At 76.2% G+C, this 56,452-nt stretch carries 55 protein-coding genes, 4 pseudogenes and 1 riboswitch (1 of these 60 cut by a window edge); of the genes and pseudogenes, 32 read left to right on the forward strand and 27 right to left on the reverse strand.

Going from position 1 to position 56,452, the window contains the following annotated elements; genetic code table 11:
• The 6 genes from BM414_RS18635 to BM414_RS18660 form a co-directional block, all read left to right on the forward strand.
• Positions 1-272, forward strand: a 272-nt coding sequence (locus BM414_RS18635) for an HNH endonuclease (protein WP_139245947.1), incomplete at its 5' end; no start/stop codon positions are given.
• 105 nt (positions 273-377) lie between these two features.
• A complete protein-coding gene (locus BM414_RS18640) occupies positions 378-2,006 on the forward strand; it encodes an acyl-CoA dehydrogenase family protein (protein WP_093581776.1) in 1,629 nt (542 codons plus the stop codon).
• 120 nt (positions 2,007-2,126) lie between these two features.
• Positions 2,127-4,226, forward strand: coding sequence for a putative bifunctional diguanylate cyclase/phosphodiesterase (locus tag BM414_RS18645; RefSeq protein WP_093581778.1), 2,100 nt, complete (start codon positions 2,127-2,129; stop codon positions 4,224-4,226).
• Between the two features lie 187 nt (positions 4,227-4,413).
• Positions 4,414-5,103 carry an NYN domain-containing protein gene (locus BM414_RS18650; protein ID WP_245784823.1) on the forward strand — a complete coding sequence of 230 codons (690 nt, stop codon included), beginning with the start codon at positions 4,414-4,416 and terminating at the stop codon, positions 5,101-5,103.
• 122 nt (positions 5,104-5,225) lie between these two features.
• On the forward strand, positions 5,226-5,411 hold the full coding sequence (locus tag BM414_RS18655) for a hypothetical protein (protein WP_093581782.1): 186 nt from the start codon (positions 5,226-5,228) through the stop codon (positions 5,409-5,411).
• Between the two features lie 49 nt (positions 5,412-5,460).
• Positions 5,461-5,697: a hypothetical protein gene (locus BM414_RS18660; protein ID WP_093581784.1), complete on the forward strand. Its 237-nt coding sequence runs from the start codon at positions 5,461-5,463 to the stop codon at positions 5,695-5,697.
• A 142-nt stretch (positions 5,698-5,839) separates the two neighbouring features.
• Here the strand turns inward: BM414_RS18660 and BM414_RS18665 are convergent, their stop codons facing one another.
• A complete protein-coding gene (locus BM414_RS18665) occupies positions 5,840-6,337 on the reverse strand; it encodes an ATP-binding protein (RefSeq protein ID WP_093581786.1) in 498 nt (165 codons plus the stop codon).
• Between the two features lie 135 nt (positions 6,338-6,472).
• On the opposite strand from BM414_RS18665, the gene BM414_RS18670 reads away from it, so the two are divergent.
• Positions 6,473-7,177: a GAF and ANTAR domain-containing protein gene (locus BM414_RS18670; protein ID WP_425432361.1), complete on the forward strand. Its 705-nt coding sequence runs from the start codon at positions 6,473-6,475 to the stop codon at positions 7,175-7,177.
• A 6-nt stretch (positions 7,178-7,183) separates the two neighbouring features.
• Here the strand turns inward: BM414_RS18670 and BM414_RS18675 are convergent, their stop codons facing one another.
• Positions 7,184-8,143 carry a nucleoside hydrolase gene (locus tag BM414_RS18675; protein WP_093581790.1) on the reverse strand — a complete coding sequence of 320 codons (960 nt, stop codon included), beginning with the start codon at positions 8,141-8,143 and terminating at the stop codon, positions 7,184-7,186.
• Positions 8,144-8,182: 39 nt separating this feature from the next.
• On the opposite strand from BM414_RS18675, the gene BM414_RS18680 reads away from it, so the two are divergent.
• Positions 8,183-9,058: an ATP-grasp domain-containing protein gene (locus BM414_RS18680; RefSeq protein WP_093581792.1), complete on the forward strand. Its 876-nt coding sequence runs from the start codon at positions 8,183-8,185 to the stop codon at positions 9,056-9,058.
• Here BM414_RS18680 and BM414_RS31630 read toward each other — a convergent pair.
• A pseudogene (locus tag BM414_RS31630) lies at positions 9,051-10,770 on the reverse strand (APC family permease). The gene BM414_RS18680 and the pseudogene BM414_RS31630 sit on opposite strands and share 8 nt — an antisense overlap.
• On the opposite strand from BM414_RS31630, the gene BM414_RS18690 reads away from it, so the two are divergent.
• The 3 genes from BM414_RS18690 to BM414_RS18700 all read left to right on the forward strand — a co-directional run bounded on the left by BM414_RS18690 (position 10,752) and on the right by BM414_RS18700 (position 15,652).
• Entirely contained in the window at positions 10,752-11,699 is a 948-nt protein-coding gene (locus tag BM414_RS18690; RefSeq protein WP_093581794.1) for a hypothetical protein, read from the forward strand. The pseudogene BM414_RS31630 and the gene BM414_RS18690 overlap by 19 nt on opposite strands.
• A gap of 796 nt (positions 11,700-12,495) precedes the next feature.
• Entirely contained in the window at positions 12,496-13,353 is an 858-nt protein-coding gene (locus tag BM414_RS18695; protein WP_217644807.1) for a S1 family peptidase, read from the forward strand.
• 217 nt (positions 13,354-13,570) lie between these two features.
• A complete protein-coding gene (locus tag BM414_RS18700; protein ID WP_245784824.1) occupies positions 13,571-15,652 on the forward strand; it encodes a SpoIIE family protein phosphatase in 2,082 nt (693 codons plus the stop codon).
• A gap of 68 nt (positions 15,653-15,720) precedes the next feature.
• Here BM414_RS18700 and BM414_RS18705 read toward each other — a convergent pair whose 3' ends face one another.
• Entirely contained in the window at positions 15,721-16,146 is a 426-nt protein-coding gene (locus BM414_RS18705; protein ID WP_093581796.1) for an ATP-binding protein, read from the reverse strand.
• 195 nt (positions 16,147-16,341) lie between these two features.
• On the opposite strand from BM414_RS18705, the gene BM414_RS18710 reads away from it, so the two are divergent.
• Complete coding sequence (locus BM414_RS18710) at positions 16,342-17,742, forward strand: uracil-xanthine permease family protein (RefSeq protein WP_093581797.1); 1,401 nt, start codon at positions 16,342-16,344, stop codon at positions 17,740-17,742.
• Positions 17,743-17,811: 69 nt separating this feature from the next.
• Here the strand turns inward: BM414_RS18710 and BM414_RS18715 are convergent, their stop codons facing one another.
• The 7 genes from BM414_RS18715 to BM414_RS18745 form a co-directional block, all read right to left on the reverse strand.
• A complete protein-coding gene (locus tag BM414_RS18715; protein ID WP_093581799.1) occupies positions 17,812-20,805 on the reverse strand; it encodes an acetoacetate--CoA ligase in 2,994 nt (997 codons plus the stop codon).
• Entirely contained in the window at positions 20,802-21,407 is a 606-nt protein-coding gene (locus tag BM414_RS18720; RefSeq protein WP_175551683.1) for a 4'-phosphopantetheinyl transferase family protein, read from the reverse strand. Before BM414_RS18720 ends, BM414_RS18715 begins: the two co-directional genes overlap by 4 nt.
• A gap of 225 nt (positions 21,408-21,632) precedes the next feature.
• On the reverse strand, positions 21,633-22,220 hold the full coding sequence (locus BM414_RS18725) for a thiamine phosphate synthase (protein ID WP_093581803.1): 588 nt from the start codon (positions 22,218-22,220) through the stop codon (positions 21,633-21,635).
• Complete coding sequence (locus BM414_RS18730; protein ID WP_245784825.1) at positions 22,217-23,059, reverse strand: thiazole synthase; 843 nt, start codon at positions 23,057-23,059, stop codon at positions 22,217-22,219. Before BM414_RS18730 ends, BM414_RS18725 begins: the two co-directional genes overlap by 4 nt.
• Before the next feature lies 1 nt (position 23,060).
• Positions 23,061-23,273 (reverse strand): sulfur carrier protein ThiS, encoded by a 213-nt coding sequence (gene thiS / locus BM414_RS18735; protein WP_093581805.1) that lies wholly within the window; start codon positions 23,271-23,273, stop codon positions 23,061-23,063.
• The gene (gene thiO, locus BM414_RS18740) at positions 23,264-24,397 is read right to left on the reverse strand and encodes a glycine oxidase ThiO (protein WP_093581807.1); all 1,134 of its coding nucleotides are present in this window, start codon (positions 24,395-24,397) and stop codon (positions 23,264-23,266) included. The genes thiS and thiO overlap by 10 nt, the downstream gene beginning before the upstream one ends.
• Positions 24,394-25,731 carry a purine-cytosine permease family protein gene (locus tag BM414_RS18745; RefSeq protein ID WP_093581809.1) on the reverse strand — a complete coding sequence of 446 codons (1,338 nt, stop codon included), beginning with the start codon at positions 25,729-25,731 and terminating at the stop codon, positions 24,394-24,396. The genes thiO and BM414_RS18745 overlap by 4 nt, the downstream gene beginning before the upstream one ends.
• Before the next feature lie 177 nt (positions 25,732-25,908).
• Between BM414_RS18745 and BM414_RS18750 the strand changes: the two genes are divergently transcribed.
• The 6 genes from BM414_RS18750 to BM414_RS18775 all read left to right on the forward strand — a co-directional run bounded on the left by BM414_RS18750 (position 25,909) and on the right by BM414_RS18775 (position 30,536).
• Positions 25,909-26,526: a TenA family protein gene (locus BM414_RS18750; RefSeq protein WP_093581811.1), complete on the forward strand. Its 618-nt coding sequence runs from the start codon at positions 25,909-25,911 to the stop codon at positions 26,524-26,526.
• Positions 26,523-27,173, forward strand: coding sequence for a TenA family protein (locus BM414_RS18755; protein ID WP_093581813.1), 651 nt, complete (start codon positions 26,523-26,525; stop codon positions 27,171-27,173). Before BM414_RS18750 ends, BM414_RS18755 begins: the two co-directional genes overlap by 4 nt.
• A riboswitch (TPP riboswitch) is annotated at positions 27,166-27,262 on the forward strand. It overlaps the preceding gene by 8 nt.
• Entirely contained in the window at positions 27,255-28,040 is a 786-nt protein-coding gene (gene thiM, locus BM414_RS18760; RefSeq protein WP_093581815.1) for a hydroxyethylthiazole kinase, read from the forward strand. Its footprint overlaps the riboswitch before it by 8 nt.
• Positions 28,037-28,672: a thiamine phosphate synthase gene (gene thiE, locus BM414_RS18765; RefSeq protein ID WP_093581817.1), complete on the forward strand. Its 636-nt coding sequence runs from the start codon at positions 28,037-28,039 to the stop codon at positions 28,670-28,672. The genes thiM and thiE overlap by 4 nt, the downstream gene beginning before the upstream one ends.
• Positions 28,669-29,484 (forward strand): bifunctional hydroxymethylpyrimidine kinase/phosphomethylpyrimidine kinase, encoded by an 816-nt coding sequence (gene thiD / locus BM414_RS18770; RefSeq protein ID WP_093581819.1) that lies wholly within the window; start codon positions 28,669-28,671, stop codon positions 29,482-29,484. Before thiE ends, thiD begins: the two co-directional genes overlap by 4 nt.
• Before the next feature lie 44 nt (positions 29,485-29,528).
• Entirely contained in the window at positions 29,529-30,536 is a 1,008-nt protein-coding gene (locus tag BM414_RS18775) for a GNAT family N-acetyltransferase (RefSeq protein WP_175551685.1), read from the forward strand.
• A 1-nt stretch (position 30,537) separates the two neighbouring features.
• On the opposite strand, the gene BM414_RS18780 is transcribed toward BM414_RS18775, so the two are convergent.
• A complete protein-coding gene (locus BM414_RS18780; RefSeq protein WP_093581823.1) occupies positions 30,538-31,149 on the reverse strand; it encodes a TetR/AcrR family transcriptional regulator in 612 nt (203 codons plus the stop codon).
• 53 nt (positions 31,150-31,202) lie between these two features.
• Between BM414_RS18780 and BM414_RS18785 the strand changes: the two genes are divergently transcribed.
• Positions 31,203-32,108 (forward strand): alpha/beta fold hydrolase, encoded by a 906-nt coding sequence (locus BM414_RS18785; protein ID WP_217644808.1) that lies wholly within the window; start codon positions 31,203-31,205, stop codon positions 32,106-32,108.
• 67 nt (positions 32,109-32,175) lie between these two features.
• On the opposite strand, the gene BM414_RS18790 is transcribed toward BM414_RS18785, so the two are convergent.
• The 4 genes and pseudogenes from BM414_RS18790 to BM414_RS30945 form a co-directional block, all read right to left on the reverse strand.
• Positions 32,176-33,474, reverse strand: a complete 1,299-nt coding sequence (locus BM414_RS18790) for an Nramp family divalent metal transporter (RefSeq protein WP_093581825.1) — start codon at positions 33,472-33,474, stop codon at positions 32,176-32,178.
• Positions 33,475-33,638: 164 nt separating this feature from the next.
• Positions 33,639-34,268, reverse strand: coding sequence for a superoxide dismutase (locus tag BM414_RS18795; RefSeq protein ID WP_139245953.1), 630 nt, complete (start codon positions 34,266-34,268; stop codon positions 33,639-33,641).
• A 159-nt stretch (positions 34,269-34,427) separates the two neighbouring features.
• Positions 34,428-34,568, reverse strand: a pseudogene (locus BM414_RS31445) (Mut7-C RNAse domain-containing protein); the annotation flags it as partial.
• 26 nt (positions 34,569-34,594) lie between these two features.
• Entirely contained in the window at positions 34,595-34,846 is a 252-nt protein-coding gene (locus tag BM414_RS30945) for a hypothetical protein (protein WP_093581828.1), read from the reverse strand.
• 140 nt (positions 34,847-34,986) lie between these two features.
• On the opposite strand from BM414_RS30945, the gene BM414_RS18805 reads away from it, so the two are divergent.
• From BM414_RS18805 to BM414_RS18815, 3 genes are all read left to right on the forward strand, one after another.
• Positions 34,987-35,505: a VOC family protein gene (locus BM414_RS18805; protein WP_093581830.1), complete on the forward strand. Its 519-nt coding sequence runs from the start codon at positions 34,987-34,989 to the stop codon at positions 35,503-35,505.
• A gap of 74 nt (positions 35,506-35,579) precedes the next feature.
• The gene (locus BM414_RS18810) at positions 35,580-36,383 is read left to right on the forward strand and encodes an SDR family NAD(P)-dependent oxidoreductase (protein ID WP_093581832.1); all 804 of its coding nucleotides are present in this window, start codon (positions 35,580-35,582) and stop codon (positions 36,381-36,383) included.
• Positions 36,384-36,405: 22 nt separating this feature from the next.
• Positions 36,406-36,969: a GNAT family N-acetyltransferase gene (locus BM414_RS18815; protein ID WP_217644809.1), complete on the forward strand. Its 564-nt coding sequence runs from the start codon at positions 36,406-36,408 to the stop codon at positions 36,967-36,969.
• Here BM414_RS18815 and BM414_RS18820 read toward each other — a convergent pair.
• Positions 36,953-37,399, reverse strand: coding sequence for a rhodanese-like domain-containing protein (locus BM414_RS18820; protein WP_093581834.1), 447 nt, complete (start codon positions 37,397-37,399; stop codon positions 36,953-36,955). The two genes, BM414_RS18815 and BM414_RS18820, sit on opposite strands and share 17 nt — an antisense overlap.
• A 127-nt stretch (positions 37,400-37,526) precedes the next feature.
• On the opposite strand from BM414_RS18820, the gene BM414_RS18825 reads away from it, so the two are divergent.
• Positions 37,527-38,192, forward strand: a complete 666-nt coding sequence (locus BM414_RS18825; RefSeq protein WP_425432362.1) for a GntR family transcriptional regulator — start codon at positions 37,527-37,529, stop codon at positions 38,190-38,192.
• Entirely contained in the window at positions 38,176-39,198 is a 1,023-nt protein-coding gene (locus BM414_RS18830; RefSeq protein WP_093581838.1) for a 1-aminocyclopropane-1-carboxylate deaminase, read from the forward strand. Before BM414_RS18825 ends, BM414_RS18830 begins: the two co-directional genes overlap by 17 nt.
• On the opposite strand, the gene BM414_RS18835 is transcribed toward BM414_RS18830, so the two are convergent.
• From BM414_RS18835 to BM414_RS18850, 4 genes are all read right to left on the reverse strand, one after another.
• Positions 39,177-39,635, reverse strand: a complete 459-nt coding sequence (locus tag BM414_RS18835) for a hemerythrin domain-containing protein (protein ID WP_093581840.1) — start codon at positions 39,633-39,635, stop codon at positions 39,177-39,179. The genes BM414_RS18830 and BM414_RS18835 overlap by 22 nt on opposite strands.
• A 176-nt stretch (positions 39,636-39,811) precedes the next feature.
• On the reverse strand, positions 39,812-40,510 hold the full coding sequence (locus tag BM414_RS18840) for a serine aminopeptidase domain-containing protein (RefSeq protein WP_093581842.1): 699 nt from the start codon (positions 40,508-40,510) through the stop codon (positions 39,812-39,814).
• Positions 40,507-40,746, reverse strand: coding sequence for a hypothetical protein (locus BM414_RS18845; protein WP_245784826.1), 240 nt, complete (start codon positions 40,744-40,746; stop codon positions 40,507-40,509). Before BM414_RS18845 ends, BM414_RS18840 begins: the two co-directional genes overlap by 4 nt.
• 6 nt (positions 40,747-40,752) lie before the next feature.
• Positions 40,753-41,775, reverse strand: a complete 1,023-nt coding sequence (locus tag BM414_RS18850) for an NADP-dependent oxidoreductase (RefSeq protein ID WP_093581846.1) — start codon at positions 41,773-41,775, stop codon at positions 40,753-40,755.
• Positions 41,776-41,876: 101 nt separating this feature from the next.
• Between BM414_RS18850 and msrA the strand changes: the two genes are divergently transcribed.
• The 4 genes and pseudogenes from msrA to BM414_RS31845 form a co-directional block, all read left to right on the forward strand.
• Positions 41,877-42,530: a peptide-methionine (S)-S-oxide reductase MsrA gene (gene msrA, locus BM414_RS18855; protein ID WP_093581978.1), complete on the forward strand. Its 654-nt coding sequence runs from the start codon at positions 41,877-41,879 to the stop codon at positions 42,528-42,530.
• A gap of 80 nt (positions 42,531-42,610) precedes the next feature.
• Positions 42,611-43,528 carry a haloalkane dehalogenase gene (locus BM414_RS18860; protein WP_093581848.1) on the forward strand — a complete coding sequence of 306 codons (918 nt, stop codon included), beginning with the start codon at positions 42,611-42,613 and terminating at the stop codon, positions 43,526-43,528.
• A gap of 11 nt (positions 43,529-43,539) precedes the next feature.
• On the forward strand, positions 43,540-44,655 hold the full coding sequence (locus BM414_RS18865) for a class I SAM-dependent methyltransferase (protein WP_093581850.1): 1,116 nt from the start codon (positions 43,540-43,542) through the stop codon (positions 44,653-44,655).
• Between the two features lie 70 nt (positions 44,656-44,725).
• A pseudogene (locus BM414_RS31845) lies at positions 44,726-45,828 on the forward strand (methyl-accepting chemotaxis protein); the annotation flags it as partial.
• A gap of 38 nt (positions 45,829-45,866) precedes the next feature.
• Here the strand turns inward: BM414_RS31845 and BM414_RS31850 are convergent.
• Together BM414_RS31850 and BM414_RS18880 are read right to left on the reverse strand one after the other, a co-directional pair.
• On the reverse strand, positions 45,867-46,409 hold the full coding sequence (locus BM414_RS31850; protein ID WP_425432363.1) for a GNAT family N-acetyltransferase: 543 nt from the start codon (positions 46,407-46,409) through the stop codon (positions 45,867-45,869).
• Positions 46,358-46,852, reverse strand: a complete 495-nt coding sequence (locus tag BM414_RS18880) for a phosphoribosyltransferase (protein ID WP_093581854.1) — start codon at positions 46,850-46,852, stop codon at positions 46,358-46,360. The genes BM414_RS31850 and BM414_RS18880 overlap by 52 nt, the downstream gene beginning before the upstream one ends.
• Positions 46,853-47,057: 205 nt before the next feature.
• Between BM414_RS18880 and BM414_RS18885 the strand changes: the two genes are divergently transcribed.
• Entirely contained in the window at positions 47,058-47,477 is a 420-nt protein-coding gene (locus BM414_RS18885; protein WP_281246762.1) for a DoxX family protein, read from the forward strand.
• Here BM414_RS18885 and pucL read toward each other — a convergent pair.
• From pucL to uraD, 4 genes and pseudogenes are all read right to left on the reverse strand, one after another.
• Complete coding sequence (pucL, locus tag BM414_RS18890; RefSeq protein ID WP_093581858.1) at positions 47,393-48,298, reverse strand: factor-independent urate hydroxylase; 906 nt, start codon at positions 48,296-48,298, stop codon at positions 47,393-47,395. The genes BM414_RS18885 and pucL overlap by 85 nt on opposite strands.
• Positions 48,299-48,353: 55 nt before the next feature.
• Positions 48,354-49,025, reverse strand: a pseudogene (locus BM414_RS18895) (arginase family protein); the annotation flags it as partial.
• A 237-nt stretch (positions 49,026-49,262) separates the two neighbouring features.
• Positions 49,263-49,580, reverse strand: a complete 318-nt coding sequence (gene uraH / locus BM414_RS18905; protein ID WP_093581862.1) for a hydroxyisourate hydrolase — start codon at positions 49,578-49,580, stop codon at positions 49,263-49,265.
• Complete coding sequence (gene uraD, locus BM414_RS18910) at positions 49,577-50,077, reverse strand: 2-oxo-4-hydroxy-4-carboxy-5-ureidoimidazoline decarboxylase (RefSeq protein WP_217644810.1); 501 nt, start codon at positions 50,075-50,077, stop codon at positions 49,577-49,579. The genes uraH and uraD overlap by 4 nt, the downstream gene beginning before the upstream one ends.
• A 45-nt stretch (positions 50,078-50,122) precedes the next feature.
• Here uraD and aceB point away from each other — a divergent pair, with 45 nt between their 5' ends.
• The 3 genes in view from aceB to BM414_RS18925 are tightly spaced (at most 21 nt apart) and all read left to right on the forward strand, a layout consistent with a single transcriptional unit that may run on beyond the window.
• Entirely contained in the window at positions 50,123-51,706 is a 1,584-nt protein-coding gene (aceB, locus tag BM414_RS18915) for a malate synthase A (RefSeq protein WP_245784827.1), read from the forward strand.
• Positions 51,706-52,929: a DUF6986 family protein gene (locus BM414_RS18920; RefSeq protein ID WP_093581866.1), complete on the forward strand. Its 1,224-nt coding sequence runs from the start codon at positions 51,706-51,708 to the stop codon at positions 52,927-52,929. The genes aceB and BM414_RS18920 overlap by 1 nt, the downstream gene beginning before the upstream one ends.
• A gap of 21 nt (positions 52,930-52,950) precedes the next feature.
• Positions 52,951-56,452: the 5' portion of a SpoIIE family protein phosphatase gene (locus BM414_RS18925; protein WP_093581868.1), read on the forward strand. Its footprint extends 1,559 nt past the window's final position; 3,502 of the gene's 5,061 nt are visible here — the first part of the coding sequence; it begins with the start codon at positions 52,951-52,953; its stop codon lies off the right edge, out of view.

A 56,452-nucleotide genomic window follows, 5' to 3' on the forward strand; every position in this document is an offset into this window, starting at 1 on the left:
CCGACCACGTCATCCCGCACACCTGCGGCGGCGCCACCGACTGCGCCAACCTGTGCTGCCTGTGCCGCAGCCACCACCGCCTGAAGACCTTCGCCAGAGGCTGGCGGTTCCACATGAGCCCCGACGGCGTCCTCACCGTGACGACGCCCTCCGGGATCACGCGGACGACCCGCCCGCTGGGCCTGCGACCACCACCGGCGGCGCCCGATCCGCCGACGGGTGAGCCCGAGCCGAACGGCATGGCGCCGGCCGACGACCCGCCGCCCTACTGACGCCGACGGTCGGCTGAACGAGCGTGGGGCCGCGGGTCCGCCGTTCCACGTGGAACGGGCCGACGGTGTGACCGCAGTGACAGTCGCCGTCGTACGGTGCCCGGCGTGAGTGCGACGCACGAGGTCACCAACCAGGTCCCGCCCCTGGTGGGCCACGACCCGATCGCCGGGGACGTGGCGCTGGCCGAGGCCTGCGTCCGGCACGCCGACGAGGCGACGCTCACCTCGCTGGCGGACCTCGGCGCCGTCGCCGGCAGCGAGCAGGCGCGCGAGTGGGGCCGGCTGGCCGACGAGAACCGCCCGGTGCTCCGCACGCACGACCGCTACGGCCACCGGATCGACGAGGTGGAGTTCCACCCCGCCTGGCACGAGCTGATGCGGACGGCGTTCGAGCACGGCCTCGCCGGCGCGCCCTGGGCCGCGGCCGACGCCGGTCACCGGCACGCGCACGTGCGCCGCGCCGTCGGCTACCTCGGCTGGACCCAGGTCGAGGCCGGCCACGGCTGCCCGGTGACGATGACCTACGCCGCCGTCCCGGCGCTCCGCGCCACCCCCGCGCTCGCCGCCCGCTACGAGCCCGGCCTCACCGCGACCGGGTACCGATCCGGTCTCACCGACCCCGCGGTCAAGCCGGGCCTGGTCACGGGCATGGGCATGACCGAGAAGCAGGGCGGCTCCGACGTCCGGTCCAACACCACCCGCGCCGTCGCGAACGCCGACGGCAGCCACTCGCTCACCGGGCACAAGTGGTTCACCAGCGCCCCCATGAGCGACCTGTTCCTCGTCCTCGCCCAGCTCGACGAGGGCGTGTCCTGCTTCCTCGTCCCGCGGGTGCTCCCCGACGGCACCCGCAACGTCTTCCGGCTGCAGCGCCTCAAGGACAAGCTCGGCGACCGCGCCAACGCCTCCAGCGAGGTCGAGTTCGACGGCACCACCGGCTGGCTGGTGGGCGAGCCCGGCCGGGGCGTGCCGACGATCATCGAGATGGTCAACACGACCCGGCTGGACTGCGTCATCGGCTCGGCGGCCACGGTCCGCGCGGCGCTCACCCAGGCGATCCACCACGCCCGCCACCGCTCCGCGTTCGGCGCACTGCTGGCCGACCAGCCGCTCATGCAGAACGTGCTCGCCGACCTCGCCGTCGAGAGCGAGGCCGCCACGGCGCTGGCCGTCCGGCTGGCCGCGGCGCTCGACGGCGGCGAGCGGGCGTTCCTCCGGCTGGCCGGCGCCGCCGCGAAGTTCCTCGTCTGCAAGCGCACCCCGGCCGTCGTCGGCGAGGCGCTGGAGGTCCTGGGAGGCAACGGCTACGTCGAGGAGTCGGGCATGCCCCGGCTCTACCGGCAGGCCCCGCTGAACTCGATCTGGGAGGGCTCGGGCAACGTCATCGCGCTCGACGTCCTGCGGGCGCTGGGCCGCAGCAGCGAGTCGGTGGCCGCCGTCACGGCCGAGATCGAGCTGGCCCGTGGTGTCGACGCCCGGTTCGACGACGCGGTGAAGCGGCTCTCCGCCGAGCTCGGCGACCCCGAGGGGCTGCCGCTGCGGGCCCGCCGGGTGGCCGGCCTGCTGGCCCAGTGCCTGCAGGGCTCGCTCCTGCTCCGTTCCGCGCCGCCCGAGGTCGCCGACGCCTTCTGCGCCACCCGCCTGGGCGGGGACTGGGGATCGGTGCTCGGCACGCTGCCCTCCGGCGTTCCCGCGGGACGGATCGTGGAGCGATCAACGATCGACCCTGCCTGACAGCCGGGTGCTCCGTTACTCTCGGGTAGGCGTCGCGCACGGACCGACTTCCCATCGTCCCGGTCCGACACCGGAACCTGCGTAGCGGGGGCCTGCGTGCGCCAGGGGGAGAGATCACGCGTGCACTTATCCGACCACGCGGGTGCGGCCGCGCCGCCGCACCTGCTGGCCAGCGTCCCGGACGCCGTCTACCACCTCGACCGCTCGTGGCGGTTCACCTGGCTCAACGCCGCCGCCGAGGTGCTGCTGAACAGGCCGGCCGACACCGTGCTGGGCAGGACCGTGCTCGAGTGCATCCCCGATCTCCGGGGCACCGAGTTCGAGGCCGAGGCCCGCGGCGCGATGGAGGACGGCCGTCCGCGCGTCTTCGAGTACCTGCACCGGCCGCGGGACCGCTGGTTCGAGGTCCGCGCCTCCGCAGACGCCACCGGCCTGGTGGTGTTCGTACGCGACGTCGACTCGCGGCACCGCGCGCAGGCCGCCCAGGCGCACGCGCTGCGGCAGACCACCGCCGTCCTGGACGCCCTCCCCTCCCCGACCGTGCTGCTCGACCGCGTCGGCCGGATCCGCAGCGTCAACCGGGGGTGGGCCGCCAACGACCACCTCGTGCGCGAGGCCGGCTGGGAGGTCGCGGGGATCGGTGACGACTACGTGGCGCGGATCGCCCAGGGCCTCGTACCCGACGACCTCGCCCGCATCGCGGGAGGACTGGCCGAGCTGCGCGTCGCACCGTCCGGCGGGCCCACCCGCACCTTCGCCGCCGACTACTCCCAGCGGCTCGCCGACGGCACCACCTGGTGGCGGCTGCAAGCTGCCCCGGTGGACGAAACCGGGCAGCTCGTGGTCACGCACACCGACATCAGCGAACGGGTCCGCGACCAGCAGCGCCTGGCCTGGCAGGCCACCCACGACGACCTGACCGGACTGCCCAACCGCGCGCGGCTCCTGGAGCTGATCAGCGAGGCCCTGGCCGACGACGCCGCCCGCCCCGCGCTGCTCTTCCTCGACGTCGACGGCTTCAAGACCATCAACGACTCGCTCGGCCACGAGGTCGGCGACGAGTTGCTGCGCCAGGTGGGCGCCCGCCTGGCGAAGCAGGTCCGCCCCGGCGACGCCGTCGGCCGGCTCGGCGGCGACCAGTTCGTCGTCCTGGCGCACTCCTGCGACACGTCGGAGGCGGCGTCGCTCGCCTTCCGTCTGCAGCGCTCCTTCGCCCGTCCCTTCATCGCCGCAGGCGTCTCGGTCCCGGTCTCGGCGAGCATCGGGGTCGCCGTCGCCCAGGACGGCGTGCGCCACGCCCACCAGCTCCTCAGCGACGCCGACGCCGCGGGGTACGAGGCCAAGGCGGCCGGCCGCGACCGCGTGCACCTGTTCTCCCCCGGCCTGCGGGACGCCGCCCGGTGGCGCATGGACGTCGCCACCCGGCTGCGCGACGGCGCCCTCGACCAGTTCGTCGTCCACTACCAACCGGTCGTGCGGCTGGACACCGGCGCGGTCGAGGGCGTGGAGGCGTTGCTGCGCTGGCAGCACCCCGAGCGCGGCCTGCTCGCGCCCGACGCCTTCCTCTCGGTGGCCGAGGAGACCGGTCAGCTCATCCCGATCACCCGCTGGCTGCTGCGCGAGACCACCCGCCAGGCCGCCGACTGGGCGCGGCAGGGCCTCCAGCTGCGGATGGCGGTCAACATCAGCGCCCGCCACTTCTCCACCGAGACGCTGGTGCGCGACGTCCGGGCGGCGCTGCACGCGTCGGGCCTCGCGGCCGAGCAGCTCATGCTCGAGCTGACCGAGACCTGCGTGGCCGAGGACCCGACCCGCGCCGAGGACCAGCTCGCCGTCCTGCGCGGCTTCGGCGTGCGGGTCGCGATCGACGACTTCGGCACCGGGTGGTCCTCGCTGGCCCAGCTCATGGCGCTCCCCATCGGGACGCTGAAGATCGACCGCTCGCTCATCACGGCGGCCGAGCGGCTGGCCGCCGGGGGCACCGGGGCGGTCTTCGGGGCGATCGTCGAACTCGCGCACACCATGGGCATCAAGTCGGTCGCCGAGGGTGTGGAGACGGCTGACCACCTGCGGATGGTCCGCGAGGCCGGCTGCGACTCCGCCCAGGGGTACCTGCTGGCCCACCCGATGGCCGCCGGGGACGTCGAGCGCTGGGCGCACCGCGTGGAGGAGGGTGGCGGGGACTCCTGCGCCATGGCGCTCGCCGGGCAGCTGGGCTGAGGACCGCGCGGACGGCACTGCGGAGGGGGAGTGGATGACCGGGTCGCTCCGGCGGCGTGCGGTCCGCCGGGCCACCGCGCCGGCGGGACCGCCACCGGCCGCACCCCCCGCCACACCTCTCGCCCCACACACCGCCCCGACCCCCGTACCGGTCACGGCGACGGAACCGACCGGGCAGACTGCCCCTGTGACCACGATCAGCGAAGAGGCCACCGTCACCGAGCCGCAGCCCGACGAGGGGCGCGGGCGGCCGGCGCTGGACCTGCTGATCTGGGACGCGCCCAACATCGACATGACCCTGTCGACGGTCATCGGCGCCCGGCCCACCGCCGCCTCCCGACCGCGTTTCGACGCGATCGCCGCCTGGTTCGTCGACGCCGCCGGTGACCCGGCCGCTCCGGACGCACCCGAGGTCGAGGCCTGCGTCTTCGCCAACATCCCGCCGGTCGTCGGCTCGCTGCAGCGCTGGGTGGAGGCGCTGCGCGGCTTCGGCTACGCCGTCTTCGCCCGGCCCAAGAGCCAGCCCGACGACGACATCGACCAGGCGATGCTCGACCACATCGAGGTGCGCACGCACAGCCACCGGCTGCGGCGGCTGGTCGTCTTCTCCGGCGACGGGCGCAACTTCGCCGAGCCGCTCGAGGACCTCGCGCGCACGGGCACGCAGGTCGTCGTCGTGGCCTTCAGCGAGGTGGCCGGCTACGCCATCAGCTCCGACCTGCTCGAGTTCATCGACATCGAGGACGTCCCCGGGGCCTTCGCCGCCCCGCTGGACCGGGTCCGGCTCGACGCGCTCCCGCCGGACGGCGCCTGGCTGCGGCCCACCCGCAGCCTGCGCGACTTCGTCTCGAACTGGACCGCCCGCCGCAGCAGCTGATCCCGGACGAGGAGCCGCTGACCGGCCTGGCCAACCGCCGCCGCTGGGACCCCGAGCTGGCGCGGGCCTGTGCCTCCGCCGCCCGCGGGGACGGGCCGTGGCGCTCGCCGAGCGGCTGCGCCGTGCGACGCTCGCGCTGCGGCTGCCCGGGGTTCGACCCGGGAGAGCTCAGCGTCTCCCTCGGCGTCGCGGTGGCCGACGGGGCCGACGCCACCACCACCCCCACCGCTCTCACCGCGGGCGCCGACCGCTGCCTCTACGCGGCGAAGGCGACCCGGAACGCCGTCGCCACCGCCGCACCCGCCTGAGCTGCCCGCTCCCGGTGTCCGCACCGGTGCGCCGGGGCACACAGGGGGCATGGCGGTCTGCGAGGTCTGCGGCAACGACTACGACATGAGCTTCGAGGTGGTGGCCCAGGGGGCGCGGCACACCTTCGACAGCTTCGAGTGCGCCATCCACCGCATGGCGCCGATCTGCGAGCACTGCGGGGTGAAGGTGGTCGGCCACGGCGTCGTCGTGGAGGGCTCCTTCTACTGCTGCGCGCACTGTGCCCGCGCCGAGCACGACGACGCACCGGTGGCCGACTCCGCCTGAGCTGCCCGCGACCCGGCGGCCACCGTGCCCCGGGGCCCACGAGGGCTCCCGGGCACAGAGGGCGGCACACGGACGTCGCGAGCACCGGGTGTTCCGGGCGCTGCGCGAGCAGAGCGCGCGGGCCGCCGGCCGCTGGGGGCGGTCAGTCGCGCGGGATCTCCGGCGCGCGCGGCTCGGGCACCCGGCCGCCGAAGCCCTCGATCGGCTGCAGGCCCGAGGGCAGCCGCGCCCACACGTGCTTGCGGCCCGGGCGCTTCTCCCAGCCGTAGTCGACCGACAGCTGCGCCACCAGGTGCAGCCCCATCCCGCCCAGCGAGGGGTCGCGGTCGACAGCGGGCACCGGCGGGCGGTCGGGCGCCTCGTCGCTGAGGTCGAGCAGCCAGCCCGCGGAGCTGGCCACCACCAGCGCCCGGACGTCGCCGCCGCCGTGCCGCAGCGCGTTGGACGCGAGCTCCTCGAACACCAGCAGCAGCCCGTCGCGCGCGTCCTCCGTCGACGACGTGCTGACCGACGGGTGGGCGATGCGGGCCCGCAGGTCGGAGCGCACCCGGGAGACGACGTGCATGGCCTCGAGCTGCCAGTGCCAGACGTCGCCGGCCACCGAGGGCACGTGAGCGCACGGCCACGTCTCCTGGCCCATCGCCCACTCCTCGCGTCTGCTCCGCACGACCGGCGTCCATCCTGACCGAAACCGTTCCCCGCCGCAGCGGCGGGGGCCTCGTCCGCCCGCACGCGACGGCTCCCCGGCTGCCGGTCCGGCCCCGGGACGGGCAGGATGGGCTGCGTGGAGGACCTGTGGCGCGCGCTGAGCCGGCTGCAGCTCGCCGAGCGGGAGCTCGGTGACGTGCTCGGCCAGGTCACCCGGCTCGCGGCCGAGCACGTCCCGGGTGCCGAGTCGACGTCGATCACCCTCGTCCGCGGTGACACGGCCACCACGGCCGCCCACCACGGCGAGATGTCCCTGGCCGCCGACGAGCTGCAGTACGACGAGGGCTACGGCCCGTGCCTCGACGCCGGCCGGGCCGGGGTGGTCCTGCGGATCGACGACACGCACACCGAGACCCGGTGGCCGACCTACGTCGCCCGCGTCGTGGAGGTCGGCGTCCGCAGCTCGCTGTCGATGCCGCTGCCCTACCAGGGCACCACGATCGGCGCGCTGAACAACTACTCGACGAAGCCGAGTGCCTTCGCCTCGGAGGAGTCCGCCGAGGCCGCCCGCGAGGTGGCCGAGGCGGTCGCCGTCGCCGTCGCCAACGCCGACGCGCACGCCCTGCTGGGCGAGCACGCCCGCAACATGGAGCTGGCGATGCAGTCGCGGGCGGTCATCGAGCAGGCCAAGGGCGTGCTCATGGCCCAGCGGCACGTCGACGCCGACGCGGCCTTCGACCTGCTGCGCGAGGCGTCGCAGCGCTACAACCGCAAGCTGCGCGACATCGCCGCGGGCATCGTCGACTCCGTCGTCGGGCCGCCGAGGCGCTAGGACGCCTCAACCCACCCGCGCGGCGAGGCCGGCCAGCCGGGCGACCAGGAACTCGACGGCCGCGGCGCTGTCCACGGTCTCGGCGACGTCGACCGCGGTGGGGGAGTCCGACACCGACCGGCGGTCCACCAGCGTCTGCCCGCGCGAGGGCCCGTTGCCGGTGTCGACGACGACGTCGCGGCGGACGGTGCCCAGCGTGCCCGGCGCGATCGCCTCGGTGAGCGCCAGGGCGTCGTGGACGACGACGCCCGAGGTGCCGTACGCCGTCCGGGCGTGGTCGAGGTACTGCTGCAGGATCGCCGCCGCCGTGGCCCCGACCGGCCCCGCCGCGGCGAAGCGGGCGACGCCGTCCTCGTCCAGCACGGTGGGGATCGTGACGTCCAGGCCGACGAGCACCGTGGGGATGGTGGAGCCGAGCACCCGCGCCGCGGCCTCCGGGTCGGACCACACGTTGAACTCGGCCGCGGCGGTGACGTTGCCGCCGCGGCCGGCCGAGCCGCCCATGAGCACCAGCCGGCCGATCCGCGCGGCCGCCTCGGGATAGGTGCCCAGCAGCAGCGCGACGTTCGTCCACGGCCCGATGGCGGCCACCGTCACCGGCTCGTCGGAGGCCATGAGCAGCTCGGCCAGCGCGACGACGGCCGGGCGCGGGTCGACCGCGGCGGGGGAGGGCGGCAGCTCCACGCCGCCCAGGCCGGTGACGCCGTGCACGTGCCCGGCGCGCTCGGGCTGCGGGAACACCAGCGACTCGGCGGCACCCGCCGCCACCGGGACGTCGGAGCGGCCGGCCAGGTGCAGCACCCGCAGCGCGTTGTCCGTCGTCTGCGGCAGCTCCACGTTGCCGTGCACGGTGGTGACCAGGCGCAGGTCGACCTCCGGGCTGCCCAGCGCCAGGAGGATCGCGAGGGCGTCGTCGATGCCGGGGTCGGTGTCGATCACCAGGGGTCGCGCAGGGGGAGGAGCCACCCGGCCATCCTCGCAACCGGCGTGCGGCAGGATAGCGCCGTGCCCGACGTGCTCCTCGCCAGCTGTGCCGCCGCCGCCGGGAGGGACGAGGACGAGCCGCTGCTGCTCGCCGCACTGGCCGCCGAGGGGCTCGCGGCGTCGTCCGCCGACTGGGCCGACGGCGACGTCGACTGGGCCGCCGCGGCCGCCGTCGTGGTCCGGTCGGCCTGGGACTACGCACCGCGCCGCGACGAGTTCCTCACCTGGGCTCGGCGCGTGGAGTCCGGGACCCGGCTGCTCAACCCGGCCGCCGTCCTGGCCTGGAACACCGACAAGCGCTACCTGCGCGAGCTCGCCGCCACCGGGGTGCCCGTGGTGCCCACCGCGTGGGCCGAGGAGCCGGGCGGGGTGGACGCCGCCCTGGCCCGCTGGCCCGGCGACGTGGTGGTCAAGCCGGTCGTGTCGGCCGGCGCCCGCGACACCGCCCGCTTCTCCTCCGCGGAGCGGGCGGACGCCCGGGCGGCCGCGGGCGGCATCCTGGCGAGCGGCCGGGCGGTCATGGTGCAGCCCTACCTCGACCGGCTCGACGCCGAGGGCGAGACCGGCCTCGTCTACCTCGACGGCGCGGCGAGCCACGCGTTCGGCAAGGGCGCCCTGCTGGCGGGGGAGGCACTGGGCCCGGGCCTGTACGCCGAGGAGGAGATCACCCCCCGCACCGCCACCGCGGAGCAGCAGGCGCTCGGCGACCGCGTGCTGGCGTGGGTGGGGGAGCGGACCGGCACGGTGCCGCTCTACGCCCGGGTCGACCTCGTGCCCGGCGAGGACGGCGCGCCGCAGGTCATCGAGGTGGAGCTGACCGAGCCGAGCCTGTTCCTCACCACCGACGCCGGTGCCGCGGCCCGCCTCGCAGGGGCGGTGCGCGCCCGCCTCAGCTGACCGGCGTGCGCTCCCGGGCCTCGGCCCGGCGCCGCGGCAGGGCGGTCACCAGGTAGAGCAGCACCCCGACGGCGAGCAGGATCCCCGCGAAGGTCCAGGTCCGGGCCTCCTGCTGCCACAGCAGGAGCAGGCACGAGGCGATCCCCAGCACCGGCACCACGAACGGCACCCGGAAGTGCGGGGCCTCGACCCGGTCACGGCGCAGCACCAGCACCGCGGTGTTGGTGCTGATGAAGACGAACAGCAGCAGGAGCACCACCGTGTTGGCCAGCGTGGCCAGGTCGCCGGCCAGGCTCAGGCCCATGGCCACCAGCGTGGTGACGGCGATGGCCACCCACGGCGTCCGGCGGCGCGGCAGCACCCGACCCAGGACCGCCGGCAGCAGGCGCTGCTCGGCCAGCCCGTACGCCATGCCGACTGGCCATGATCATGGTGAGCAGCGCGCCGTTGGCGACGGCGATCAGGGCGACCAGGCTGAACAGCCGGTCGGGGATGCCGGCGTCGGCGGCCCGGACCACCTCGAGCAGCGGCCCGCTGGAGCCGGCCAGGTCGCCGGGCGGGAGCACCACCGCCGCGGCGATGCCGACCAGCACGTAGACCAGCCCGGCGGTGAGCAGCGCCCCGAACAGCGCCCGCGGGTAGACCCGCCGCACGTCGCGGACCTCCTCGGCGACGTTGGCCGACGTCTCGAACCCGACGAAGGAGTAGTAGGCCAGCAGCGCCGCCGACAGCACCGCCGTCCCCGCTGACACCCCGGGCGGGAACTCCACCGACCGGCCGAGGTCGCCGTCGCCGCGGGACAGCACCACCGCGCCGAGGACGACGACGAGCACCAGGCCCGAGCTCTCCACCAGCGTCATCACCAGGTTGGCGCGCAGCGACTCCTGGATGCCGCGGGCGTTGAGCAGCGCCACGGCCAGCAGGAACACCAGCGCGGCCGGTGCGGCCGGCACGTCGAGGAACACGCCCAGGTAGTCGCCGGCGAAGGCCAGCGCGAGGCCCGCGGCGCTGGTGACGCCGGCGGCGAGCATGCAGAAGCCGACGAGGAAGGCCACCACCGGCGAGCGGAACACGCGCTCGGCGAAGACCGCCGAGCCGCCGGCGCGGGGATACGTCGTGACCAGCTCCGCGTAGGAGGCCGCGGTCAGCAGCGCCAGCAGCAGCGCGACCAGCAGCGGCACCCAGATCGCCCCGCCGACCTCGCCCGCGACCTCGCCGACCAGCGCGTAGACGCCGGCACCCAGGACGTCGCCGAGGATGAACAGGTAGAGCAGCGGCCGGTGACGGCGCGGCGCAGCTTCGTGTCGGGTTCGTCGGTGCTCGTTCCGGCCGTGTCCGCGGCGGGCCGGTCGGTCACCGATCGAGTCCGGGTAGGCCTGGGAGGCCCGGCAACCGGACCACGCCGTTCCGGTGACACGGGTGGACCGGCGACACGCCGGGTGCGGCGGCGCGTGTCCCGGGGTGACCGGAGGCCCCGCGGCGGCCGTCCGCGCTCGCCGGCCGTCGACGGGTCGACAAGTGATCGCCGCCGGCGATGGGTCGTCAACCCGCTGGTCAGAGCCCCACAACGGTTGCGTCACGGGGTCTCCAGGGGGTGTCCCGATCGACCGTCCGCGAGGCCCGCCGTCCCTACCGTTCTCCTCGTCCGCAGCACCTTCCCCTGCTGCGGACACAGACCCCCCAGGAGGACGGCATGGCGATCGACCGGGCACCTGCCCCGTCGTCGGCGACGCTGCCGGGCGACCTGGGCCTGGCCGGCCTCCTCGGCCTGCTCGACCGGGCGCACGAGCTGCCGCAGCGGCCGCGCCCCCGCCGCGCGGTGGTCATCCGCTCGCCGGGCGCGCCGCGTGCGCTGCGCCCGCTGCCGGTGGCCCGTCCGGTGCCGGTCCCGCGCCCGCGGCCGGTCCCGCCGGCGGCCGTCCCGGCGGCCCCCGCCCCGGTCGCCGCGGTCCCGGTCGCCGCGGTCCCGGTCGCCGCGGTCCCGGTCGCCACCGCCGCCGCGCCCGTGCCGGTTCCCCGCTGGCGCACCCGGCTGCGCGCGTCGGTGCGGCGGCTGGCGCTGTGGGGCGCGGGCCCGGACGGTGCGCACACCGCCTGGCCGACCGCTCCCGTCGTCGTCCCGCCCGCCGGGCCGGGCCTGGTCCGCCGGCTGGCGCTGTGGGGCGCGGGCCCGGACGGTGCGCACACCGCCTGGCCGACCGCTCCCGTCGTCGTCCCGCCCGCCGGGCCGGGCCTGGTCCGCCGGCTGGCGCTGTGGGGCGCCGGCACCGACGGCGAGCACCTGGCCTGGGGCCGCCCGCGCCCGGCCGCCCCCGCACCGGCCCCCGCTCCCGCTCCGAACGGCCCCGTGGTGCTCACCGAGCTCCCGAGCACCCCCACGGTCCAGCCCGCGGCGTCTTCCCCCGCTGCGGCGCTGTCCCCGGCCGGCTCCGCCCGGCCGGTCCCGTCCCGTCCCGCCGCCCCCCGCTCCGCGGGCCCGGCGCTGGCCCCGGCCGGCTGGCCGGCGCGGCCCGCCGCAGGGCGGCCGATGGCGCGGGCGCCCGACCCACCCGGCACCGCCGGTGCGGTGCGCACCCGGGGCGACCCGGGCGGGCACCCGGCGCGGGGCTCCCCCCGGCCGCCGCCACCGGCTCCCGACTGATCCGCAGCGCGCCCCCTCCCCGGGGACGTGCGTCCGCACCCTCGTCGACGTGCTCGACGGGCCCGGCCACCCCCTTCCCCCGCGGGTGGCCGGACCGCCGGCCCGCTCCCCGAGCAGTTCCACCCCCCGGCCGACCACGGCCGCCCCTGGCCCTCCTCCGCGGCACCCCGCCGCCGACCGACCTCTCCGCACGACGATCCGGCCTCGACCCCCGCCGACTGCCTCTGCCGAGGACAGCGCGCGGACCCTCCAGGGAGGCTCCGGACCGCACCGCGGCGCGGCGACCGGCAGCGGGTCCCCCCGCCGCCGGCAGCAGACCCCTCCGCACGACGATCCGGCCTCGACCCCCCGCCGACTGCCCCGCACGAGGGCAGCGCGCGGACCCTCCCGGGAGGCCCGGACGCCGGCGGCGCGGCTGCCCGGCGACGGCCGCCGCGGCGAGGAGGACCGGGTCCTGCCGGTGCCCGGCGGGAGACGACCCGCCCCGTCGTCCCCCCGGGTCTCTGACCGCGCACGACCCGGCCGGGGCAGGCGACCGGCGGCCCGGGAACGGCCCGCCGGCCGAGGTGGACGCCCGCAGGGAACCGGCCGCGGTCGCCAGGCCCGGCGCCGCGACGAGGACGGTGGACGCAGGCCCCGGGCCCGGCGGCGGAGTGCGACGGGACGAGACGACGGGCGCTCCCGCGCGGCCCGACCGGCACCGACGCCGGTCCGGGCCGCCGGGGGCGCCCCTCGGCGTCCCGGGGACCGACCCGCCGAGTTGCGCATCCTCTCCGTACCCGGTTCGTTCCCCTCCGTGGAGGACCTCCACCGCGACGAGGGGACGAGGACGTACGCACGCACGAAGGCGGTGCTCACGGGCACCGCTGCACTGCTCACGGTCGGACTGGTCGCCCCGGCGCCTGCCGGCGCGGTCACCGGGGGCACGGTCGACAGCACCGACGTCTACGAGAACGTCGGGATGCTGGCCTTCTACGATGACGGTGTCCGCTACCGCTGCTCGGGGACGCTCGTGTCCCCGACGGTGGTGCTCACGGCGGCGCACTGCACGTCCGGGACGGAGGGCACGACCCTCGTCACCTTCGACCCGGACATCGCGCAGACGCCACCCGGCCCCGGCGATCCCGCCGTCCTGCCGGTCGCCTCGGACCCGGCCGCGGGCTACAGGGGGGACGAGGAGACCGACGGCTCGGACTGGTACCCGGGCACCGCCTACACCCACCCGGAGTACTCGGACTTCACCGACCAGGACAACTGGAACGACGTCGGCGTGATCGTCCTCGACGAGCCGGTCACCGGCATCGAGCCGGCGCAGCTCGCCGCGCCGAACGAGCTGGACCAGTACGCCCAGCCGCGGCTGAACCGGACGACCTTCACCGCGGTCGGTTACGGCACCGAGGTGCGGCAGGCCGACTCCGGCCCGCAGAAGCCGACGCCGATGAGCTATCCGCTGGTGCGCCGCTACACCGACGTCGTCGGGCAGAAGCTGACCGCGCAGATCCTGCAGGTCAACGGCAACGAGCACGACGACCGCGGCGGCGGTGGCACCTGCTTCGGAGACTCGGGCGGGCCCGCCTTCGGCCCGTCGGGGAACGTCGTCACGGTGACCAGCTACGGCTACACGAGCAACTGCCGGTACATCGACGGCCTGTAGCGGGTCGACATCCCCGTCGTCCAGGACTGGCTGGCCGGCTTCGGCGTCACGCCGGCCGCCTGACGCACCGTCCGGAGCCCCGGCCCGCCGAGCGTGGCCGGGGCTCCGGCGCGTGCGCACCCGGTGTCGGCTCCGGCACACGGGTTGTGATCCGCAGCCCCGGCATGGGACAAAGGACGGCGTACCACCGCCCCCGTAGGAATGGACCCCGCTGCCCGTGACCGTCCCCGAGCAGCGTCCGGGGTCGCCTGGGGCGGCGCCCCGCCCGCTGTCCGTGCTCCCCGACGACCCCGAGGTCAGCCGGCTGCGCTTCGAGCTGGCCATCGACGCCGCCGGCATCGGCAGCTTCGACTGGGACCTCGTGACCGGGAAGCTCTCCTGGGACGACGCGCTCCTGACGATCTTCGGCTACGACGCCGACGGCTTCGACGAGACGATCGACGCCTTCGCCGTGCGGCTGCACCCCGACGACCGCGAGCGCACCCTCGGCGCCCTGCAGGACGCCATCGACACCTGCGGTGCTTACGACGCGGAGTTCCGCGTGGTCCTGCCCTCCGGTGAGACCCGCTGGGTGCAGGGCCGCGGCCGCGCGCTGGCCGACGACCGCGGGACGGCGGTCCGGCTGCTCGGTGCCGGCATCGACACCACCCGGTTGCGCGAGGGCGACGCCCGCGTGTCCCGGGTGCTCGAGACGATGCGCTCGGCGTTCTTCGCCCTCGACCGCGAGTGGCGGTTCACCTACGTCAACGCCGAGGCCGAGCGGGTGCTGCGCCGCGGCCGCGACGAGCTCCTCGGCGGTGACGTCTGGGCGCTGTTCCCGGCCGCGGTCGGCAGCGACTTCGAGGTCAACTACCGCGCGGTGATGGAGCGCGGCGAGGAGCGGGTCTTCGAGGCCTACTACCCGCCGCCGCTGGACGCCTGGTACGAGGTGCGCGCGTGGCCGGGGCCCGACGGGCTGTCGGTCTACTTCCTCGACGTCACCGAGCGGCGCGCCGCCGAGCAGCGGGCCCGCGACAGCGCCGCGCGGCTCGCCCTGGTCGCGGAGGTCAGCGCGCTCATGTCGGCGTCGCTGGGCTCCGGCGGGGCCGAGGAGCCGGCGCTGCAGCGGGTCGCCGAGGCCGTGGTCCCGGTGCTGGGCGACTGGGTGATCCTCACGCTGTCCACCGGCGAGGACGGCCGGATGCGCGACGTCGCGAGCTGGCACCGCGACCCGGCGCTGCGCGGGACCACCGCCTCCTACGCCGACCTGCGGCTGGCCTCGATCGCCCCGGACGCGCCGGTGCTGCAGGCCCTGGGGTCGGGCCGGTTGCTGACCGTCGCCGACGTCCCGGGGGTGATCCGCCCGACGCTGCCCGAGGGCGAGGTGCGCGACGCCTTCGACGCGCTGGCCCCGCGGACGGCCGTCACGCTGCCGCTGCTGGCCCGCGGACGCACGCTCGGCGCGCTGAGCGTCTACCGCGGCGCCGACCGGCCCGCCGCGAACGCCGAGGAGGTGTCCGCGGCCCGCGAGGTCGCCGACCGCGTCGCGCTGGCGTTGGACAACGCCCGGCTGTTCGACCAGCAGCGGCGGCTGGCCGAGGCGCTGCAGCGCAGCATGCTCACCGCGCCGCCGCAGCCCGACGACGCCGAGATCGTCGTCCGGTACCAGCCGGCGGTGGAGGCCGCCCAGGTCGGCGGGGACTGGTACGACGCCTTCCTGCAGCCCGACGGCGCCACCGTGCTCGTCATCGGCGACGTCGTCGGCCACGACACCGAGGCGGCCGCGACGATGGGCCAGCTGCGCGGCATGCTGCGCGGGATCGCGTACCGCGGCGACGTCCCGCCCGACGCCGTCCTCGTCGAGCTCGACGGTGCCATCGACGCGCTGCGCATGGGCTCGATGGCCACCGCGGTGGTCGCGCGGGTGGAGCAGACGCCGGCGCAGCGCGCGGCCGGGACGACGACGCTGCGCTGGTCCAACGCCGGCCACCCGCCGCCGCTGCTGCTCCTGCCCGGCGGCGAGGTGCGCGAGCTGGGCACCGAGCGCGGCCAGCTCATGCTCGGCGTCGACCCGGCCGCCCGGCGGACGTCCGCGGCGGTCGAGGTACCGCGCGGCTCGACGCTGCTGCTCTACACCGACGGGCTGGTCGAGGGCCGGGACCTGCTGCTCGACGACGGCATCGGGCTGCTGCGCACCGCGCTGGCCCGCCTCGCCGACCTCCCGCTGGACCGGCTGTGCGACGCGCTGGTCTCCCGGCTGCGCCCCGAGGGCCTCCAGGACGACGTCGCCCTGGTCGCGGTCCGCCTGCACCCCCAGTAGGAGGACCCTCCTGTCCCCCACGCCTCGCCGGCCCGGCGCGGGACCCTGCGTTCCGGCACCTGGCCGGGTCAGTGCGGGGGGAGGACCGCCCAGACGGTCTTGGCGTCGCCGTCGACGTACCAGCCGTGCGCGGTCGACAGCTCGGCGATGAGGTAGAGGCCCAGGCCGCCCTCGGAGGGGTCGCGGTCGACCGCGGGGGTGGGCGGGGTGCACGCGTCGCCGTCGGACACCGCGACGAGGAAGGCGTCCCCGGTGTGCCGGACCGCGGCCTCGACGCAGCCGCCGCCGTGGCGCAGCGCGTTGGAGGCCATCTCGTCGAGCACGAGGACCAGCCGGTCGCGCAGGTCGGCGGCGCCGTCCACCACGTGCGAGCGGCGCAGCTCCTCGCGCACGAGCGGCAGCTGGGAGACGTCGGACAGTGCCCAGGACAGGCCGTCCCACGCGGGCGGGGGTGACGCCGACGGCCAGCCGGTCGCGGCCGTCCTCCGTCTCACGCGTTGCTCCCCGTTGCCGTGCCCGCCCGTCGGGCGCGAAGTCGAACACCTGCGTATGGCTCACGAGAGCGGTCGGTAAACACCCGTGCGAGCAGCGTCACAGGAAGGGAGCCGGAACGTCGTCGTCACGGCTCCGGAACACGGGCCCCGGGACCGTGCTCGGGGTACCGACGTCCCCCGCCGAGGAGAACCCCGATGGCCCTCTCCACCCCGCGGGTGCGCACCGCCGCGCCCGCTTCCCAGGACCCCGCAGACCCCGACGCCCGGCCGCCGTGGCGCGTGGCCGTCCCCCTCGGGCTGCAGCACGTCCTGGCGATGTTCACCTCGAACCTGACCCCCGCCATCCTGCTGGCCGGGGTCATCGGCGCCACCACCGGCGAGGCCACCCTGCTGGTGCAGGCGGCCCTGCTGTGCGCGGGCCTGGCCACCCTGCTCCAGACGGTCGGCATCGGCCCGGTCGGCAGCCGGCTGCCGCTGATGATGGGGTCGGGCTTCGCGTTCATCGCCGTCGCCGTCCCGCTGGCCGAGGAGCACGGGCTGTCGGCCGTGCTCGGCGGGGTGCTCGTCACCGCCGCCGTCCAGGTGGCCATCGCGCTGGGCATCCACCGCGTGGTCGCGCTGTTCCCGCCGGTGGTGACCGGCACGATCATCCTGGTCATCGGACTGGGCCTGCTGCCCAGCGGTCTCACGCTGGCCGCCGGCGGGGCGAACTCGCCGGACTTCGGCTCGCCGGTGAACCTGGGCATCGCCGCGCTGGTCTGCCTGCTCGCCGTGGCGCTCAACCAGTTCTGCCGCGGGCTGCTGTGCACCGCCTCGGTGCTCGTCGCGGTGGTCGTCGGCTACCTGGTGGCCATACCGTTCGGCCTGCTCGACCTCTCCGGCGTCGGGGACCGGCCGCTGGTCGCCGTCCCCCTGCCGTTCGAGTTCGGCCTGTCCTTCCCGCTGGTCGCCGTCCTGTCGATGGCGGTCGTCGGCGTGGTCAACACGGTCGACTCGGTCGGCACCGTGCACGCGGTCACCGAGGGGGGCGCCGGGCGGCCGGCCACGACGCGGGAGCTGCGCGGCGGGATCCTCGCCGAGGGCGGCAGCGCGGTGCTCGGCGGCGTCTTCGGTGCCCTGCCGACGACGATGTTCAGCCAGAACATCGGCCTGGTGGCGCTGACGAGGCAGATGAGCCGGCACGTGGTCACCCTCGGCGCGCTGGTGCTGGTCGGGCTGGCGCTGCTGCCGCAGGTGGCCGCGGTGCTCGCCGCCATCCCGCCCGCGGTGCTCGGCGGCGGCGTGCTCGTGCTGTTCGGCATGGTGTGCGCGATCGGCGTGCAGATGCTGGCCAAGGACGGCCTGGACACCCGCTCGCTGCTGATCGTCGCGCTGTCCCTGGCCCTGGGCCGCGGCATCGCCTCGGCGCCCGCCGCGCTCGACCGGGTCACCGGCCAGTGGGGCGCGCTGTTCGACTCGGGGATCGTCGTCGCGGCCGTCGTCGCCGTCGTGCTCAACCTCGTCCTGCCCGGGCGGAGGGGCGCCGGCGACCCGCCGTCGCCTGCCGAGGGGGGCGTGGCCGACGCCGTCGCCGGGCAGCGACCGGCGGCCGGCTGAACCTCGCCTCAGGGCGGCCGAGCACCGCCCGGGACCCCTCGGGTGCCGGCGGTGCTCGACCCGGTGCGGTCAGCGGACCGAGGCCGCCAGGGCCTCGGACACCCGCGCCGCCAGCTCGGGGGCGTGCCCGGCGGCGAGCAGGTCGTGGTGTGCTCCGGGGACGTCGACGACCGTGAGGTCCGGCGCGATGCGCCGCAGCGCGTACAGCTGGTTCATGATCACCGGGATCCGTCGGCGCGCCCTGAAGTAGCTGACCGGTCCGGCGTAGGGCCCCCACGCGTGCCGGTTGAACGCCTCCTCGCTGCGGCGCAGCACCTCCTCGTCCGGGCTCGACGGTGCCGCGGCGGGCAGCAGTCGCCGGAGCGGACCGGCGCGCAGGAAGTCCACCACCGTGTCCCCGGCCATGCCGGGCACCAGGCGGGCGGCCAGCGCAGCCAGGTGGTAGAGCCGCTGGGCGTTGCGGGACAACTGACCGGTCGGCGGCAGCAGGTCCAGCAGCCCGAGGAAGCCGACCTCGCGGCCGCGCGCCGTCAGGAGGCGGGCCATCTCGAGGGCGACGAGCCCGCCGAAGGAGTAGCCGGCCAGCCGCACGGGGCCGGTGGGCTGCAGCTCCTCCAGTCGCTCGGCGTGCCGTCGGGCGAGCTCGGCGACCGAGGCCTCCCCGACCGCGTCCGCGGTGCCCAGGTGGGCGGTCAGGCCGTACACCGGGGCGTCGGTGTCGAGAGCGTCGACCATCGACCGGTAGAGGTCGACGTCGCCCTGCGGTCCGTGGACCAGGACCAGGGGCGGGACGCCGGCCACGCCCTCCCGCAGCACCTCGACCGCCACGTCCCGTCCGCCTCCGACGGCCAGGACCGCGGCCAGTCCGCCGATGGTGGGCGCTGCGACGAGGTCGTCGACGCTCACGGGCCGGCGCAGCTCGCCCCGCAGTCTGCGCAGCAGTGTCATGGACTGGCGCGAGGTGCCGCCCGCGTCGAAGAAGTCGGCGTCCTCGGGCACCGGGGCCCCGAGCACCTCCGCGAAGACCCGGGCGACGACCGCCTGCACGTCGTCACCCCGGACGCCGTCCACGGACGACCCGTCCCCCGTGCCCGGGGTCGGCACCTGCGTGGCTGCCAGGGCCGCTGCGATGCCCTCCAGCGACCCCGGGTTCTTCAGCGCGGAGGCGTTGCGGACCGGCTCGCCGTCGAGCACCGCCCGCGCGGCGCTCTCCGACCGCTTGCCGTTGTGGGTGAGCGGGACCTCGTCGACGGCCAGGACCAGCGAGGGCACGTGCGCCGGAGAGCCCTCCCGCCGCAGCGTCGAGCGGATCCGCAGCGCCAGCGCGTCGTCCATGACGACGCCGGGCCGCAGGACGACGAGCAGCGCCAGCCGCGTGCTGCCCGGCGTGGCCGGGTCGCGGATCTCGACGGCCATGGCGTCGGCGACGCCGGGTACCGCGCGGACGATCGTGTAGATCTCCGACGGGCCGATGCGGATGCCGTTGACGTTGAGGACGCCGTCGGAGCGGCCGTGCAGCCGCGCGGACCCGTCCGTGTCGATCTCGATGCGGTCGCCGTGGGTCCACGCCCCGGGGTGCGCGGCGAAGTACGCCCGGTGGAACCGCTGCCCGTCCGGGTCGTCGAGGAAGCGGACGGGACGCGACGGGAACGGGTTGCGGCAGACGAGCTCGCCCACCTCGCCGAGCACCGGGGAGCCGTCCTCGCCGAGGGCCACGACGTCGAGACCGAGACTGAGCGACTGGGCGCGCCCGGGGCGGACCGGCAGCTCGGGGTGACCGAGGACGAAGCAGCCGATGACGTCGGTGCCGCCGGAGATCGACTGCAGCGGCACGTCCCCGACGGCGTCGGCGACCCAGGCGAACTGCCACTCGTGCAGCACCGCGCCGGTGGAGAGCACCGCCCGGAGCGCGGAGAGGTCGACGGCGTCACGCGGCCGGTAGCCGTCGTCCTGGCACAGCTGCAGGTAGGCCGGGCTGGTGCCGAAGACGGTGACCCCGTGCGCAGCGACCAGCTCCCAGAGGGTCTCCGGACCGCTGATCGGACCGTCGTAGACCACGACGTGCGCGCCGACGGCCAGGGCCGACAGCTGCCAGTTCCACATCATCCAGGCGGTGGTGGTGTGGAAGTACAGCGTGTCGCCCGGCCCCAGGTCCCCGTGCAGCCGGTGTTCCTTGACGTGCTCGAGCAGCGTGCCGCCGGCCCCGTGGACCATCGCCTTGGGCGGTCCGGTGGTACCGGAGGAGAACATGACGAACAGCGGGTGGTCGAAGGCCAGCCGGGGCCACTCGGGGCCCGGGTCGTCGGCGGGGACGGCGGCCACCAGGTCGGTCAGGCGGGCCACCGGCACGCCGTCGAACGCGGGCAGCGGGCCGTCGTCGAGGACCAGCACCCGCCGGACCGTGGGCAGGCCCGCCACCACGGTGGCGAGGACCTCGTCGGGGCCGGCCCCGTCCTGGCCCAGGCCGGCGCGGTCGACGAGCGCGGTCCCGGCCCCCACCTGGCCGAAGCGGCCGAGCAGGGTGGTGGGGCCCATGTCCGGCGTGGCCGTCGAGATCGTGGCGCCGAGCGCGGCGGCCGCGAGCGCCGCCACCGCTGCTCCGGCCGAGTTGGGTGCGATCGCCAGCACGGTCTCGCCCGGGCCGGTGCCGAGGTCGGCGAGCGCACGGGAGGTCCGCCGGACGGCCGTGCGCAGCTCGCCCCGGGTGAGGCGCTCCAGCGACCCGTCCGCGTGCACCGACGTGATCGCGGGTGCGTCGTCGCCGGCACCTGGCACGGCGCGCAGCAGGTTCTCGGTGTAGTTGAGCCGCACCTGCGGGAAGAACCGTGCTTCCTCGACGTCGTCCCCGGTGCGGACCGGTTCGGCCGATCCCTCCCGGACCAGGCCCGACCAGGTGAGCAGGGTGCGCCAGAAGTCGTCCGGGGAGCGGACCGACCAGTCGTGCAGCGCCGGAGCCGTGGGCAGCTCCCGGCCGGCGACGGCCTCGGCGCGGGCACGGAAGTCCGCGATCTGCGGCGGCCGGCCGGAGGGCACCGGCTGCCGAGCGGGGGCCAGCACGCTCATCGGGACCCTCCGGGTGTCAGGGGGGCGACGTCGAGGTCGCCGGCGTCCAGCGGCGCATCGCAGGCGAGGCTGGCCACGTACCCCCCGGGTACGGCGACGGGTGCGAGCCACCACGGTCCTGCCCTCCCGGTGTCGGCCACCGGGGTCACCACGTCGGCAGGAGGACGGCGGACGCCGGTCCCCCGGGCCTTGAGGACCGCCTCCTTCTGCGTCCAGCACCGCGTGACGGCGCGCAGCCGGTCGGGCCCCGGCGGCAGGACGGCGAGCCGCGCCCGCTCCGCCGGGCCGAGCCAGCCCTCGGCGGCGGCGTCGGCGGCCTCCTCGTCGCGGTGGCGCTGCACGTCGACGCCCACGGTGGCGCCGGTGGCGACCGCGACGAGGGCCACGCCCTCGCTCGCCGAGCAGGAGAGTCCGAGGCCGGAGCCGGGGAGGACCGGGCGGCCGTCGACGGTCACCAGCGGAACGTCGTTCGGAGCGACGTCCAGCAGGCAGCCGAGGACGCGACGCAGGCCCGAGCGGACCAGCAGCCGCCGGCGGCGGACGGGAGCGACCCCGCGGTCGGCCCGGGCTCGTTCACCCTCCGCGAGATCGGCGGCCGCCATCGCCAGGTCCCATCCTGGATGCGTCAGGTCGAGGGCACGCAGAGTGATCACCGGCGTCGACGCAGGGTGCGCGACCAGCCGTTCCGACGTCCGCCTCGACATGTCTCCCCGCGCGCCCCGCGGGGGACCCCCGCACCGGGTGCCAAACGGTAGACCCGGCGCCGGCTCCTGCCCAGACCCTCGGGCACGGGGAACACCTCGTCCTGCCCGGCCGGGCCGGCGCACTCAGCCGGAGGAGGCGGCGGCCAGCGCGGCGCAGTAGTCCGCGACGACGGCGGGGGCGCGCATCGCCGGCCCCATGACGGCGATCCCGTGCGCCCCGGCGGCGAGGCAGTCGGCCACGTCGCCGGGACGCACGCCGCCGAGCGCGAGTACCGGCGGAGCGCCCCGCACCAGCGCCGCCAGCCCGGCCGGGCCGAGCGCCGGGCCGTAGCCGGGCTTGGAGGCCGTGGGCGCGTACGGTGACAAACTCCCCCAGTCGCAGCCCTCGGCCGCCGCCCGCGCCACCTCGTCCGCCGAGTGGCAGGAGCGGCCCAGCAGCGGTGGCCGGACCGCGGGGAACGGGTCGGCGGCCGACAGGTGCACCGGCAGGCCGTCCGGGGCGCCCGCGGCACCGCCCCACACGAGCAGCCCGCCGACCGGGTCGAGCACGGCCCGCAGGTCGCGCGCCAGCGCGGTCCGGTCGGCGGTGGGCAGGTCCTTGTCGCGCAGCAGCACCGCCCGCGCGCCGGCCGCCACGGCGTCGGCCACCACCTCCGGCAGCGGGTGGGACGCCTGCGTCCGGTCGGTGACGACCAGCAGCCGCGGGATCACAACGCCGGCAGCCCCTCGAAGGACGTCGAGGCCTCGGCGTGCCAGCGGCGCGGGATCCGCCCGGCCAGCTTCGCCAGCCGCCCGCCCTCGACCGCCTGGCGCATGGCCAGCGCCATCCGCTCGGGGTCGCGGGCGCGGGTGACCGCGGAGGCGAGCAGGACGGCGTCGCAGCCCAGCTCCATCGCCAGTGCGGCGTCCGAGGCGGTGCCGATGCCGGCGTCGAGGACCACCGGGACCTCGACGGCCTCCCGCAGCAGCGCGACGTTGTGCGGGTTCCGGATGCCCAGCCCGCTGCCGATCGGCGATCCCAGCGGCATGACCGCGGCGCAGCCGGCGTCGGCCAGGCGGCGGCCCAGCACCGGGTCGTCGGTCGTGTAGGCGAGCACGGTGAAGCCCTCGGCCACCAGCTGCTCGGCGGCGTCGAGCAGCTCGACGACGTCGGGCAGCAGCGTGCGGTCGTCGCCGATGACCTCGAGCTTGACCCAGTCGGTGCCGAACGCCTCCCGGCCCAGCCGCGCGGTGCGCACCGCCTCGCGCGCGGTCATGCACCCGGCGGTGTTGGGCAGCAGCCGGACGCCGGCGCGGTCGAGCACCTGCATCATCGAGCCGGTCGCTGATGCCTCCACCCGCCGCAGCGCGACGGTGACGAGCTGGGTGCCCGAGGCGCGCACCGCGGCCTCCAGCGACTCCAGGCTCGGCACGCCGCCGGTGCCCAGCAGCAGCCGCGAGGTGAACGTCTCGCCGCCGAGCACGAACGGGTCGCCGGCCTCCTCGCGCGCCAGCGCCGGGGCGAGGTCCTGGGTGTCGAGGTCCTGGGTGTCGAGGTCCTGGGTGGTCATCTCAGCCTCCTGCCGTCGGGGCGAGCACCTCGACGGCGTCGCCGGGGGCCAGCCGGGTCGCCGCCCAGCTGCTGCGGGGGACGACGTCGCCGTTGCGGGCCACGGCCACGCGGTCGTGCCCGGCGGCGGTCCTGGCCAGCGTGGCGGCGACCAGGTCGGCCACGGTGGCGTCGTCGTCCAGCTCGGCCGGGGCGCCGTTGACGGTCAGCTCCACTGCGTCCTCCCCATGGGCTCGCTCTCGAAGCGGTCGGCGCCGAACGGGACGGCGACCTCCGGCAGCGTCCCGCCGGCCAGCAGCTCGGCGGTGGCCTCCGCGGTCACCGGGGTGAGCAGCACGCCGTTGCGGTGGTGGCCGGTGGCCAGCACCAGCCCGGGCAGCGACGAGGGGCCGAGCAGCGGCGCGTTGTCCGGCGTGCCCGGCCGCCAGCGGGCCAGCGTCTCGGTCAGCTCCAGCTCGGAGACCTCCGGGACGACGTCGATCGCGTCGTGCAGCAGGTCGTGCACGCCGCCGGCGGTGACCCGCGGGTCGAACCCGCGGTCCTCGCTGGTGGCGCCCACGACCAGCCGGTCGCCGTGGGGGACCAGGTAGACGTGCCGGCCGCGGACCAGCGCCCGCACGGTGCCCTCGAGCAGCCCCGCCGCTCCGGCCAGCCGCAGGATCTGGCCCTTGACCGGGCGCACCGGCAGCGGCGGGACGCCGGGCAGTCCTCCGCTGCGCGCGCCGAGCGCGAGCACCGTGGCGTCCGCGGCGACGACGTCGCCGGAGGCCAGCCGCAGCCCGCCCGCACCGCCGCCGTCGGCCACGACCTCCACCACCCGGTCGCCCACCAGCACGACGCCGGCGGCCTGTGCGGCGGCCAGGAGCGCGGCGTGCACCGCCCGGCCGTCCACCGAGTGGTCGCCCTCGACCAGCAGCCCGCCGCGCACCCGGGTGGACAGCGCGGGCTCCCGGCGGCGGGCCTCGCGCGGGGTCAGCCGGTGCGCGGCCAGGCCCAGCTCCCGCTGGAAGGCGTGCAGCGCGCCGAGCTCGCGGACGTCGTCCTCGTCGAACCCGGCCACCAGCGTGCCCACGGTGCGCAGCCCGACGGGCGTCCCGGCGGCGGCCTCGAGCTCGGCGGCGAAGGCTGGCCAGCGGGCGAGGGAGTCCAGGCCCAGGCGCAGCAGCGGCTCCTCGCGGTAACCGGCCTCGGTGACCGGGGCGAGCATCCCGGCCGCGGCGGCCGAGGCGCCGGTGCCGGGGGCGTCGTCGACGACGGTCACCGACAGTCCGCGGCGGGCGGCCCGCCAGGCCACGGCCAGCCCGATCAGGCCGCCGCCGGCGACCGCGACGTCGGTCACCGCCGCCGGCCCGCCAGCGCCACCGGCAGCGTGAGCACGACGGCCACGGCCAGCCCGACCAGCGACGCCGACCAGCCGTTGGCCGGGTCGATGCCGAGGTCGGCCTGCCGCGCGCTCCACCACGCCGTCCAGCCCGCGCCCGGCCCTGGGAAGTACGTGGGCAGGGTGAGCTGGTAGGCGACGAACCCGGCGAGCCAGGGCAGCAGGTACAGCGGCCGCGCCGGGGCGGTCCCGGAGGTGTCCCAGTGCCCGCGCGGGGTGAGCCGGTAGGCCACGAGCAGCACGCCGGCCAGCGGCACGAACACCGCGCCGATGAGGAAGAGGAACGGCTCGTAGGCGGCGACGTCGAAGGTCAGCGCGAGCAGCGTCGCGACCGCGCCGACGACGACGGCGAGCACCCGCCGGTCCAGCCGCGCGACGACGTTCTGCGCCGACACCGCTGTCGAGTAGAGGTTGGCGAACGCCTCGTCGAGCTCGACGGTCACCAGCACGAGGACCGCCACGGCGCCCAGCGGGACGGCCAGCAGCGCGTCGATGACGTCGAGGCCCGCGCTGCCGTAGGCGGCCAGCGCCAGCACGCCGAGGGTGAACATGACGACGGTGGCCGCGCCGTAGCCGACTGCCGAGCCGACCCCCGCGGCCCGCGCGCTGCGGGCGTGGCGGGTGTAGTCGGCGGCCAGCGGCAGCCAGGAGACCGGCAGCGCGATGACGATGTCGGCGGCGGTCCAGAACGACGTCGCCCCGCCGCCCTCGATCGGCGGCAGCGGCTCGGCCAGGACCTGCACGAACAGGTAGGCGACGGCGGCCAGCGCGGCCCACACCGCGTAACGGGCCAGCACCCGGACGACGCCGAGGGGCCGCAGTGCCATGAGCGTGGCCAGCGCGCCCGCGGCGACGACGAAGGGCCAGCGCGGCGCGTCGAGCACCCGTGCGGCAGCCTCGGCGATGACGACGATCTCGAACGTCGCCCAGCCGATGCACTGGACGAGGTTGAAGGCCGTGGGCAGCCAGGAGGTGCGGCGGCCGAGCAGGCCGCGCAGCAGCACCATCCCCGGCACGCTCTCGCGCGCGCCGGCCGCGGCGACCGCGCCCAGCAGCACCGCCCCGATCGCCGCGCCGACGACGACGGCGGCGAGCGTGACCACCAGCGGCCGCCCCGGCAGGACGACGAAGACCGCTGCCACGGGCAGCAGCACGCTGATGCCGAGGTTGGCCCACAGTCCGAGGGACTCGCCCAGGCCCATCGTGCGCGGCGGCGCCTGGTCGAGGGTCAGGGGAGCGTCGGCTCCCGGGGTGCGGACGGCTGCGGTGCGGACACGGTCCGACGTGCTCATGGCTGCTCCCTACGCCGGCATTACCCGGTCAGGTTCCAGCGGTCGGCGGCGCGCGCAGCCGCCCTCTCAGCCCGGTTGCCCCGAGCTCCCGCACATGGCGCCGCCACCATACGTCGGCTCCGAGGGGTCGGCCGAGCCGGGCGCGGCTCCCGCTCGCACGCCGTAACGTGCTCGGCCGTGCCGGTCGCCGACCTGCTCGCCCGCCACGCCGACGCGTGGCGGCGGGCCACCCGCCATCCGTTCATCGACGCCGTCCGCGACGGCACGCTGCCGCCCGCCGCGTTCGACACCTGGCTGGTGCAGGACGCGCACTTCGTCGCCGACCTGCTGCGCTTCCAGGCGCGGCTGCTGGCCCGCGCGCCCCGTCCGGCGCAGGCGGTGCTGGCCGGCGGGTGCGTGGCGCTGGTCGGGGAGCTGGACTGGTTCGCGCGGATCGCCGACGCCCGGGGCCTGGACCTCGACGCGCCGCAGCTGCCGGTGACCATCGCCTACGGGGACCTGCTGTACCGGCTCGACGCCGCGGACGTCGGCACCGCCCTCACTGCGCTGTGGACCGTCGAGCGGACCTACCTCGACGCCTGGTCGGCCGCGCTCCCCGGCGCCGGGCCGTACCGCGCGTTCGTCGAGCACTGGACCGCGCCCGGCTTCGCGTCCTACGTCGCCGGACTGGAGACGGCGGCCGACCACGCCGCGGTCGACCAGGCGGCCCCCGGCGACGACGCCGTCTTCCTCGAGGTGGTGGCCGCCGAGACGGCGTTCTGGGGGATGGCACTCGACGACGGGGCCCTGTCGTGACCCTCTCCGCCGGGCTGTGGGTCGGCAGCGCCGACCTGGCGTCGGCCGCGCTCGCCTCCCCGTTCGTCACCGGGATCGCCGACGGCACGCTGCCGCACGAGCGGTTCGCCGGCTACGTCGCCCAGGACGCGTTCTTCCTCGAGGCGTTCGCCCGCGCCTACGCCCTCGGCGTCGCGCACAGCCGCGACCGCTCGACGCTCGAGGCCTTCGCCGACCTGCTGGCCGGCGTCCGCGAGGAGTTGCGGCTGCACGACGGCTACGCCGCCCGGTGGGGGATCGACCTGGCCGCGGTGTCCCCGGCGCCGGCGACGCTCGCCTACACCGAGTTCCTGCTGGCCACGGCCGCGCTGGGCGACGTCGGCGAGGTGGCTGCCGCGATGACGCCGTGCATGCGGCTCTACGCGCACCTCGGGCAGGCGCTGGTCCTCCGTGCGACCGGGCCGTACCGCGAGTGGGTGGACACCTACGCCGACCCCGGGTTCGAGGAGCTGGCCGCCACCCTCGAGGCGCTGCTCGACCGGGTCGCCGCCGACACCCCTGGCGTGCGGCGGGCGTACCGCCGGGCGATGGGGCTGGAACTCGGCTTCTTCACCGCGGCCGGGGAGTCCACGGCCTGGGAGGCCGGGGGTAGCGTCGGCAGGCAGTGACCCGGGGTGTCCGCCGTCCGGCGGGCTGAGAACACACCCGTCGAACCTGTCCAGGTCATGCTGGCGAAGGGACGTCACGGCGTGGATGCCGCTGCACTGACTGCTGCCCGTTCGGCGCTGAGCAGCGCCGCACCGCTCGTGCACTGCCTGACCAACACCGTCGTCCAGACGCTCACCGCCAACGCGCTGCTCGCCGTCGGCGCGGCGCCGGCGATGGTCGACGAGCCGCGCGAGGCCGAGGGCTTCGCGGCCGTGGCCTCGGCGGTGCTGGTCAACGTGGGCACCGTCAACCAGCGGACGGCCGAGGCCATGCGGCTGGCTGCCCGGTCCGCTGCGGGCGCGGGGACGCCGTGGGTGCTCGACCCGGTCGCCGTCGGCGGGCTGGCGTTCCGCACGGACCTGGCCGCCGAGCTGCTCGACTCGCGTCCGGCGGTCGTCCGCGGCAACGCCAGCGAGGTCATGGCGCTGGCCGGTGCGGGCTCGGGCGGGCGCGGGGTCGACTCCACGGCATCGGCCGACGAGGCGCTCGAGGCCGCCGTCGCTCTGGCCGGGCGCACCGGGGGAGTGGTCGCGGTGAGCGGCGAGGTCGACGTCGTCACCGACGGGTCGCGCACCGTGCGGGTCGGCGGCGGCTCGGTGCTGCTCACCCGCACCACCGGCGCCGGCTGCGCGCTCGGTGCGCTGGTCGCCGCTTACGTCGCGGCCACCGGCGACCCGCTGACCGGCGCGGTCGCCGCGCACGCGCACGTGGCGCTGGCCGCCGAGGCCGCGGCCGCCGTGGCCGCCGGTCCGGGCACCTTCGCCCCGCTGTGGCTCGACGCCCTCGACGCCGTGACCGACTTGTCCGCCGCGCAGGTGACCGCGTGAGGCCGCCGTTCGACCCGGCCCTGTACCTGGTCACCGACACCGCGCTGGCCGGGCCGCGCGGCGTACCCGAGGTCGTCCGCGCGGCGGTGGCCGGCGGGGTGACCGCGGTGCAGGTGCGGGACAAGACGGCGTCGCGGCGGGAGCTGTACGCGCTCACGCTCGCCGTCAAGGAGGTCCTGGCCGGCACCGGGGTGGTGCTGTTCGTCAACGACGCCGTCGACGTCGCCCTCCTGGCCGACGCCGACGGCGTGCACGTCGGGCAGGACGACCTGCCGGCCGCCGACGTGCGCACGCTCGTCGGCCCCGACCGGCTGCTCGGCCTGTCCGCCGGGTCCGACGACGAGCTGGCCGTCGCGCTGGCGCTGCCGCCGGGCACGGTCGACGTCGTGGGCATCGGGCCGGTGTGGTCGACGCCCACCAAGCCCGACGCCGGCACCGGCCTCGGGCCCGGGGGCGTGGCCGCGCTGGCGGCGAAGGCGGCGGCCGGCGGGCTGCAGTCGGTGGCCATCGGCGGCATCGACGTGGAGCGGGCGCCGCTGGTCACCGGGGTCGACGGCATCTGCGTCGTCTCGGCCATCTGCGCCGCGCCCGACCCGGCCGCCGCGGCGCGCGCCCTGCGGAGCGCCCGGTGACCCCCGTCGCGCTGACCGTCGCGGGCAGCGACCCCAGCGGCGGCGCCGGCATCCAGGCCGACCTCAAGACCTTCGGCGCGCTCGGCGCCTACGGCACCGCCGTCCTCACCGCCCTCACCGCGCAGAACACCCGCGGCGTCACCGGCGTGCACCCGGTGCCCGCGGCGTTCGTCGGCGAGCAGATCCGCACGCTGCTCGACGACGTGACCGTGCACGCGGCCAAGACCGGCATGCTCGGCACCGCCGACGTCGTCCGCGAGGTCGCCGCGTGCCTCGCCGGCCGCGCCGCCGGGCCGGTCGTGTGCGACCCCGTCATGGTCGCCACCAGCGGCGACCGGCTGGTCGGCGACGACGCGGTCCTCGCCGTCCGCACCGAGCTGCTGCCGGTGGTCGAGCTGGTCACCCCGAACGTGCCCGAGGCGGCCGCGCTGCTCGGCGTCGCGCCTGCGACCTCCGTCGACGAGCTGGCCGCGCAGGCCGAGGCGCTGCTCGAGCTCGGGCCCGGTGCCGTGCTGGCCAAGGGCGGGCACCTCGGCGGGCCGGAGAGCGTCGACGTCCTGGCCACCGCCGACGGCGTGGTCGTCACCCGCCGGCCGCGGGTGGACACCACCGCCACGCACGGCACCGGCTGCACGCTGTCCTCGGCGATCGCGGCGCTGGTGGCCCGCGGGGTCGGCGGCCCGGGCCGGTGGGAGCCGGCGGTCGAGCAGGCACGCGACTACCTGCAGCGGGCGCTGCAGGCCGGTGCGTCGCTGGGCATCGGCTCCGGACACGGACCGGTGCACCACTTCGCCGGGATCTGGCCCGCCTGAGCTCCCGGCCGGAACCCGGTTGCACCGGAGGACAGGATCTCCGCGTGCAGATCGTGGAGACCGGCCCGGACGACGAGCGGTTCGCCGCCTGGTGCGAGGTGTGGGCGGCGACCCAGCTCGCCGACCACCCCGACGAGGCGCCGCGGCCGGCGAGCGACCACGTCGCGCTGGGACGGCGGCTCACCACCCCGGGCGGTGCGGTGCAGGGCACCCACCGGGCCGGGATCGCCGGCGGCACCGTCGTCGGCGCCCTGCGCCTGTTGCTGCCGGTGCGGGACAACACCGCCGTCGCGTACCTCGACGTGGCCGTGCACCCCGCCCACCGCCGCCGCGGCGTCGGCACCGCGTTGCTGGCGGAGGGGGTGCGGCTGGCCCGGGCGGCCGGACGCTCGTCGCTGGTGGCCGAGGTCGACGAGCCCGGAGCGGGCGTGGCCGGCAGCGCCTTCGCCCGGCACCACGGGTGGGCCTGCGACCTGCGGGAGACCCGCCGCGACCTGCTGCTCCCCGTGGACGAGGAGCGGCTGTCGGTCCTGGAGTCCGAGGCGGTCGCCGCCAGCGCGGGCTACGAGGTGCTCACCTGGAGGGACCGGACACCGGACGCGCTGCTCGAGGACCGGGCACTGCTCAGCCGCCGGATGTCGACCGACACCCCGAACGGGGACGTGCCGGTCGGCGAGGAGGACTGGGACGCCGCACGGGTCCGCGAGCAGGAGACCGTCGCGCTAGACCGCGGCCGCACCGTGCTGTCGGCCGGTGCGCTGCACGACGGCCGGCTGGTCGCGTTCACCGACCTGCACGTCCCGCTGGCGCAGCCCGAGCGCGCCGACCAGAGCGGCACGCTGGTGCTGCCCGAGCACCGGGGGCACCGCCTCGGCGCCCGCGTCAAGATCGCGGTCCTGCGCGAGCTCGCCGCGGACGTGCCGCAGGTCCGGCGGATCAGCACCTACAACTCCGACACCAACCGGCCGATGGTCGCGGTCAACGAGGCGCTCGGCTTCCGCCGCGCGGGTGGGCTGTCCACCTGGTCGACCCGGCTCCGGCCGGGCACCTGAGCTACCCGCGGGTCGCCGCGCCGAACAGCCGGTCCAGGCGGTAGCGGACCACACGCAGGGCGTCGTCGACGTCGCGCTGCCGGCCCAGCACGCTGCTGACCAGGCCGTTGGTCAGCGCCAGCAAGCTGACCACCTCGATCCGCGGGTCGACGCCGGCGGGCACGTCGCCGGTCTCGACGGCCGTCGCGAGCACCCCGGTGAGCCAGCGCTCCAGCGCGTCGGGGGCGTAGCGGCCGTCCACCGCCTCGGCGGGGTCGGTCAGGCCGGCGGCGTAGTAGGCGGTCCAGGCCAGCTGGTCGGCCCGGCTGTCGTCGTCGGTGGGCAGGATCGCGCCGAGGACGACGTCGAACACCGTCCGCGGCGGGAGCCCGGTGCCGATCGCGGCCGCGCGCTCGCGCACCCGCCGGTCCAGCCGGGCAGCGAGCTCGGTGATGCCGGAGAGCATCAGCGTCCTCTTGTCGGTGAAGTAGTACTGCACCACCCGCAGCGAGACGCCGGCCTCCGCGGCCACCTCGCGCATCGAGACCGCCTGCAGGCCACGGGTGCTGGCGATGCGCAGCAGGGCGGCGGTGAGGTGCCGGCGCCGCTCGTCGTGGTCGACCCTGCGCGGCATCGGCACCTCCTTCGTGGTACGACTGTATCCCCACCAACTCCCCGGAGGCAGCCGTGACCATCCTGACCGCACGTTCCGGGGACCTCGACATCGCCTACGAGGTGCTCGGCGACCCCGGCGGCGAGCCGCTGCTGCTGGTCATGGGCCTCGGCGCGCAGATGGTGGGCTGGCCCGACGGGTTCTGCGCCGAGCTGACCGCGCGCGGCTTCCGCGTCGTGCGCTTCGACAACCGCGACGTCGGGCTGTCCACCCACCTCGACGGGCCGGTGCCGAAGCGGCCGTGGTCGCGGGTGCCGGCGGCCTACACGCTGGCCGACATGGCCGGCGACGCGCTGGCGGTGATGGACGCCGTCGGCTGGCCGGCCGCGCACGTCGTCGGCGCCTCGCTCGGCGGGATGATCGCCCAGCAACTCGCCGTCTCCGCGCCGGAGCGGGTGCTGTCGCTGACGTCGGTCATGTCGACGCCGTCGCCGCGCATCGGCCGGATGCGCCCGCGGACGGTGCTGACGCTGGTGCGCAGGGCCCGGCGGCTCTCGAGGGATCGTGGCCCCGCGACGACGCCCGAGGCGATGGCGGACTTCATGGTGGCCATGCAGGAGGTCACCGGCTCACCCGGCTACCCGGCCCGGCGGGAGGACCACCTGGAGATGCTGCGGGTGGCCATGGCCCGCGACCACTCGGGGCTGACCGGGCCGGGGGCCAAGCGGCAGAACGCCGCCGAGCGGATCGCGCCGGACCTGCGCCCGGCGCTCGCCGGGGTGCGGGTGCCGACGCTGGTGGTGCACGGCGACAGCGACGTGGTGATCCGGCCCGAGGGCGGGAGGGCGACCGCGGACGCGATCCCCGGGGCCCGCCTCGTCGTCCACCCGGGGATGGGCCACGAGCTGCCGCGGGCGCTGTGGCCGCGCCTGGCCGACGACGTCCGGGCCGTCGCCGACGAGGCCGCTCGCCGCTGGTGACCTGATCCGGTGGCCTCCCTGCAGGGCCCGCCGCGAGCCTGCGAGCGGTGGGGTGCAGGGAGGTCCTTCATCCGGCGACGAAGCCGATCAGCAGGTGGGCGTTGAGGCCGATGATCAGCGCCGCCACCACGCAGCCGACGGCGGTGGTGACCCCCCGGTTGGTCCAGCCGCCCATGAGGTCGCGGCTGCTGGTCAGCCACAGCAGCGGCACCAGCGCGAACGGGATGCCGAAGGACAGCACCACCTGCGACCACACCAGCGCCGTCGTCGGGTCGCCGCCGAGGACGAGCACCGCCAGCGCCGGCGTCAGGGTGATCAGCCGGCGGGTGAGGACGGGGATGTGCCGCTTGAGGAAGCCGGCCATCACGACCTGACCGGCGTGCGTGCCGACCGAGGAGGACGCGAACCCGGAGGCCAGCAGCGCCAGGGCGAAGGCGATCGCCGCGCCGGTGCCCAGCTGGTCGCCGAGGCCGGCGTGCACGCCCTCGAGCGTGGTGGCCTGGTCGCCGGAGCCGGTGAACAGCTGCGCGGCGACGACCAGCATCGCGGCGTTGACCAGCCCGGCCAGGCCCATGGCCAGCAGGACGTCGATGCGCTGGGCCCGCAGCAGCCGGCTGCGTCCCTGGTGCGTGCGGCCGGCGGTGACGACGTCGCCGTAGCGGCCGGGCGTGAGCGCGGAGTGCACGTAGATCACGTGCGGCATCACCGTGGCGCCGAGGATGCCGGTGGCCAGCACCAGGCTCTCCGGGCCGTCGAAGGACGGGACCATGCCGCCGGCGACCCCGCCGAGGTCGACCCCCGCGCCGATGAGCGTGTAGCCGAAGCCCAGCCCGATCACCAGCAGCAGCCCGGTGATGACCCGCTCGAAGGGCCGGTGCCCGCGCGACTGCGCCCCCAGCAGCACGAACGCGACGACGGCGGTGATGAGCCCCCCGATGGGCAGCGGCACCCCGAACAGCAGGTTCAGCGCCACGGCCCCGCCGACGATCTCGGCGAGGTCGGTGGCGATGGCGACCGCCTCGGCCTGCACCCACAGCCCCCAGGTGACCGGCCTGGGCAGCCGCTCACGGCACAGCGTGGCGAGGTCGCGGCCGGTCGCGAGGCCGAGCTTGGCCGTCAGCGACTGGATGAGCATCGCCATGAGGTTCGCCGCGACGATCACCCACAGCAGCGTGTAGCCGAACGAGGCGCCGCCGGAGAAGTTGGTGGCGAAGTTGCCGGGGTCGACGTAGGCGACGGCGGCGACGAAGGCCGGGCCGAGCATGGGCCAGATCCGCCGGCGGCCCGTGGGCGCCGGCGCCGGGGTCTTGGGGGTGCCGACCAGCGTCGTCGGCAGGACGGCGGCCTCGGTCTTCGACAGGTACACGGGGGCCTCACAGGGCTGCTCAGCAGGGGACGGGAGTGGGGGCTCGTCCCTGGTCTGCCCGTCGGGGGTGTCACGGTCGGGCCAGGACGTGGCCCGCGCGGGCCGAGGTGAGCCTTGCCTGGGCCGTCCCGGGGCCGCGGGGGTGCCGCGGCCCCGGGACCGGCTCAGGCCGCCGGGACGACGAGCCCGGAGGTGGCGGTGCCGGCGGTGGTGAACCGGCGGGTGACGTCGGCCCAGTTGACGACGTTCCACCAGGCCTTCACGTAGTCGGCCTTCACGTTCTGGTACTGCAGGTAGAAGGCGTGCTCCCACATGTCCAGCATCAGCAGCGGGACCTGGCCGACGGCGAGGTTCCCCTGGTGGTCGTAGAGCTGGAAGATCAGCAGCTTCTGGCCCACGGAGTCCCAGGCGAGGATCGCCCAGCCCGACCCCTGCACCCCGTTGGCGACGGCGTTGAAGTGCGCCTGGAACGCCTCGAAGGACCCGAACTGGTCGGTGATCGCGGCGGCGAGCTCGCCGTCGGGCCGGTCGCCGCCGTCGGGGCTCATGTTCGGCCAGAACACCGAGTGGTTGACGTGCCCGGCGAGGTTGAACGCCAGGTTCTTCTCGTGCAGGTTGGCCGTGCCCAGCCCGTCGTTCTCGCGCGCCTCGGCGAGCTTCTCCAGCGCGGTGTTCGCCCCGGTCACGTAGGTCTGGTGGTGCTTGTCGTGGTGCAGCTCCATGATGCGGCCGGAGATGTGCGGCTCCAGTGCCCCGTAGTCGTAGGGCAGGTCCGGGAGCACGTACTCGGGCATGGGGTCTCCTCCGTCTGGCTGGGTGGACGCTCCTCGTCCTGCCCGGTGGGGATGACACGTCGGGGCCGACCCGTGGCCCGCGCGGGCCAGCCCGGGGAGCCGGCGTCGCGCTCGCTGGCTCCTGGTGATCCGGCGGGCGCGCTCGACGAGGGCGTCGATGCGGCGGGCGTGCGCGCCGCGCCAGTAGAGCCGGCACCGGGGGCAGCGGGAGAACTCCGTGGCGGTGTGCCGGGTGCCGGGCTGCAGCTCGCCGGCCACCTCGGCGGCGTCGACGGCGACCGGCACGCCGTTGCACGCCGGGCAGCGGGCGCGCGGTCCCCCGGGGACTACGCGGTGTCCAGGCCGAGCAGCCGCATCCGGCGGGCCAGGGTGCCCAGGCCGACGTCGAGCAGGAAGCCGCCGGGCGGCACCGGCCGGGGCCGCGGCGCGGGGCGGGCGGCGAGGGTCGCCCCGGGGAGCGGAGGGGCGTCGCGCGGCACCGGGACGCCGTCGACGAGCAGCGTGCCCACCTCGGTCAGCGGGACGCCGGCGGCCTGCACGAGGTGGCCCACGGTCGTGTCGGGGTCGGCGGCCAGCACCCGTCGCCCGGGCCGGGCGGTCGCGGGCCGGCAGCAGCGGCCGCAGGACGTCGTCGCCCGTCACCGTGACCCTCCCCACGGGGCAGCCCCACCTCGACGAGATACTTGAGCGTTCATCGAAATGGGCGCACACTGGGGACATGCCGGTCCAGCGCCTCAACCACGCCGTCCTCTACGTCCGCGACGTCGAGCGCAGCACCGCCTTCTACCGCGACGTGCTCGGCTTCCGGGTGAAGGTGGAGATCCCCGGCCGGGCGGTGTTCCTGCAGGCCGAGGGCTCGACCAACGACCACGATCTCGGCCTGTTCGCCGTCGGCACGGGCGCCGGCCCCTCGCAGGCCGGCCGCGCGACCGTCGGGCTCTACCACCTGGCCTGGGAGGTCGACACCCTCGCCGAGCTCGCGCGCGTCCGGGACGCGCTGGTCGCCGCCGGGGCGCTGGTCGGCGCCTCCGACCACGCCACCACCAAGGCCCTCTACGCGCAGGACCCCGACGGGCTGGAGTTCGAGGTCTCCTGGCTGCTGCCGGCCGACCTGATCGGCGACGACGTGCGCGCGCAGGCCATGGCGATCCGCCCGCTGGACCTCGACGCCGAGATCGCCCGCTACGGCGCGCAGACCCGCGGCGGCCTCGGCGTCTCGGTGCCGCTCCCCGCCTGAGCGCAGGGGTCGGACCCCACCGGACCGGGCATGACCCGGGGCGACCGCAGCCGCGACCGACCCCGGGAGCTCCCGTGACCCTGCCGACCGCCCGTCCCCTCGCCCTCGTCACCGGTGCCTCGAGCGGCATCGGCCTCGAGCTGGCCAAGCAGTTCGCCGAGCACGGCTACGACCTGGTCGTCGCCGCGGAGGACGACGAGCTCGACGCCGCCGCCGAGACGCTGCGCGGACTCGGTGCCGCCGTCTCCCCCGTCCGCGGCGACCTGACCAGGTACGAGGACCGCGAGCTGCTCGTGGCCGCCTACCGCGGCTCGGGCCGGCCCCTGGCCGCCGCGGCCATCAACGCCGGCGTCGGCGTCGGCGGGGCGTTCGTGGACACCGACCTGGACGCCGAGCTGGGCATCGTGGCGCTCAACTGCGGGTCCACGGTGCACATCGCCAAGCGGGTCGCGCAGGACATGGCCGCCGAGGGCGAGGGGCGGATCCTGTTCACCTCCTCGGTGGCCTCGCAGGCACCCCAGCCGTTCCAGGCCGTGTACGGCGCGAGCAAGTCCTTCGTGCAGCACCTGGCGCTGGCGCTGCGCGAGGAGCTCTCCGACCGCGGCGTGAGCGTCACCGCGCTGCTGCCCGGGCCGACCGACACCGAGTTCTTCGACCGCGGCGACCTCACCGACACCCGGATGGGCGCCACCGACAAGAAGGACGACCCCGCGCTGGTCGCCCACCAGGGCTTCGAGGGCCTCATGAAGGGCGAGGCGTCGGTGTTCGCCGGGTCGGTCGCCAGCAAGGCGATGGGTCGGCTGTCCGCGCTCACGCCCGGTAACGTCGCGGCCAAGCTCAACCGGAAGATGACCGAGCCGGGCTCGGGCGGGAGCTGAGCCCTCCGGCACGATCGGGGGCGTGACCGGACCCGTCGAGGTGCCCGCCGGCCCGCTGCTGCTGCGTCCGTGGCGGGCCGGTGACGCCCCGGCGGTCCTCGTCGGGCTCACCGACCCGGTCGCCCGCGTGTGGAGCGACCCCGGCGGGCTGAGCACGCTCGACGACGCGCGGGCGTGGGTCGCGCGCCGCGCCGACCGGAGCAGCGGGCGTCACGCCGGCTGGGCCGTCGTCGACGCTGCCGGCGGTGGGCTGGTCGGCTCGGTCAACGTGCACGCCATCGACCGCGAGCAGGGCGACGCCGAGATCGGCTACTGGACGGTGCCCGCCGCCCGGGGCCGCGGGGTGGCGCCGATCGCCGTCGACGCCGCCGTCCGCTGGGCGTTCGCGTCCCTGCCGGTGGACCGCATCGAGCTGGTGCACGCCGTCGAGAACACCGCCTCCGGCCGGGTGGCCGAGAAGGCCGGCTTCACGTTCGAGGGCCGGCTGCGCCGCTCCTACCGGTACGGCGACGGCGTGAAGCACGACGAGCTGCTGTGGGCGCGGCTGGCCGACGACGACGACCCCGACCTCAGCACCCGCAGCTGACCGCCCGCGGGGCGGTGAGCGGGTCGACGTCCGGGCGGCGGAGGCCGTCGGCGGTCTGCACCGGCAGCCCCTCGCGGGCCCAGTACTCGAAGCCGCCGATCATCTCCCGCACCCGGTAGCCGAGCAGCGACAGCGCCAGCGCGGCCCGCGTGGCGCCGTTGCAGCCGGGGCCCCAGCAGTAGGTGACCACCGGGACGGACCGGTCCAGCTCGGCCTCCGCGCGCGCGGCGACCTCCCGGCCGGGCAGGTGGACCGCGCCGGGGACGTGCCCCTGGTCCCAGGCCTCCCGGCTGCGGCTGTCGAGCAGCACGAAACCCGGGGTGCCGGACTCCAGCGCGGCGTGCACGTCGCTGACGTCGGTCTCCACGGCCAGCCGGCGGGCGAAGTGCGCGGCGGCGTCGGCGGGGTCGGTGGTCCAGTCGCTGGTCACGACGCCGATCGTGCGGCCGGTCGCCGTCCCGGCGTGAGGCCCGGCCCTGCCACCGACCGCACGAGAACGGCCTGTATCGCTCCGTCGGCTCTTGACTCGGACGGATCTGACATCTGAGATGTCAGCTGTGACCGCACCGCTCGCCCCCGTCGGCCGGGTGCTGCTGCGCGACGAGGCCCTGGTGCGGATCCGGACGGCGATCGTCAGCGGCGAGCTGGCGCCGGGATCGGTCGTCAAGGACGCCGACCTCGCCCTCCGCCTGGGCCTGTCGGTGGCCCCGGTGCGCGCCGCGCTGGCGCGGCTGGTCGACGAGGGGCTCGTCGAGGCCAAGCCGCAGAGCCACACCCGGGTCACCCCGCTGCGGCCGCGGCAGGTGCGCGACGCCGCCGTCGTCGTCGGGGCGATGCACGGGCTGGCCGCCCGCGAGGCCGCCGGACGGACGACCGCCGACGACGTCGCCGTCATGCGCGCGGCCAACGAGCGGTTCGCCGCGGCGGTGGACGCCGGCGACCTCGACGCCGCGCTCGCTGCCGACGACGACCTGCACGCCGTCCTGCTCGCCCGCGCCGGCAACAGCGCGCTGACCGCGACCGTCGAGCGGTTCACGCCCACGATCCGCCGGCTGGAGCGGGCCCGCTTCGCCGCGGCACACGGCCGGGAGTCCGTCGTCCTGCACGACCGCCTGATCGCCGCCTGCGCGGCCGACGACGTCGACGCCGCCGTCGCCACGACCACCGAGATCTGGACGGCGCTGCTGTCCGAACTGGAGGAGACCGATGACGAGCCTCGCTGACTTCCCCCGCACCCCGCTGCTGTTCGGGCCCTCGCCGGTGCACCGGCTGGACCGGCTCACCGAGCGCCTGGGCGGGGCCGCGGTCTGGGCCAAGCGGGAGGACTGCAACTCCGGCATCGCCTACGGCGGCAACAAGACCCGCAAGCTGGAGTACCTCGTCGCCGACGCGCTGGCGCAGGGCTGCGACACCCTGGTCTCCATCGGGGGGGTGCAGAGCAACCACACCCGGCAGGTGGCCGCCGTGGCCGCGCACGTCGGGCTGTCGTGCGTGCTGGTGCAGGAGAGCTGGGTGGACTGGCCCGACGCCGTCTACGACAAGGTCGGCAACATCCTGGTCAGCCGGCTGGCCGGCGCGGACGTGCGGCTGGTCAAGGCCGGGTTCGGCATCGGGTTCAAGGAGAGCTGGGAGACCGCGCTCGCCGGGATCGAGGCGCGCGGCGGCAAGCCCTACGCCATCCCGGCCGGCGCCAGCGACCACCCGCTCGGCGGGCACGGCTTCGCGAACTGGGCGCTGGAGGTGGCGCAGCAGGAAGCCGAGCTGGGCGTCTTCTTCGACACCGTCGTCGTCTGCTCGGTCACCGGGTCCACGCAGGCCGGGATGGTCGCCGGGTTCGCGCTGCTCGAGGAGCAGGGCGGCCGGCCGCGGCGGGTGCTCGGCATCGACGCCTCCGCCAAGCCCGCCGAGACCCGCGACCAGGTGCTGCGCATCGCCCAGCGCACGGCCCGGGCCATCGGCGTGCAGCGCGAGCTGTCCCTCGACGACGTCGAGCTCGACGAGCGCTTCCACGGCGGCGTCTACGGCATCCCCGACGAGGCGACGATCCGCGCGATGGAGACCGCGGCTCGCACCGAGGGCATGGTCACCGACCCCGTGTACGAGGGGAAGTCGATGGCCGCGACGATCGACCTGGTCGGCCGGCGCGAGATCGACCCGTCGTCCACGGTGCTCTACGCCCACCTCGGCGGCCAGCCCGCGCTCAACGGCTACAGCGCGCTGTTCTGCTGAACCAGCAGCGTCGCCGGGCCGGGGAGCCGGTCCAGGGCGGCCGCGATCCGGCGCTCCTCGAAGGAGAAGTGCGACTCGACGATCGCGGCGAGCCCGTCGAGCTCCCCGGCCAGCCGGGGTGAGGTGCCCGAGGCGGCGAGCTCGCCGGCCAGCTCCTCGACGCGGGCGAGGATGCCGGAGATCCACACGTGGTCCTCGGCCATCTCGTCCAGCACCGACGCGAGCTCGGGGAAGCGCTGCGCCAGCGCGGGGAAGGCGCCGGCGTCCTCGCCGGTGTGGTGCGCGGTCAGCGCGGCGCAGAAGGCCAGGCAGTGCGCCGCCAGGGTCCGGCGGACGTCCGGGCGGGCGCCGGTGGCGGCCGCCGCCTGCAGGGCGCGCAGGTCGGCGCGGAGCGAGTCGTGGATGCGGCGCAGCTCCGCGCCGAGGGGAGAGGTCATGCGGGGTCCTGTCCAGGGGAGGTGCGGGGGAGGGGCGGGGACAGGACGATGCGGGCGGGCCGCGGGCCCGCCGCGGGCTCACCCGGCGGCCGGGGACCCGATCCGTGCGCGGCGCGAGGCCGGCCCGGCAGTCACGGCCGGGGACGCTAGCGGCCGCGGGGCCTCCCGGGCAACGCTCAGAGCGGGACGGCGAGGCCCTCCGGCGGCGGCGCGTCCAGGGCGGCGCGGACGTCGCGGGGCATGGGACCGAGTCCGGCACCGGCCAGGACGACGTCGCGGACCAGCGCGTGCCACCGGCCGACCGCGCGCACCATCCCGTGTCCGCCGGGCAGCGTGAAGCGGGCGACGGGCACGCCGGCCCGGTGCGCGCGGACGGCGAAGTCCTCCGACAGCCGCGCGGGCACCCACCGGTCGCCGCGGCCGTGCGCCAGGACGACGGTGCGCCCGCGCAGGTGGGCGACCGGCTCGCCCGGCGGCGTCCACGGCGCCAGCCCGCAGACGGCGGTCACCGACGGGTCGCCGCCGGCGCGCAGCACCGCGCGGCCGCCCATCGAGTGCCCGACGAGCACCACCGGGACGTCACCGTGCCGCTCGCGCACCTGGTCCAGCGCCCACCGGACGTCGGCGTGCGCGTCGGCGGCCGCGCCGTTCCACCCGGCCACGCGGTAGCGCACCACGTACGCCTCGACGCCCCGGCCGGCGGCGGCGCGGGACACCGCCTCCTGGATCGCGCGCATCCGGACCAGGGACAGCGCCCGGTCCCGGGGCGGCTCCACGCTGGCCACGGTGCCGCCGTGCGCGAAGACGGCCACCGCGCGGGTGGGCGCGGTCGCCGGGGTGTGGTCGAGAGCCGGGACCCGGGACGCCGTCGTCACCGGCGCCGGCGGCCGCCACCGCGCAGCCGGGCGCGCGCCCGGTCGCCGAGGTCGCCGGCCTGCAGGAGCGCCCGGCTGACCGGGGTGGAGCCGCCGCGCCGCTCGAGGGCGTGCCCGACCCGCCGGAGCAGTCCGGTGGCGAGGGGGACGAGCACGGTCACGATGAGCCAGACGCGCAGGCGCCGGGTGAGGAAGAGCCACATGGACAGGCCCTGCCCGGCACCCGGGACGCGCAACCGTGCTCAGTCGGGATCGGGGGCCAGCCGGACGACCATCTTCCCGGTGTTGGCGCCCTTGAGGAGGTCGAGGAAGGCGGGGACGGCGTTGTCCAGGCCCTCGTAGACGGTCTCCCGCACGACCAGCTCGCCCGAGCGGATCCAGCCGGACACCGTCTCGGTGAACTCGGCGCGCAGGTCGTCGTGGTCGCCCACGAGCAGTCCGGTCACCGCGAGCCGCTTGCTCACCATGAGCGCGCTGAAGTTCTTCGGCCCGGGCACCGCCTCGGTGGCGTTGTAGCCGGAGATCGACCCGCACAGCGCCGCCCGGCCGTGCACGTGCAGCGCGCCCAGGGCGGCGTCGAGGTGCTCGCCGCCCACGTTGTCGAAGTAGACGTCGATGCCGTCGGGCGCGGCCTGCGCGAGCAGGTCCTTCACCCGCCCGTCGTGGTAGTCGAAGGCGCCGGTGAAGCCGATCTCGCGCAGCCAGGCCACCTTCTCCGGGCTGCCGGCGCTGCCGATCACCGCCGAGGCGCCGCGCAGCCGCGCGAACTGGCCGACCGCGCTGCCCACCGCCCCGGCCGCGCCGGACACGAAGACGGCGTCGCCCTCGCGGAAGGCGGCCACCCGGAACAGCCCGGCGTAGGCGGTCTGCCCGGGCATCCCGAGGATGCCGAGGGAGTAGGTGAGCGGCAGGTCCTCGGTCGCCGGCAGCTGCCGGACGGCGCGGGCGTCGAGGACGGCGACGTCGCGCCAGGCGGCGTCGGTGAGGACGAGTGCCCCCTCCGGGACGTCGGGGGAGCGCGACTCGACGACCCGGCCGACCGCGCCGCCCTTCATCACCTCGCCGACCTCCCACGGCGCGGCGTAGGAGGGGCCCAGCCGCATGCGCCCGCGCATGTAGGGGTCGACCGACATCGCGACCATCCGCACCACCACCTGGCCCTCGGCGGGGTCGGGGTGCTCGACCTCGACCAGCCTGAAGTCCTCGGGGGTGGGCTCGCCGTGGGGACGGGCGGCCAGGTGCCACTCGCGGGCGGTGATCGGCACGGGGCGCTCCCTGCGTCGTCGGGTGGGGGTCCGCAGGTGATCCTGCCGCCGCTGCGACGGCGGCGGCCCGCCGGGTGGCGCGCCCGTCCTACGCTCGGATCATGTTGTTCTCCCGGTACAAGACCCAGCCGGTGACGCAGGACGACGCGCTGCCGGGTCGCCCCGACGCGCTGCCGCACGTCCCGGAGACCCACGCGGTGAACGGCAACCGCATCCAGCCGCCGTTCCCGGAGGGGATGCAGACCGCCGTCTTCGGCGCGGGCTGCTTCTGGGGCGTCGAGAAGGTGTTCTGGCAGGTGCCCGGCGTCTACTCGACCGCCGCCGGCTACGCGGGCGGCTACACGCCCAACCCGACCTACGAGGAGGTCTGCTCGGCGCGCACCGGGCACACCGAGGTCGTCCTCGTCGTCTTCGACCCCGCCGTCGTGAGCTACGGGGAGCTGCTCAAGGTGTTCTGGGAGGACCACGACCCCACCCAGGGCATGCGCCAGGGCAACGACGTCGGCACCCAGTACCGCTCGGCGATCTACTTCGGGACGCCCGAGCAGGAGGCCGCCGCCCGCGCCAGCCGCGACCAGTACCAGGAGCGGCTGAAGGCGGCCGGCTACGGCGACATCACCACCGAGATCGCCCCGCTCGGCGAGTTCTTCTACGCCGAGGACTACCACCAGCAGTACCTCCACAAGGTGCCCAACGGGTACTGCCCGGTGCACTCGACGGGCGTGAGCTGCCCCGTCGGCCTCCCCGGCGTCTGAGGGACCAGGGGCATAGGAAGCTCTCCCCACGTCCTCACGGCGAGAACGTGGGGATCGCTTCCTATGCCCGAGGGGTCTGCATGGACGTCGTCCGCACGCCGGGGGAGCGGTTCGCCGCGCTGCCGGACTTCCCGTACCCGCCCACGTACGTCACCTTCGACGGCGGCGACGGCACGATGCTGCGGGTCGCGGTGGTCGACACCGGGCCGGCCGACGGCGAGGTCGTGCTGCTGCTGCACGGCGAGCCGTCGTGGTCCTTCCTCTGGCGCCGGGTGATCCCGGAGCTCACCGCTGCCGGGCTGCGTGTCGTCGCGCCCGACCTGGTCGGCTTCGGCCGCTCCGACAAGCCCACCGACCCGGCCGCCTACAGCTACGCCGCACACGTCGAGTGGATGCGGCAGACGCTGTTCGAGGGCCTCGGCCTGGTCGGCGTCACGCTCGTCGGGCAGGACTGGGGCGGGCTCGTGGGGCTGCGGCTGGTGGCCGAGCACCCCGACCGGTTCGCGCGGGTGGTGGTCGCCAACACGGGCCTGCCCACCGGCGACACACCGATGAGCGAGGCGTTCCTCGCCTGGCAGCGCTTCGCCACGACGGCGCCCGCCTTCGACGTCGGCCGCGTCGTGTCCAACGGGACGGTCACCGCCCTGCCGCCGGAGGTGGTCGCCGCCTACGACGCGCCGTTCCCCGACGAGGCCTCCAAGGCCGGCGCCCGTGTCTTCCCGAGCCTCGTCCCGACCGCGCCCGACGACCCCGCCGCGGCGGCGAACCGCGCCGCCTGGGAGGTGCTCGCGCGCTGGGAGAAGCCCCTGCTCACCGCGTTCTCCGACTCCGACCCGATCACCGGCGGCGGGGACCGGGTGTTCCGGCGGGTCGTCCCGGGGGCGCAGGGCATGCCGCACACCACCCTGCGCGGCGGCGGGCACTTCCTGCAGGAGGACGTCGGCCCGGAGCTCGGCCGCGTGGTGGCCGCGTTCGTCGCCGCCACTCCGCGTCCCTGACAGCGGCAGAGATGGCCATCTCTGCCGCTGAGCTGCTCGCCGAGCTGAGGAGGGAGCCCGACGTCGAGGCGCCGGACCTGGTCGCCGTCGACGCCACCGACCGGCTGCTGCTCGACACCGCCGAACGGCTCCCCGAGCAGCGGGTGGTCGTCGTCGACGACGCGTACGGGGCGCTCACCCTCGGCGCGGTCGCGGCCGGGGCACGGGACGTCCGCGTGTCCCAGGACCTGCTGGTCGGGGAGCAGGCGCTGGCGCTGAACGCCGGGCGCAGCGGCCTGACCGGCACGTACCGGTCCGCGCCGCTGGACGCCGGGCTCTTCGACGGCGCGACGCTCGTGCTGGCCCGCGCGCCGCGCGCCCTCGACGCGCTGCGCGAGCTCACCGAGCTGGCCGCCGCCACGGCCGACCCCGGCGTCACCGTGCTGGTCGGCGGGCGGGTCAAGCACATGACGCTCGGCATGAACGACGTGCTGCGGGCCGGGTTCACCGAGGTCTCGGCCACCCTGGCCCGGCAGAAGTCGCGGGTGCTCGTCGCCCGCGGGCCGCGGCCGGACGTGCGGTCCTCCTTCCCCCGCTGCCGGCACGACGACGCCCTGGACCTCGACGTGTGCGCGCACGGCGCCGCCTTCGCCGGCACGCGCGTCGACGACGGCACCCGGCTGCTGCTCGGCGCCCTCGACGGTGCCGGCCAGGACGCGCGCACCGCCGTCGACCTGGGCTGCGGCACCGGTGTGCTGGCCGCCGCCCTCGCCCGCTCCCGGCCGGACCTGACGGTGACCGCCACCGACCAGTCGGCCGCCGCGGTCGCCTCGGCGCGGGCCACGCTGGCGCGCGCCGGGCTCGACCGGGTGCACGTCCTGCGCGACGACGCCGCGTCCACCCTGCCCGACGGCAGGGTGGACCTCGTCGTCTGCAACCCGCCGTTCCACCTGGGCACGGCCGTGGTGACGGCGGCCGCGGACCGGCTGTTCACCGCCGCGGCGCGGGTGCTGCGGCCCGGTGGGGAGCTGTGGACGGTCTACAACAACCGGCTGCCGCACCGCGCGGCGCTCCGGCGCATCGTCGGCCCGACCCGCGTCGCCGCGAACGACCGCCGGTACACCGTGACGGTGTCGGCCCGCACGTAGCCACGTGCTTCCGCCGTAGTCGGTCCACCGGGTGCCGAAGGACCTCAGGACGGTGTCCGCCGTCGCCCCCGCCGAGCAGACCGACGTGCGCCGCTCCGGCCGCGACCTCCCCGCCGCGCGGGCCGCCTGTCCGGAGTTCGCCACGGCCTTCGGCGTCCTCGAGGACCAGCTGCCGGCCGTGGGCGCCGCCGTCGACGCGGAGGCCGACGCCGCGGCCCGGGCCGGCGAGGACCAGCGCGCCACCGCGGTCACCCTCGCCCTCGTCGTCGCGGTCACGGGCGTCCTCGTCCTGGCCGCCCTCGGCTGGGCGGTGACCCGCTCGGTGGTGCGGCCGCTGCGCCGGGTCGGCGCCGTGGTCGCGGCGATGGCCGACGGCGACCTGCGCGGCACCAGCGGCCTGACCAGCCGGGACGAGGTCGGCCGTATGGCCACCGCGCTCGAGGACTCCCTGGCGCAGGTGCGCGGCGTCCTCGCCGCGATCGGCACGACGACGGCGACGCTCGGCGCGGCCGGGGAGCAGCTGTCGGCGGCCGCCGCGGAGATGGGCACGCGGGTCGGTGAGTCCTCGTCCCGGACCGGTGCGGTGGCCACGGCCGCCGCCGACGTGTCGCAGAGCGTGCAGACGGTCGCGGCCGGCTCGGTGCAGATGGGCTCCTCGATCCGCGAGATCGCGCGCAACGCCACCGAGGCGCGCGGGTGGCCGGCGAGGCGGTGGCCGTCACCGCGATCGCCGAGCAGACCAACCTGCCCGCGCTCAACGCCACCATCGAGGCGGCGCGGGCCGGCGAGGCGGGAAAGGGCTTCGCCGTCGTCGCCGACGAGGTCGAGCAGCTCGCGCAGGGGACCGCCCGGGCAACGCAGGACATCACCGCGCGGGTCGAGGCCATCCAGGCCGACACGGGCAGCGCCGTCGCCGCGATCGGTGAGATCACCGCGATCATCGGGCTGGTCGACGACTCCCAGGGCACCATCGCCGCCGCGGTCGAGGAGCAGACGGCGACGACGGCGGAGATGGACCGCAGCGTCGCGGCCGCCGCGGCCTCGGTGGGGGAGATCGCCGCCGACGCCGCGGAGGTCGCCACCGCGACGGCGGCCGCGAGCCGCGCGGTGGGGGAGGCCCGGTCCGCTGTCGAGGAGGTCACCCGGACGACGGCCGAGCTGGCCGGGGCGGTCGCCCGATTCCGCTACTGGAAGGACCCCCGTGCCCCCCACTACTCGCAGGATCGCAGCGGGACCCTGCACGGGGCCGCCGGGCCACTGGTCCAGAGGGTCAGCGCGTACACCGGCTCGTCGTCGGCCATCTCGCCGGTGGGGACGAAGCCCAGCGACCGGTAGAACGGCGCCGGGCTCCCCTCGCCCTCCACCAGGCTCACCCTCAGCACGCCGACGCCCTGCGCCCGGACGTGGTCGGCGACGGCCGCCACCACCTGCCGGCCGATGCCCTGCCCCTGCGCGGAGGCGTCGACCATCAGCCGCCACAGCATGTGCCCGAGCTCCTCGGGTGAGTCCCAGAGCATCACGAAACCGACCAGGCGGCCGTCGGAGCGCACCGCGCGGCACCAGGCCTGCGGGTACACGTACGCCTCGGCGAGGGACACCGCGTTCGGCGCGACGAGGTGCTCCTGGCCGGGCGCCACGCGCAGGTCGCACACCGCGCGGACGTTCTCCGGCGTGATCGGCTCCAGCTCGACGGCGGCCACGGCTAGTGGGCGGGGCGGCTGCTGCGCGTGCGCACCGGCGGCTGCGAGGACCACGGGAAGTCGATCCGCGCGTCGGTGCGGCGCCACACGTAGTCGCACGTCACCAGCGACCGGGACTTCTCGTAGACGACGGCCGTCCGCACCGAGGAGACGTAGCCGGCGCAGAAGTCGCGGACCAGCTCCAGCGTCTTCCCGGTGTCGGCGACGTCGTCGGCGACGAGCACGTTCGCGCCGGTCAGGTCGACGGCGTCCAGCGTCGGCGGCAGCACCACCGGCAGGTCCAGCCGCTCGTCGACGCCGGTGTAGAACTCGACGTTCATCACGAAGAGGTTCTTCACGTCGAGCGCGTAGCCCAGCGCGCCGCCGAGGAAGAGGCCGCCGCGGGCGATCGACAGGATCAGGTCGGGCTCGAAGCCGTCGTCGGCGACCTGCTGGGCCAGCTCGCGGGCCGCCGTGCCGAACAGGTCGTAGGTCAGGACCTCGCGCTCGTCGCCCACGGCGGCCGATGGTGCCAGGCGGCCACCCGCAGGACGGCGAGCGGGTAGTGATCAACCAGATAGTTGACGATGACGGCGGCGCTGGCCACGGTTCATCAACCAATCGGTTGAACGAGCTCAGGAGCGCGACACGACCAGCACCTCGTTCCCCAGGACCTCCGCCGGCGGCCGCGCCGGGACCGTCACCCTCTGGACCGGCCAGGCGCTGCTCGCCGCGGTCTTCGCCGGGGCCGGCCTGACCAAGCTGGCCGGCGACCCCGCCATGGTCGAGATGTTCGCCGACGTGGGGGCCGGTCAGTGGCTGCGGATCCTGGTCGGGGTCTGCGAGGTCACCGGTGCGGTCGGGGTCCTGGTGCCCCGCCTCGCCGTCGCCGCCGCGAGCGGGCTGGCCCTGCTCATGGTCGGGGCGACGGTCACCGACCTCGCCGTCCTGCAGGCCAGCCCGGTCCCGTCTGCCGCACTGCTGGTCCTGGCCGTCCTCGTCGCGTGGGGCCGCCGCACGACGACGCAGCGGTCCTGGCTCTCCGGTCCCCGGACGGTTCAGCAGAAGCCGGGCGTGCCCAGCCAGGCGACCTCGGCGGGCGGGACGTCGTCGCGCAGCACGCTGCCCTCGATGAGGCCGTAGGGCCGGTCGTCGGCGTGGTAGACCACGGCGCCGTCCGGGCCCGGGGTGTTGTCCAGGCCGTACGCCGACAGGTCCTGCAGGAAGTGGTGCCGGTTCGGCATCGACATCCGCACCTCGGCGACGTCGCCGAAGCGCTCGAGCACCGCCTCGCCCATCGCGTACAGCGTCTGCTGCAGGGCGAGGGAGTGGGTGGCGGCGAAGGTCTCGAGCAGCGTCGTCCGGACGCCGTCGTACACGCCCGACCAGTCGAGGTCGGCCGACGTGTAGCGCCAGCGTGCGGTGACCGCGGTGGCCAGGACGCGGTCGCGGGTCTCGGCCAGCGTCGTGTACCGGTCGCGCGGGAAGCCCCAGAACTCCGAGCCGGTGGTCTTGAGGACGACGAGGTCGGTGAGGCCGGCCAGCACGTGCACGTCGTCCCCGTCGGCGGTGACCACCGCCGTCCGGACCTCCCCGCCGGGGCGCCGGAAGGCGTGCTCGTGCGGCTGCCCGCCCACGGCGATCCGCTCCCAGCCGTAGGACTCCACGGCCACCCGGGCGCCGGTGATCCAGTCGTAGGAGCCGGCGAGGTGGCGGGCCAGGCGCAGGCCGAAGGCCTCCGGCGAGCCGACGCCGTCGCGGGCGAAGGCGAAGACGGTGTTCTTCTGCGCGTCGGTGGTCAGGACGTGCGCGTTGTCGCCCGCGGTGTGGGCGGCGGCGAAGTCCCCGCGCAGGGCGGTGCTGACGTTGAGGTCGACGAGCTCGTGGGACGACTCGCTGCGGTCGACCGCGACGACGCGGACCTCCGCCTTCCCGTACTGGTTGGGTCCGAGCACGATCGCCATGCCCCGCAGCCTGCCCCACGCGGGTTGCGGGGGTGTTGCACGTGGAACCGGCGGGTCAGCCGAGGGCGGCGGCAAGGTGTCCGGCGAGCCGGACGACGTCGCGGCCGCAGGTGCCGTCCGGGTCCTGCTCGGGGTCGTGGACCGCCACGCTCCAGCCGGCGCACCCGGGCACCTCGAGCGTGCCCAGCAGGTCGGTGAGCCCGTCCCAGCGCAGTCCGCCGGGGTCGTCCGGGACGCCGGGCAGCCCCTGGGCGGGGAAGACGACGGGGTCCAGGACGTCGAGGTCGACGTGCAGCCACCACCGGGGCGCCGCGCCGGCCACGTGCTCCGCCGCGTCCCGGCCGGCCACCCGCGGGACGGCCGCCACCTCGTCGACGTCGCGGAGCCACACCCCGGCGTCGCGCAGCGAGCCGACGGCGAAGCGCGCCCGCCAGTCGCGGTCGCGCGTGCCGAGCACCGCCAGCGCCGCCGGGTCGAGGACACCGCGGCGACGGGCGAGCGGCCCGGTGAGCAGCCGGCCGGTCAGCCCGAGAAGCAGCCCGACCTCGGTGTTGGCCGCCTCGCCGTCCTCGGAGACGTCCAGCGGCACCGCGTCCTCGTGGCCGTCGACGAACACCAGGCCGGCGGTCCCGGCCACGGTCCGCAGGCCGGCGACCGATCCCAGCAGCAGAGCCCAGTCACCGCCGTGGACGACCGGGAAGCGGCCGGCGGCGACGGCCGCGCGACCCGCGCGGCGAGCCGGTCGGTGGCCGCGACCAGGGCCGGCTCGTCGAGCAGGCCACCGGCGGGGCCCCGCTCCGCGACGGGCCCGGGGATCTCCAGCAGGGTGTCGCGCGCAGGGGAGCCGAGGGCCGCGGCGAGCCCGGCCCGGCGCAGGGCACCGGCGGCGAGCGCCTGGTTCCCGGGCCGGCCGTAGCCGTCGAACGGCACGCCGACGAGCTCGACCTCGGGCACGGCCCTCCCGTCAGCTGCCGCGGTAGGTGGAGTAGGCGAACGGGGAGAGCAGCAGCGGCACGTGGTGGTGGGCGGCCGGCTCGGTGACGGCGAAGGTCAGCGTGACCTCCGGCCAGAACGCCGTCGTCCCGCGCGCCCCGAACCACGCGCCGGTGGCGAACACCAGCCGGTGCGGCCCCGCGGCGGTGGACTCCTCGGTGAGCCGGCAGCGGCCGTCGTCGTCGGTGACCCCCTCGGCGACGACGTCGTCACCGGCCAGCAGCCGGACGGCGATCCCCGCCGCCGGCCGCCCGGCGACGGCGTCGAGCACGTGCGTGGACACGCTCATGCGTCGACCAGCCCCTGCACCCGCAGCTCGGTGATCTGCGCCAGCTGCTCGACCACCTCGGCCCGCTCGGCGTCGGGGTCGTTGTCCAGGCGGCGGCGCAGCTCGGCGAGCATCTCCTCCGGAGACCGGCCGGCCGCGCGGATCAGGTAGACGTGCCCGAAGCGCTCCTCGTACGCGCGGTTGCCCTCGACGATCGCGGCGCGGGTGTCGTCGTCGGCGCCGCCCACCGCGCCCTGCTCGCGGCGGGAGGCCTGCGCCTCGGCCGAGGAGCCCTCCACCCGGTCGCCGATCCGCGGATGGGTGGCCAGCGCCAGCTGCACCTCGTCCCACGGCAGGCCGCGGGCGACCTCCCCGGCGCGGCGGACCAGCGTCCCGGCGTCGGGGAAGGGGCGGGCGGCGACCAGCTCGGCGGCGAAGCGCGGGGCGGCGTTGCAGCCGCGCAGCGCCTCCACGGCGGCGTCCGCGGGCTCGCTGTTGAACTCGTCCAGGCGGGACACGGTGACAGGATGGCAGCCCATCCGTGCCGGCGAAGGGGACCAGCAGTGAGTGACGTGCGCGTGGAGGGCCCCGAGGTCGAGCGGGCCGGGGAGGTCCTCACGCCCGAGGCGCTGGAGTTCCTCGCCGACCTGCAGCGCCGCTTCGGCCCCCAGCGCGACGCCCTGCTGGCCGCCCGGGCCACCCGGCGGGCCGAGATCGCCACCGCCCGCTGGCTGGACTTCCGCCCGGAGACCGCCGACGTGCGCGACGGGGACTGGCAGGTGCCCCCGCCGCCGCCCGGCCTGGTCGACCGCCGCGTGGAGATCACCGGCCCGACCGAGCAGAAGATGGCGGTCAACGCGCTCAACTGCGGCGCCGACGTGTGGCTGGCCGACCTCGAGGACGCCAACACCCCGCACTGGCGCAACGTCGTCACCGGGCAGCTGGTGCTGCGCGACGCCGTCCGCCGGCAGCTCGCCTTCTCCACCCCCGAGGGCCGGGAGTACCGGCTCCGGGACGACGGCGACCTGCCCACGATCGTCCCGCGCCCCCGCGGCTGGCACCTGCCCGAGCGGCACCTGCTGGTCGACGGGCAGCCGGCGGTCGGCGCGCTGGTCGACGCGGGGCTGTACCTGTTCCACAACGCCGCCGAGCAGCTCTCGCGCGGCAGCGGCCCGTACTTCTACCTGCCGAAGATGGAGGGCCACCTCGAGGCGGGGCTGTGGAGGCTGGTCTTCGACGCCGCCGAGCGGTCGCTGGGGATCCCCGAGGGGTCGATCCGCGCCACGATGCTCGTCGAGACCATCCCGGCCGCCTTCGAGATGGAGGAGATGCTGCACGCGCTGGGCAGCCACGCCACCGGTCTCAACGCCGGCCGCTGGGACTACCTGTTCAGCGTCATCAAGGTCTTCCGCGAGGCCGGGCCGGAGTTCGTGCTGCCCGACCGGGCGGCGGTCACCATGACGGCGCCGATGATGCGGGCCTACACCGACCAGCTGGTCGCCGTCTGCCACCGCCGCGGCGCCATGGCCATCGGCGGCATGGCCGCGGCCATCCCCAGCCGCAAGGACGCCGAGGCCAACGAGCGCGCGCTGGCGAAGGTCCGCGAGGACAAGACCCGTGAGGCCGGCGACGGCTTCGACGGCTCCTGGGTGGCCCACCCCGACCTCGTCCCGGTCTGCCGCGAGGCCTTCGACGCCGTCCTGGGCGACCGCCCCAACCAGCTCGACCGGCAGCGCCCCGAGGTGTCGGTGACCGCGTCGCAGCTCCTCGACGTCGCCGGCGTCCCGGGCGGGCGCACGCTGGCGGGTCTGCGGGCCAACGTCGAGGTGGCGATCCGCTACCTGGCGGCGTGGCTGGGCGGCAACGGCGCGGTCGGCATCCACGGCCTCATGGAGGACGCCGCCACCGCCGAGATCAGCCGCTCGCAGGTGTGGCAGTGGGTGCACGCCGGCGTCGAGCTCGACACCGGCGAGACGGTGACCGAGGACCTGGTCCGCCGGGTGGTCGCCGAGGAGGTCGAGAACATCACGACGGGCATCGGCGAGCTGCCGCACCTCGACGACGCCCGGCGGCTGTTCGAGCAGGTGGCGCTGGCCGACGACTTCCCCGACTTCCTCACCCTGCCCGCGTACGAGCTCATCAGTTGATGCTCGGCGACGACGTCTACGCCGAGCTGGACCGCCGGCTCGCGCCGGTCGACGCCGCCCGCGCGGCCGCCTACCCCGGCGAGCGGCCGGGCCGGCAACCGGTGCACACCTGCTACGTCCCGGTCGACGCCGTCGTCCCCGGCCTGGCCGCCCGGTGGGGCGCCGCCGCCCTGGAAGCGCTCGACGAGCACGGCCTCCCCGACCTGGGGTACGACGCCGGCCTGCTCGAGCAGGTGCTGCCGCGGGTGCGCGCCAAGCTCGCCGCCGAGCCGGTCGAGGACCTGCGGGTCGACGCCGAGGACGGCTACCGCGGCCGTCCCGAGGAGGAGGACGACGACGTGCGCCGGGCCGCGGCCGCCGTCGCCGCGGACCTCGCCGACGGCACCGCCCCGCCGTCGCTCGGCATCCGCGCGAAGTCGCTGGAGGGGCCCACCCGCCGCCGCGGCGTCCGCTCGCTCGACCTCTTCCTGTCCGCCTCCCGCGTGGGGAAGGCCACCGTCGTCCTCCCCAAGGTCACCGACGTCGAGCAGGTTCGGGCCTTCCTGCCCGTCCTCGACGCGCTGGAGGACGCGCACGGCGTCGCGCTGGACCTGGAGCTGCAGGTGGAGACCCCGCAGGCGGTGCTCGGTGCCGACGGCGGGGTGACGCTGGCCCGCATGGTGCACGCCGCCGGCCCGCGGCTGACCGGGCTGCACCACGGCACCTACGACTACAGCGCGGCGCTGGGCATCGCGGCGGCGCACCAGTCCTCCGACCACCCCGCGCTCGACCTCGCCAAGCAGCTCATGCAGGTCGCCGTCGCGGGGACCGGCGCGCGGGCGGTCGACGGGTCCACCAACCTGCTGCCCGTCGGTCCCCGCGAGCAGGTGCACGCCGGCTGGCGGGTGCACGCCGGGCTGGTCCGGCGGGCGCTGGAGCGCGGCATCTACCAGGGCTGGGACCTGCACCCCGCACAGCTGGTCACCCGCCACGTGGCCACCCAGGCGTTCTTCCGCGGCGCACTCCCGGCGGCCGCCGCGCGCCTGGCGGCGTACGTGGAGCGGGCCGACGCCGGGGTGCTCGACGAGCCGGCCACCGCGCGGGCGCTGGCCGGGGTGGTGGTGCGCGGGCTCGACTGCGGCGCCGTCGACGCAGACGAGGTCTCCGCCGCCACGGGCCTGGACCGGGCGACCCTCGACGCGCTGTCCGGACGGGGTCCGGCACGCCCGGGGGGCAGCGCTTAGGCTGCCCTCCGTGGTGGCGCGGTGACGGGGGACGCGCCCGGCTCCCTGTTCGCCGGCGGTGGGGAGGTGGGCCGGGAGATGGCCGCCCGCGACTGGGCGGACACCCCGCTCGGACCCTCCGGGCAGTGGCCCTCGGCGCTGCGCAACCTCGTGCGCATCGTCCTGACCTCGCGGTTCCCGATGTGGGCCGCATGGGGTCCGGAGCTGGCGTTCTTCTACAACGACGCGTACCGGCGCGACACCCTGCAGGCCAAGCACCCGTGGGCACTGGGCCGCCCGGCGTCCGAGGTGTGGGCCGAGATCTGGGACGACGTCGGCCCGCGGGTGCAGTCGGTCCTCGAGACCGGGGTCGCCACCTGGGACGAGGACCTGATGCTCTTCCTGGAGCGCAGCGGGTACCCGGAGGAGACCTACCACACCTTCTCCTACAGCCCGGTCGCCGACGACGACGGCCGCACCGCCGGGTTGCTCTGCGTCGTCACCGAGAACACCGACCGGGTGCTCGCCGAGCGGCGGATGGCCAGCCTGCGCGACCTCGCCACGGCGATCGCCGCGACCCGGACCGAGGCCGACGTGCTCGCCGCCGTCGGCGGGCAGCTGGCCCGCAACGACGCCGACCTGCCCTTCTCGGCCACCTACCTGGTCGACGACGACGGGTGCGCGCGGCTGGGCACCACGACCGGGCTGACCCCGGGCTCCCCGGCCGCGCCGGAGACCCTCGCCGACGACGGGGTCTGGCCGCTGTCCCGGCTGCGCGCCGGCGAGCAGGCCGTCGTCGACCTCGCCGGGATCCCCGGACTGCCCACCGGCGCCTGGGACCGGCCGCCGTCGCGGGCGCTCGCGGTGCCGGTCGCCTCCCCGGTCGCGGACACCGCCGCGGTCGCCGGCTTCCTGGTCGTGGGGCTCAACCCGCACCGCGCCCTCGACGAGGCCTACGCCGGATTCCTCTTGCTGGTGGCCGGCCAGATCGCCTCGGGCCTGGCCAACGCGGGCAGCCACGCGGCCGAGCGGCGCCGCGCGGAGGCCCTGGCCGAGCTCGACCGCGCCAAGACCGACTTCTTCAGCAACGTCAGCCACGAGTTCCGCACCCCGCTGACGCTGATCATGGGCCCGGTCGCGGAGCTGCGGGCCTCGGCGGTGGCCACCGCCGACCCGCGGGTGGCCGAGGAGCTCGAGGTCGTCGAGCGCAACGCGCTGCGGCTGCAGAAGCTGGTCAACACCCTGCTCGACTTCTCGCGCATCCAGGCCGGCCGCATCGACGCGCGGTTCGAGCCGGTCGACCTCGCCACGACCACCGCGGAGCTGGCCAGCGTCTTCCGCTCCGCCGTCGACCGGGCGGGCCTGCGGCTGACCGTCGACTGCCCGCCGCTGTCGCAGCCGGTGCACGTCGACCGGGACATGTGGGAGAAGGTCGTCCTCAACCTGCTCTCCAACGCCCTGAAGTTCACCTTCGAGGGCGGCATCACCGTGCGGCTCCGGCAGGGCGAGGACGCCGCGGTCCTCACCGTCGCCGACACCGGCACCGGCATCCCCGCCGCCGAGCTGCCCCGGCTGTTCGAGCGGTTCACCCGCGTGTCCGGCGCCCGCTCGCGCTCCGGTGAGGGCAGCGGCATCGGGCTGGCGATGGTCGAGGAGCTGGTCGGCCTGCACGGCGGCTCCGTGGAGGTGCAGAGCGCCCCTGACGTCGGGACGACCTTCACCGTCACCGTGCCGCTGGGCACCGCGCACCTGCCCGCCGACCGCCTGGCCCCCGCGGTGGCCGAGCCGCCGGCGATCTCGCCCGGCGCCACGCCGTTCGTCGCCGAGGCGCTGCGCTGGCTGCCGTCGGCGGGCGACGACGCCCCCGCGGCCGCCCCCGGTTCGCAGGGCAGCCGCGCCGGCCGTGTGCTGGTGGCCGACGACAACGCCGACGTGCGCGACTACGTGGTGCGGCTGCTCGCGCCGGTGCACGAGGTCCGTGCGGTCGCCGACGGCCAGGCGGCCCTGGAGGCTGCCCTGGCCGACCCGCCCGACCTCGTCGTCAGCGACGTGATGATGCCGCGGCTGGACGGCGTGCAGCTGCTCGCCGCCCTGCGCGCCGACGCCCGCACCTCCCGCGTCCCGGTGGTCCTGCTCTCGGCCCGCGCCGGCCAGGAGTCCGCCGTCGAGGGGCTGGCCGCCGGGGCCGACGACTACCTCGTCAAGCCCTTCTCCGCCCAGGAGCTGCTCGCCCGCGTCGACGCCCACCTGCAGCTCGGCCGCGCCCGCCGCGAGGCCGAGGAGCGGTTCACCACGATGGCCGACCTCGCGCCCGCGCTGATCTGGGTCGCCGACGGCACCGGCCGGCGGGAGTTCCTCAACGCCGCCTGGACGACGTTCACCGGCCGCCCGATGGAGGCGGAGCTCGGCGACGGGTGGCGGGCCGGGCTGCACCCCGGCGACGCCCGGCGCTACGCCGGCACGGTGGCGGCCGCGACGGCGGCGGGGGAGGGCTGGGAGGTCGAGTTCCGGCTGCGCCGCGCCGACGGCGCCCACCACTGGCTGCTCGAGCGCGCGGTGCCCATCGGCGGCACCGCCGGGGGCTGGGTGGGCAGCTGCACCGACATCAACGCCCGCTACCGGGAGACCGAGCGGCAGACGCTGCTCGCCGAGGTCGGCACGGCGCTCGACCGCGAGACCGAGGTCGAGCGGCAGCTGGCCGGCCTGGCGCGGCTGGTCGTCGACCGCCGCCTGGCCGACGTCTGCACCGCGCGGGTCGTCGGGCCGGACGGGCGGCTGCGCTACGCCGGCCTCGCGGGCGTCGAGGACACCGCCCGGCCGGAGCCGCACGGCGGGCTGGGCGTCGAGGTGCTCGACACCGGCGCGCCGGTGCTGCGCCGGCACCTGTCCGGCGCCGGCGACGGCGGTGTCCGGCTGGACCTGCACTCGGCGCTGCTGGTGCCGCTCACCGTCCGCGGCCGGGTGCGCGCGGTCCTGGCGCTCGGGCGCCGCGACGACGCCCCGCCCTTCCACGACGACGACCGCGCGCTGGCCGAGGAGATCGCCGCCCGCGCCGCGCTGGCCCTCGACAACGCGCTGCTGCTGGCCGACGAGCGCGCCGCGGCGCGGCGGCTGGGCCTGCTCCAGCGGGTGACCGCCGAGCTCTCGGCCGCCACCACGCCGGTCGAGGTGGCCGAGGCGGCCGCCGCCTCGGTCCTCTCGCTCACCGGGGACGGCAGCCGGGTCGGCGTCTACGAGGTCGACGACGCCGGCCGCGCCCTGCGCCTGCTCGCGCAGGCCGGCCCCCCGGCCGACGACCGGCACCGGTGGGCCGAGATCCCGCTCGGCACACCGGTGGCGGTCACCACCGCGGTCACCGGACGTCGCCCGGTGTGGATCGACGACGTCCCGGACCGGGTGGCCGGCGCACCCGGGTCCGTCGTGGCGCTGCCGCTGCTGGCCGCCGGCCGCGTGGTCGGCGTGGTGGGCGTGGGTGCCGCCGAGGCGGGCCGGCTGGGTGTGGCCGAGCGCGGCATGCTGCTGGCGGTGGCCGAGCAGTGCGCCT

This window comes from Geodermatophilus amargosae (genome assembly GCF_900116515.1).
Taxonomy (GTDB): domain Bacteria; phylum Actinomycetota; class Actinomycetes; order Mycobacteriales; family Geodermatophilaceae; genus Geodermatophilus; species Geodermatophilus amargosae.

What these genes read in the sequence shown, in the direction of transcription:
- BM414_RS18665 (WP_093581786.1), bottom strand. Translation starts at nt 6,337, where the DNA reads ATGGGCCAGGAGACGTGGCCGTGCGCTCACGTGCCCTCGGTGGCCGGC.
- BM414_RS18745 (WP_093581809.1), bottom strand. Translation starts at nt 25,731, where the DNA reads ATGAGCACGTCGGACCGTGTCCGCACCGCAGCCGTCCGCACCCCGGGA.
- BM414_RS18865 (WP_093581850.1), top strand. Translation starts at nt 43,540, where the DNA reads ATGGCCATCTCTGCCGCTGAGCTGCTCGCCGAGCTGAGGAGGGAGCCC.
- BM414_RS18920 (WP_093581866.1), top strand. Translation starts at nt 51,706, where the DNA reads ATGCTCGGCGACGACGTCTACGCCGAGCTGGACCGCCGGCTCGCGCCG.
- pucL (WP_093581858.1), bottom strand. Translation starts at nt 48,298, where the DNA reads ATGGCGATCGTGCTCGGACCCAACCAGTACGGGAAGGCGGAGGTCCGC.
- uraH (WP_093581862.1), bottom strand. Translation starts at nt 49,580, where the DNA reads ATGAGCGTGTCCACGCACGTGCTCGACGCCGTCGCCGGGCGGCCGGCG.
- BM414_RS18660 (WP_093581784.1), top strand. Translation starts at nt 5,461, where the DNA reads ATGGCGGTCTGCGAGGTCTGCGGCAACGACTACGACATGAGCTTCGAG.
- BM414_RS18730 (WP_245784825.1), bottom strand. Translation starts at nt 23,059, where the DNA reads ATGACCACCCAGGACCTCGACACCCAGGACCTCGACACCCAGGACCTC.
- BM414_RS18805 (WP_093581830.1), top strand. Translation starts at nt 34,987, where the DNA reads ATGCCGGTCCAGCGCCTCAACCACGCCGTCCTCTACGTCCGCGACGTC.
- BM414_RS18780 (WP_093581823.1), bottom strand. Translation starts at nt 31,149, where the DNA reads ATGCCGCGCAGGGTCGACCACGACGAGCGGCGCCGGCACCTCACCGCC.
- msrA (WP_093581978.1), top strand. Translation starts at nt 41,877, where the DNA reads ATGTTGTTCTCCCGGTACAAGACCCAGCCGGTGACGCAGGACGACGCG.
- BM414_RS18715 (WP_093581799.1), bottom strand. Translation starts at nt 20,805, where the DNA reads ATGAGCGTGCTGGCCCCCGCTCGGCAGCCGGTGCCCTCCGGCCGGCCG.
- BM414_RS18835 (WP_093581840.1), bottom strand. Translation starts at nt 39,635, where the DNA reads ATGACCTCTCCCCTCGGCGCGGAGCTGCGCCGCATCCACGACTCGCTC.
- BM414_RS18795 (WP_139245953.1), bottom strand. Translation starts at nt 34,268, where the DNA reads ATGCCCGAGTACGTGCTCCCGGACCTGCCCTACGACTACGGGGCACTG.
- BM414_RS18860 (WP_093581848.1), top strand. Translation starts at nt 42,611, where the DNA reads ATGGACGTCGTCCGCACGCCGGGGGAGCGGTTCGCCGCGCTGCCGGAC.
- BM414_RS18670 (WP_425432361.1), top strand. Translation starts at nt 6,473, where the DNA reads ATGGGCTGCGTGGAGGACCTGTGGCGCGCGCTGAGCCGGCTGCAGCTC.
- BM414_RS18720 (WP_175551683.1), bottom strand. Translation starts at nt 21,407, where the DNA reads ATGGCGGCCGCCGATCTCGCGGAGGGTGAACGAGCCCGGGCCGACCGC.
- BM414_RS18830 (WP_093581838.1), top strand. Translation starts at nt 38,176, where the DNA reads ATGACGAGCCTCGCTGACTTCCCCCGCACCCCGCTGCTGTTCGGGCCC.
- BM414_RS18690 (WP_093581794.1), top strand. Translation starts at nt 10,752, where the DNA reads ATGGCGATCGACCGGGCACCTGCCCCGTCGTCGGCGACGCTGCCGGGC.
- BM414_RS18710 (WP_093581797.1), top strand. Translation starts at nt 16,342, where the DNA reads ATGGCCCTCTCCACCCCGCGGGTGCGCACCGCCGCGCCCGCTTCCCAG.